51 protein-coding genes and 5 pseudogenes (1 of these 56 running past the window's edge) are annotated in these 56,361 nt (G+C 69.8%); 31 read left to right on the top strand and 25 right to left on the bottom strand.

Annotation, left to right across the window (positions count from 1 at the left end):
• The 5 genes from ABD793_RS30340 to ccsB form a co-directional block, all read right to left on the bottom strand.
• Positions 1-451 carry the 5' portion of an SRPBCC domain-containing protein gene (locus ABD793_RS30340; protein WP_344866140.1) on the bottom strand. The gene continues 143 nt to the left of window position 1, outside the view, so the window shows 451 of its 594 coding nt (coding positions 1-451); the start codon lies at positions 449-451; its stop codon lies off the left edge, out of view.
• Positions 452-718: 267 nt separating this feature from the next.
• A complete protein-coding gene (locus ABD793_RS30335; RefSeq protein WP_344866138.1) occupies positions 719-862 on the bottom strand; it encodes a hypothetical protein in 144 nt (47 codons plus the stop codon).
• A gap of 454 nt (positions 863-1,316) precedes the next feature.
• Positions 1,317-2,870 (bottom strand): ABC transporter permease, encoded by a 1,554-nt coding sequence (locus ABD793_RS30330; RefSeq protein WP_344866136.1) that lies wholly within the window; start codon positions 2,868-2,870, stop codon positions 1,317-1,319.
• Positions 2,867-3,754: an ABC transporter ATP-binding protein gene (locus ABD793_RS30325; protein WP_344866134.1), complete on the bottom strand. Its 888-nt coding sequence runs from the start codon at positions 3,752-3,754 to the stop codon at positions 2,867-2,869. Before ABD793_RS30325 ends, ABD793_RS30330 begins: the two co-directional genes overlap by 4 nt.
• 172 nt (positions 3,755-3,926) lie before the next feature.
• A complete protein-coding gene (gene ccsB, locus ABD793_RS30320) occupies positions 3,927-4,799 on the bottom strand; it encodes a c-type cytochrome biogenesis protein CcsB (RefSeq protein ID WP_344866132.1) in 873 nt (290 codons plus the stop codon).
• A gap of 101 nt (positions 4,800-4,900) precedes the next feature.
• On the opposite strand from ccsB, the gene ABD793_RS30315 reads away from it, so the two are divergent.
• The 3 genes from ABD793_RS30315 to ABD793_RS30305 all read left to right on the top strand — a co-directional run bounded on the left by ABD793_RS30315 (position 4,901) and on the right by ABD793_RS30305 (position 6,814).
• Positions 4,901-5,518, top strand: a complete 618-nt coding sequence (locus tag ABD793_RS30315) for a TetR/AcrR family transcriptional regulator (protein WP_344866130.1) — start codon at positions 4,901-4,903, stop codon at positions 5,516-5,518.
• An 18-nt stretch (positions 5,519-5,536) separates the two neighbouring features.
• Positions 5,537-6,382 carry an SDR family NAD(P)-dependent oxidoreductase gene (locus tag ABD793_RS30310; RefSeq protein ID WP_344866128.1) on the top strand — a complete coding sequence of 282 codons (846 nt, stop codon included), beginning with the start codon at positions 5,537-5,539 and terminating at the stop codon, positions 6,380-6,382.
• Between the two features lie 222 nt (positions 6,383-6,604).
• Positions 6,605-6,814, top strand: coding sequence for a hypothetical protein (locus tag ABD793_RS30305; RefSeq protein ID WP_344866126.1), 210 nt, complete (start codon positions 6,605-6,607; stop codon positions 6,812-6,814).
• Between the two features lie 57 nt (positions 6,815-6,871).
• Here ABD793_RS30305 and ABD793_RS30300 read toward each other — a convergent pair whose 3' ends face one another.
• Positions 6,872-7,474, bottom strand: coding sequence for a DUF2867 domain-containing protein (locus tag ABD793_RS30300; RefSeq protein WP_344866196.1), 603 nt, complete (start codon positions 7,472-7,474; stop codon positions 6,872-6,874).
• A 27-nt stretch (positions 7,475-7,501) separates the two neighbouring features.
• Between ABD793_RS30300 and ABD793_RS30295 the strand changes: the two genes are divergently transcribed.
• Entirely contained in the window at positions 7,502-8,113 is a 612-nt protein-coding gene (locus ABD793_RS30295; protein ID WP_344866194.1) for a TetR/AcrR family transcriptional regulator, read from the top strand.
• Between the two features lie 63 nt (positions 8,114-8,176).
• Here the strand turns inward: ABD793_RS30295 and ABD793_RS30290 are convergent.
• Positions 8,177-9,553, bottom strand: a pseudogene (locus ABD793_RS30290) (NF041680 family putative transposase); the annotation flags it as partial.
• 1,010 nt (positions 9,554-10,563) lie between these two features.
• Positions 10,564-11,232, bottom strand: coding sequence for a TetR/AcrR family transcriptional regulator C-terminal domain-containing protein (locus tag ABD793_RS30285; protein ID WP_344866124.1), 669 nt, complete (start codon positions 11,230-11,232; stop codon positions 10,564-10,566).
• Positions 11,233-11,280: 48 nt separating this feature from the next.
• Here ABD793_RS30285 and ABD793_RS30280 point away from each other — a divergent pair, with 48 nt between their 5' ends.
• From ABD793_RS30280 to ABD793_RS30260, 5 genes and pseudogenes are all read left to right on the top strand, one after another.
• A complete protein-coding gene (locus ABD793_RS30280) occupies positions 11,281-12,909 on the top strand; it encodes an MFS transporter (protein ID WP_344866122.1) in 1,629 nt (542 codons plus the stop codon).
• Positions 12,910-12,978: 69 nt separating this feature from the next.
• Positions 12,979-13,706: pseudogene (locus ABD793_RS30275) on the top strand (helix-turn-helix domain-containing protein); the annotation flags it as partial.
• Between the two features lie 300 nt (positions 13,707-14,006).
• On the top strand, positions 14,007-14,696 hold the full coding sequence (locus tag ABD793_RS30270) for an IS110 family transposase (protein WP_344866120.1): 690 nt from the start codon (positions 14,007-14,009) through the stop codon (positions 14,694-14,696).
• A 12-nt stretch (positions 14,697-14,708) separates the two neighbouring features.
• On the top strand, positions 14,709-15,395 hold the full coding sequence (locus tag ABD793_RS30265) for a transposase (RefSeq protein WP_344866192.1): 687 nt from the start codon (positions 14,709-14,711) through the stop codon (positions 15,393-15,395).
• Between the two features lie 16 nt (positions 15,396-15,411).
• A pseudogene (locus tag ABD793_RS30260) lies at positions 15,412-15,705 on the top strand (integrase core domain-containing protein); the annotation flags it as partial.
• A 36-nt stretch (positions 15,706-15,741) separates the two neighbouring features.
• Here ABD793_RS30260 and ABD793_RS30255 read toward each other — a convergent pair.
• Both ABD793_RS30255 and ABD793_RS30250 read right to left on the bottom strand, forming a co-directional pair.
• On the bottom strand, positions 15,742-16,635 hold the full coding sequence (locus ABD793_RS30255; RefSeq protein WP_344866118.1) for an IS3 family transposase: 894 nt from the start codon (positions 16,633-16,635) through the stop codon (positions 15,742-15,744).
• Entirely contained in the window at positions 16,632-16,790 is a 159-nt protein-coding gene (locus tag ABD793_RS30250; RefSeq protein WP_344866116.1) for a hypothetical protein, read from the bottom strand. The genes ABD793_RS30255 and ABD793_RS30250 overlap by 4 nt, the downstream gene beginning before the upstream one ends.
• Before the next feature lie 21 nt (positions 16,791-16,811).
• Here ABD793_RS30250 and ABD793_RS30245 point away from each other — a divergent pair, with 21 nt between their 5' ends.
• A complete protein-coding gene (locus tag ABD793_RS30245) occupies positions 16,812-17,594 on the top strand; it encodes a hypothetical protein (RefSeq protein ID WP_344866114.1) in 783 nt (260 codons plus the stop codon).
• Positions 17,595-18,360: 766 nt separating this feature from the next.
• On the opposite strand, the gene ABD793_RS30240 is transcribed toward ABD793_RS30245, so the two are convergent.
• Positions 18,361-19,341, bottom strand: a complete 981-nt coding sequence (locus tag ABD793_RS30240) for a 2-hydroxyacid dehydrogenase (RefSeq protein WP_344866112.1) — start codon at positions 19,339-19,341, stop codon at positions 18,361-18,363.
• Between the two features lie 341 nt (positions 19,342-19,682).
• Between ABD793_RS30240 and ABD793_RS30235 the strand changes: the two genes are divergently transcribed.
• From ABD793_RS30235 to ABD793_RS30195, 9 genes are all read left to right on the top strand, one after another.
• Positions 19,683-20,426 carry an SDR family oxidoreductase gene (locus tag ABD793_RS30235; protein WP_344866110.1) on the top strand — a complete coding sequence of 248 codons (744 nt, stop codon included), beginning with the start codon at positions 19,683-19,685 and terminating at the stop codon, positions 20,424-20,426.
• Positions 20,427-20,572: 146 nt separating this feature from the next.
• On the top strand, positions 20,573-21,607 hold the full coding sequence (locus ABD793_RS30230; RefSeq protein ID WP_344866108.1) for a 2-hydroxyacid dehydrogenase: 1,035 nt from the start codon (positions 20,573-20,575) through the stop codon (positions 21,605-21,607).
• Positions 21,604-22,353, top strand: a complete 750-nt coding sequence (locus ABD793_RS30225; RefSeq protein WP_344866106.1) for an SDR family NAD(P)-dependent oxidoreductase — start codon at positions 21,604-21,606, stop codon at positions 22,351-22,353. Before ABD793_RS30230 ends, ABD793_RS30225 begins: the two co-directional genes overlap by 4 nt.
• Complete coding sequence (locus ABD793_RS30220) at positions 22,346-23,341, top strand: sugar phosphate isomerase/epimerase family protein (RefSeq protein WP_344866103.1); 996 nt, start codon at positions 22,346-22,348, stop codon at positions 23,339-23,341. The genes ABD793_RS30225 and ABD793_RS30220 overlap by 8 nt, the downstream gene beginning before the upstream one ends.
• 25 nt (positions 23,342-23,366) lie before the next feature.
• Positions 23,367-24,149 carry an SDR family NAD(P)-dependent oxidoreductase gene (locus tag ABD793_RS30215; RefSeq protein ID WP_344866101.1) on the top strand — a complete coding sequence of 261 codons (783 nt, stop codon included), beginning with the start codon at positions 23,367-23,369 and terminating at the stop codon, positions 24,147-24,149.
• Complete coding sequence (locus tag ABD793_RS30210; protein WP_344866099.1) at positions 24,146-24,955, top strand: SDR family NAD(P)-dependent oxidoreductase; 810 nt, start codon at positions 24,146-24,148, stop codon at positions 24,953-24,955. Before ABD793_RS30215 ends, ABD793_RS30210 begins: the two co-directional genes overlap by 4 nt.
• A gap of 25 nt (positions 24,956-24,980) precedes the next feature.
• Complete coding sequence (locus tag ABD793_RS30205; RefSeq protein WP_344866097.1) at positions 24,981-26,018, top strand: zinc-binding dehydrogenase; 1,038 nt, start codon at positions 24,981-24,983, stop codon at positions 26,016-26,018.
• An 18-nt stretch (positions 26,019-26,036) separates the two neighbouring features.
• Positions 26,037-26,714, top strand: coding sequence for a 4-carboxy-4-hydroxy-2-oxoadipate aldolase/oxaloacetate decarboxylase (locus ABD793_RS30200; RefSeq protein WP_344866095.1), 678 nt, complete (start codon positions 26,037-26,039; stop codon positions 26,712-26,714).
• Positions 26,711-27,592: an NAD(P)-dependent oxidoreductase gene (locus ABD793_RS30195; protein ID WP_344866093.1), complete on the top strand. Its 882-nt coding sequence runs from the start codon at positions 26,711-26,713 to the stop codon at positions 27,590-27,592. The genes ABD793_RS30200 and ABD793_RS30195 overlap by 4 nt, the downstream gene beginning before the upstream one ends.
• Here ABD793_RS30195 and ABD793_RS30190 read toward each other — a convergent pair.
• Entirely contained in the window at positions 27,544-28,488 is a 945-nt protein-coding gene (locus ABD793_RS30190; RefSeq protein WP_344866092.1) for a LysR substrate-binding domain-containing protein, read from the bottom strand. The genes ABD793_RS30195 and ABD793_RS30190 overlap by 49 nt on opposite strands.
• A gap of 130 nt (positions 28,489-28,618) precedes the next feature.
• Between ABD793_RS30190 and ABD793_RS30185 the strand changes: the two genes are divergently transcribed.
• From ABD793_RS30185 to ABD793_RS30145, 9 genes are all read left to right on the top strand, one after another.
• Positions 28,619-29,401: a LamB/YcsF family protein gene (locus ABD793_RS30185; RefSeq protein WP_344866090.1), complete on the top strand. Its 783-nt coding sequence runs from the start codon at positions 28,619-28,621 to the stop codon at positions 29,399-29,401.
• Positions 29,398-30,120, top strand: coding sequence for a 5-oxoprolinase subunit B family protein (locus ABD793_RS30180; RefSeq protein ID WP_344866088.1), 723 nt, complete (start codon positions 29,398-29,400; stop codon positions 30,118-30,120). The genes ABD793_RS30185 and ABD793_RS30180 overlap by 4 nt, the downstream gene beginning before the upstream one ends.
• A complete protein-coding gene (locus ABD793_RS30175; RefSeq protein ID WP_344866086.1) occupies positions 30,113-31,105 on the top strand; it encodes a 5-oxoprolinase subunit C family protein in 993 nt (330 codons plus the stop codon). Before ABD793_RS30180 ends, ABD793_RS30175 begins: the two co-directional genes overlap by 8 nt.
• A gap of 3 nt (positions 31,106-31,108) precedes the next feature.
• Positions 31,109-32,341 carry an aminotransferase class I/II-fold pyridoxal phosphate-dependent enzyme gene (locus ABD793_RS30170; RefSeq protein ID WP_344866084.1) on the top strand — a complete coding sequence of 411 codons (1,233 nt, stop codon included), beginning with the start codon at positions 31,109-31,111 and terminating at the stop codon, positions 32,339-32,341.
• Between the two features lie 215 nt (positions 32,342-32,556).
• Entirely contained in the window at positions 32,557-33,867 is a 1,311-nt protein-coding gene (locus ABD793_RS30165) for an MFS transporter (RefSeq protein WP_344866082.1), read from the top strand.
• 32 nt (positions 33,868-33,899) lie between these two features.
• A complete protein-coding gene (locus ABD793_RS30160) occupies positions 33,900-34,904 on the top strand; it encodes a M24 family metallopeptidase (protein WP_344866080.1) in 1,005 nt (334 codons plus the stop codon).
• Positions 34,905-34,930: 26 nt separating this feature from the next.
• On the top strand, positions 34,931-35,731 hold the full coding sequence (locus ABD793_RS30155) for an aldo/keto reductase (RefSeq protein ID WP_344866078.1): 801 nt from the start codon (positions 34,931-34,933) through the stop codon (positions 35,729-35,731).
• A 105-nt stretch (positions 35,732-35,836) separates the two neighbouring features.
• The gene (locus tag ABD793_RS30150) at positions 35,837-36,322 is read left to right on the top strand and encodes a hypothetical protein (protein WP_344866076.1); all 486 of its coding nucleotides are present in this window, start codon (positions 35,837-35,839) and stop codon (positions 36,320-36,322) included.
• Positions 36,319-39,177: a hypothetical protein gene (locus ABD793_RS30145; RefSeq protein WP_344866075.1), complete on the top strand. Its 2,859-nt coding sequence runs from the start codon at positions 36,319-36,321 to the stop codon at positions 39,175-39,177. Before ABD793_RS30150 ends, ABD793_RS30145 begins: the two co-directional genes overlap by 4 nt.
• A 13-nt stretch (positions 39,178-39,190) precedes the next feature.
• On the opposite strand, the gene ABD793_RS30140 is transcribed toward ABD793_RS30145, so the two are convergent.
• The 11 genes and pseudogenes from ABD793_RS30140 to ABD793_RS30090 all read right to left on the bottom strand — a co-directional run bounded on the left by ABD793_RS30140 (position 39,191) and on the right by ABD793_RS30090 (position 53,031).
• A complete protein-coding gene (locus tag ABD793_RS30140; RefSeq protein WP_344866073.1) occupies positions 39,191-39,694 on the bottom strand; it encodes a GNAT family N-acetyltransferase in 504 nt (167 codons plus the stop codon).
• Positions 39,695-39,734: 40 nt separating this feature from the next.
• On the bottom strand, positions 39,735-40,526 hold the full coding sequence (locus ABD793_RS30135) for an enoyl-CoA hydratase/isomerase family protein (protein ID WP_344866071.1): 792 nt from the start codon (positions 40,524-40,526) through the stop codon (positions 39,735-39,737).
• Entirely contained in the window at positions 40,526-41,785 is a 1,260-nt protein-coding gene (locus ABD793_RS30130; protein ID WP_344866069.1) for a CaiB/BaiF CoA transferase family protein, read from the bottom strand. Before ABD793_RS30130 ends, ABD793_RS30135 begins: the two co-directional genes overlap by 1 nt.
• Before the next feature lie 30 nt (positions 41,786-41,815).
• Entirely contained in the window at positions 41,816-43,966 is a 2,151-nt protein-coding gene (locus tag ABD793_RS30125; RefSeq protein WP_344866067.1) for a hydantoinase B/oxoprolinase family protein, read from the bottom strand.
• Positions 43,967-43,989: 23 nt separating this feature from the next.
• On the bottom strand, positions 43,990-46,047 hold the full coding sequence (locus ABD793_RS30120) for a hydantoinase/oxoprolinase family protein (protein ID WP_344866065.1): 2,058 nt from the start codon (positions 46,045-46,047) through the stop codon (positions 43,990-43,992).
• A gap of 45 nt (positions 46,048-46,092) precedes the next feature.
• Positions 46,093-47,022 (bottom strand): hydroxymethylglutaryl-CoA lyase, encoded by a 930-nt coding sequence (locus tag ABD793_RS30115; RefSeq protein WP_344866063.1) that lies wholly within the window; start codon positions 47,020-47,022, stop codon positions 46,093-46,095.
• Positions 47,019-47,894 carry an SMP-30/gluconolactonase/LRE family protein gene (locus ABD793_RS30110; RefSeq protein WP_344866061.1) on the bottom strand — a complete coding sequence of 292 codons (876 nt, stop codon included), beginning with the start codon at positions 47,892-47,894 and terminating at the stop codon, positions 47,019-47,021. The genes ABD793_RS30115 and ABD793_RS30110 overlap by 4 nt, the downstream gene beginning before the upstream one ends.
• A gap of 10 nt (positions 47,895-47,904) precedes the next feature.
• Positions 47,905-49,182 (bottom strand): annotated as a pseudogene (locus tag ABD793_RS30105) (hydroxymethylglutaryl-CoA reductase, degradative); the annotation flags it as partial.
• Between the two features lie 98 nt (positions 49,183-49,280).
• A complete protein-coding gene (locus tag ABD793_RS30100) occupies positions 49,281-51,119 on the bottom strand; it encodes a helix-turn-helix domain-containing protein (RefSeq protein WP_344866059.1) in 1,839 nt (612 codons plus the stop codon).
• A gap of 107 nt (positions 51,120-51,226) precedes the next feature.
• Positions 51,227-51,898, bottom strand: a complete 672-nt coding sequence (locus ABD793_RS30095; RefSeq protein WP_344866190.1) for a class I SAM-dependent methyltransferase — start codon at positions 51,896-51,898, stop codon at positions 51,227-51,229.
• Positions 51,899-51,996: 98 nt separating this feature from the next.
• Positions 51,997-53,031 (bottom strand): bile acid:sodium symporter family protein, encoded by a 1,035-nt coding sequence (locus tag ABD793_RS30090; RefSeq protein WP_344866057.1) that lies wholly within the window; start codon positions 53,029-53,031, stop codon positions 51,997-51,999.
• Positions 53,032-53,128: 97 nt separating this feature from the next.
• Between ABD793_RS30090 and ABD793_RS30085 the strand changes: the two genes are divergently transcribed.
• Positions 53,129-53,986: a LysR substrate-binding domain-containing protein gene (locus tag ABD793_RS30085; protein WP_344866055.1), complete on the top strand. Its 858-nt coding sequence runs from the start codon at positions 53,129-53,131 to the stop codon at positions 53,984-53,986.
• Here ABD793_RS30085 and shbA read toward each other — a convergent pair.
• A complete protein-coding gene (gene shbA / locus ABD793_RS30080) occupies positions 53,983-54,693 on the bottom strand; it encodes an RNA polymerase sigma factor ShbA (RefSeq protein ID WP_425548796.1) in 711 nt (236 codons plus the stop codon). The genes ABD793_RS30085 and shbA overlap by 4 nt on opposite strands.
• A 9-nt stretch (positions 54,694-54,702) precedes the next feature.
• Positions 54,703-54,954: pseudogene (locus ABD793_RS30075) on the bottom strand (RNA polymerase sigma factor); the annotation flags it as partial.
• Positions 54,955-55,229: 275 nt separating this feature from the next.
• On the opposite strand from ABD793_RS30075, the gene ABD793_RS30070 reads away from it, so the two are divergent.
• A complete protein-coding gene (locus ABD793_RS30070; protein WP_344866053.1) occupies positions 55,230-55,880 on the top strand; it encodes an endonuclease in 651 nt (216 codons plus the stop codon).
• A 188-nt stretch (positions 55,881-56,068) separates the two neighbouring features.
• Entirely contained in the window at positions 56,069-56,338 is a 270-nt protein-coding gene (locus tag ABD793_RS30065) for a WhiB family transcriptional regulator (protein ID WP_344866051.1), read from the top strand.
• Positions 56,339-56,361: the final 23 nt, after the last annotated feature.

The raw sequence follows: 56,361 nt of genomic DNA, 5'->3' as shown, positions 1-56,361 counted from the left end.
TGCCGTCGCCGGTGCGGGTCAGGAATACGGCTTGCTCGGTCCAGGTCAGGGTGCTGCCGTCCTCCTCGCCGTCGGCGAGGAGGACGGTGACCAGCGAGGTCCATCGCAGGATGTCGTCGACGCTCGACGCGTAGGTGAACACGATCCGTCGGTTCTCGACGATATCGAGGTAGCGGGAGCGGTACGCGAGTTGTTCGGGGTCGGAGTCCGGCATGGTGAAGGTGCTGCGTGCGTGTTCGCCGCTGTCGACGCGGAATTCGTGCCTGTAGCTGACTCCGGAGCCGGGCAGCCGGTGCCAGCGCTGCCGTATTTGATTGTCCGCGAACGCGGTGAATACTTCCCTGCGCGGTGCGTCGAGATTTCGGGTGATTACGAAGGTGTCGTGCCGGACATCCAGCGCGGGATGTGCAGCCTGCGGGCTGTCGTCGGCCGGGGTGCTTGGTGTCGGCATGTTGTCTCCTGTCTGCGGTCCTGCCGCGGGTCGGCTTCGCCGTCTCGTCAATCCGGGCGGGGCGGACGGGTGGATCGCCCGCCCCGCGGTGTGCGGGAAGGGGTCGGGAGCGAAGCGGCCGCGGAATGCCGCCCAGCCGTCGATCTCTCGGTTGCTTCAGCAGAAAGGGCTTCTTCGCGTCCGATCGCGAAAGCAGGTCAGCCTTGCCCGGCACGTACCGGATGCCCTGCCCGGTGACCGCTGCCGGGCGTTCGCTCAGCAGGTACGTCACGAGAGGTACGACGCGCTCGGGCGAATCCGCGGGATCGCTGGCGCCTGGGGATCCGCCGCCATGCGGGTCCACGCCACCGGGCACACCACGTCGACCCGGATGTCGGCCTCGGCCAGCTCGAGAACTGATGCGACCGACATCGACACAGCCGCGCTCCTGGACGCGGAGCACGCCGCCGCGTTCGGCTGCCCCACCGCCGGCATCAGCCGTCGAAGGCATGGTTGCCGAATCGCGTGCGAGCGTCGGGTATTCCGCCCGGCCGCCTGCGGATACGGTCATCCGGCCCGCCCGCATGAGCCCCGGCCGTTGCAACGACCGTAGCGCTGATATTTCGGCTGAGGCCGGCCTGGCGCCGATGTGCGCAGCGCCGCTTCCCGGGCTTTCCGGATGCTTCGCTGCGCCGGAAGACGCACGCACAGGCGGGAACACCGAGCAGACGGCGGCTTTGGTTCCCTGCGCCCAGCCGGCGCCGGCACCGTAGCGCTCCCCGCCGTGGTGTTCGAGGCAGGTTTGAGGTCGGAGTAGAGCCGTTTGTGGTCGCGCGGTGACGTGAAGGCGCTTTCGGGCACCAGGGACAAGACAGGGAGCGCCCGTTCAACCGATATCCCTCCGCCGTACTCCGAGCAGTCCCGCGGCGCTGAGGGCCACAGCGACCAGGAGCGGGATGGTCATCGAGCTGAAGGTGAGTGGTGTTCCGAGCAGGATCCGGGGTGTGTGGCTGAATGGCGAGATGTCCAGCAGGTTCTTGTTCACCTGGCCGAACTCGTATGCCAGCTCCAGTGCCAGGAAGGCACCGAGCACGAGCCACGACACCGGGATTGCGGCTTTGGGCAGCAGCCCGACCAGGGCCAGTGCGATCCCGGCTGTGATCCATACCGCGGGCAACCACACCAGTGCGGCGCCGAGCAATCGCGGCACCTCGCCGCTGATGTCGCCGACGCTCGCGCCGTAGGTGAGCCCGGAGGCGACGCCGACTGCCGCGAGCATCACCACGGAACCGGTCAGCGCGACCGCCACATGCGCGCCTGCCCACCGGTACCGAGAGGGCGCGGTCGCCAGCAGCAGCTCGGCGAGCCCGTTGCCCTCCTCGGTGCGCAGGCTCAGCATCGTCATGATCGTGAACGCGGTGACAGCCTGGCTCAGCACGAGAAAGGTGAACGAGAACAACGCATTCGCGCCGGAGAACAAACCGGAGACCTGCTCGGCCGCGTCACGAGCCGACCCGCCGAGCAACGCACCGACAGCGGCGCAAGCCACCGCCCAGGCGAGCACCGCGCCGCGGCGCGTCCGCCAGGTGAGCGCGAACATGCCACGCAACGCGGATGAGGCCGACGGCGGTCCGGGGCGTGCCGGGATCAGGCCTGCACCATTGTCGCGGCGCGCGGCGAGGAAATAGGCGATGGTTGTTGCCGCCATCGCGAATCCCGCGAAGAGCAGGAGCACCCACCACCGGTCCCCGGTGAACGCGCGACTCAGCCGAGCCCAGCCGAACGGGGACAGCCAGGAGGCGGCGCCGTTGCCGCTGTCACCGATGGCGCGCAGCAGGAACAGCACCGCGAGCGCGGCGAACGCGAGCCCGCGCGCCGCACCGGCGCCGGCGGTCATCTGGGCCGCGATACCGGCCACCGCGGCGATCGCGATACCGGTCCCGGCCGTGGACAGGCCGAGTACCAAGCCGCCGCCGAAGGGCAGGCCGATCCCGGTCAGCGCGGCCGCCAGCACCAGCGCGACGACGAGGTTCGCGCCGACGACGACGGACAGTGCGGCGGTCAGTCCGGCGTGCCTGCCGAGCACCGTCGAACCGAGCAACTCGCGTCGTCCGGTTTCTTCTTCGACGCGGGTGTGCCGGATGACCAGAAACAGGCTTGCCACACCGGCGATCAGTGCCCCGGCCATCCCGGTCCCCCAGGCCGTGACCCCGCCCAGCGTGGGGGCGTAGATCAGGCCGCGCATCGCGACCTCGGCCGGGTTGCCCAGCGCTTCCTCGGTGTAGCGGCGCAGCTCGTCCGATGTCCGATACAGATTCGCCGCACCTGTCGCCACCCCGGAGGGCACCACCACCGCGAGCACGATCCACAACGGCAGAATGAAGCGATCCCGCCGGAGGATCAGGCGGACGAGCGAGCGGGCCCCGGTCAGCTCGCTCATGACGCCACCTCGTAGTGCCGCAGGAACAGTGTCTCCAGGGTCGGTGGATGGGTGGTGAGCGCGCGGACCCCCAGTGTGGTCAGCACAGCCAGTAGCTGGCTGAGTGCGCTGTCGTCGACCTCGCAGCGTACGTGCGTGCCCTCGATGGCGAGGTCGTGGACGCCGGGGATTTCCAGGAGTTCTCCCGGCGCGTCGGCGACTTCCGCCGTCACCGAAGTGCGGGCCAGATGCCGCAGGTCGGCGAGGCTGCCGTCATCCACCACCCGGCCCGAGCGGATGATCGTGACCCGGTCGCAGAGCGCTTCGACCTCAGCGAGAATGTGACTGGAGAGCAGCACGGTGCGGCCGGTCTCGCGAGCCTGAAGGACCGCTTGCTGGAACACCGCCTCCATCAACGGGTCGAGCCCGGTGGTTGGTTCGTCGAACACCAGCAGGTCCACTTCGGACGCCAGCGCCGCGACCAGTGCCACCTTCTGCCGGTTGCCCTTGGAGTAGGTCCGGCCCTTCTTGGTGGTGTTCAGCTCGAACTGCTCGACCAGCTCGTCGCGGCGCTGCTGGTCCAACCCGCCCCGCATCCGGCCGAGTACATCGATGATCTCCCCGCCGGAAAGATCGGGCCACAAGGTCACGTCTCCCGGCACATAGGCCAGCCGCCGGTGCAGCCGGACCGCGTCGCGCCACGGATCGCCGCCCAGCAGGCGCGCGGTGCCGGCGTCGGCGCGCAGCAAGCCCAGCACGATCCGCAGGGTGGTGGACTTCCCCGCTCCGTTGGGACCGAGAAACCCGTGGATATCCCCGGTTCGCACCGTCATCGTCAGGCCGTCGAGCGCCCGCGTCCTGCCGAAGGACTTCCGAATGTCCTGGAGCGCCAGTGCCTCGGTCATCGTCGTTCGCCTCCTGACGAACAGTGCTTCCCGCGCCCGCGCGCCTGGTGGTGCGCCGCTGTTCCGGCATCGTTTGCAGATCTCACGCGACAGACTATACGTATGACCAGTATCCAGGTCAAATGTATATGCGCCGAGTTGTCCGACAGGATTCCCGGTCCACTGCAGCGGATCAGTTCACGCCGGCGTAGGAGTGCAGACCGGAGGTGACGAGGTTGATGAAGATGAGGTTGAACAGCAGGACAGCAAGGCCGAGCACGTTCAGCACCGCGGCGCGCGTGCCGCGCCAGCCCGCGGTCGCCCGTGCGTGCAGGTACGCCGCATACATCACCCAGGCGACGAAGGAGGTGACCTCCTTGGGATCCCACCCCCAGAACCGGCCCCAGGCCGACTCCGCCCACACCGCGCCGCAGATGACCGCGAAGGTGAACAGCGGAAACCCGATGATCGTGGCACGGTAGGCAACCTTGTCCAGCGTGTCGGACCGCGGCAGTTTCGACCGCGGGCGCACGGCCCGCACGAGGTACAGGATGCTGGCGATACCGGGCACCACCAGCGCGCCGGTGGCCGCGGCGGCGGTGGTGACGTGGATGATCAGCCAGTACGACTGGAGGGCGGGCGGCACCGGGGCGACGTGGGCATAGAACACCTTGCCGTCGAGCACCATCAGCCCGGCGACCGGCAACAGCGCCCAGACGGCCATGTGCCGCACCGGAAACCGGTTCGCGACGACGAGCCACGCGGCCGCGGTCACGAGCGTGATCATCATGACGTACTCGTAAAGGTTGCCCAACGGCCACCGGTGCGCGGCGATCCCGCGGCATGCCACGGCCACCGCGTGCAACCCGACACCGAGCCAGGTCAGCGCCAGTCCCATCCGGCCGACGCGGTCGTCCCGCACGGACGATTCCGCCGCCGGAGCGCCGACGGTGACCGGATGCCTCGCCATCGCCGTCGACACGGCGGCGAACACCATCGCCAGCAGGTAGACGCCCGTCGCCGACAGGAACGACCAATCACTGACGGACGAGACGGTGAAGCCCACACCAACCCCCTGAGACGACGTGCCACGCCACGACCCGGAACGAGCAGCCCCTGCCGACCCCCGGCCCGGCAGGGGCTGGTCAGTTGTATATCATACTGGTCATGCGACCAGTCGAGGATCTCACTGCCCGTGCGCGCATCCGCGACGCCGCGCTGGCCTTGTTCGCCGAGCACGGCCCCGGGGGTGCCAGCATGCGCAAGGTCGCCGAGCGGGCGGGAGTGTCACTCGCGCTGGTCCAGTACCACTTCGGGAACAAGGCCGGTTTGCGTCAGGCCTGCGACGAGCACGTGGTCGAGTTCATCCGCGCCACGCTGACAGGTGCGGTCGAGGAGGACCGGCTCGGCGACCCGGACTTCACCGCGGGCGCCCATCGCGCGGGCGCGACCGTCTTCCGCTACCTGGGCCGGGCACTGGCGAACGGTTCACCGGCGACCGACGCGCTGTTCGACGAGCTGGTCGGCATCACCGAGCACTATCAGCGACACCGCGGTGGTCGGCGCGACGATCCCCGCGCCGAGGCCGCGGTGTTCGTCGCGATGCGGCTGGGGATCTATGCGTTGCAGGAACATCTGACCCGTGCGCTCGGGGTCGACGCGGCAGGACCGGAAGGTCTCGCCCGGATCGCCGCCGCGCAACTGGCGATCATCGAGCCCGGCTTCCTCGGCGAGGAGACGGTCGAGAAGGCACGCAAGGGCCTGGGTACACGGCGAAAGTCCTGACGAGGAAAGGATTTCTCCGTGGACGCACTGGCGGGAAAGGTGGTCGTCGTCACCGGCGCGGGCCGTGGCCTGGGGCGCGCGTATGCGCTGCACGCCGCGCGGTCCGGGGCGCGTGTGGTGGTCAACGACGTCGACGAACAGGTCGCCGGGGAAGTCGCGGCGCTGATCACCGGGAAGGGCGGGCAGGCTCTCGTGAGTGGCGCCTCGGTCTCCGATCCCGGCCAGGCGGCGGCGCTGATCGACCGGTGTGTCAGCGGGTTCGGTGGCCTCGACGGGCTCGTGAACAACGCCGGGGTGCGTTACCGGGCACCGGCCTGGGCCGATGACGCCGCGCGGATGCGGGCATTGATCGAGGTCAACGTGCTCGGCTCGCTGTACTGCGGGACGGCAGCGGCCCGCGTGATGCGGGAACGGAGCGGGGGTTCGATCGTGAACATGGCCTCGCTCTCCGCGGTCGGGCAGCCGAACGCGGCGGCGTACTCCGCGTCCAAGGGGGCCGTCGTGTCGATGTCGGTCGCCTGGGCGGTGGAACTGGCCGAGGCGGGCATCCGGGTCAACGCGGTGTGCCCGGTGGCGTGGACCCGCATGGCCCAGGCCGATCCGCGGGCGCCCAGCGATCCCACCGACGCGCCCGATCGGATTGCTCCCCTGGTGACGTACCTGCTGAGCGACCGGGCGGACGCGGTCACAGGGCAGGTCGTGCGGTACGTGCGGGGAAAGGCGTACCTGCTTTCACAGCTGGCCGTGAAGAAACCCGTTCTACTGAAGGAAACCTGGGAGGTCGACGACTGGGCGGCCGCCTTCCGTGACGACCTCGCGCCGGAACCCTTTCCCGTGCACCGCGCGGTAGCCGATCCACCATGAAATGGAGCGCCGGTGTGGCTGTGTTCATGCCGGGCGTGAACCTCGCGGGCGCGCCCGCGAACGCCTCGGATCGGGTGCTCTCGGCAATGCGTCCGGACATCTCGACCGTGGTCCGCCGGCGGCCGACTGGGACGAAATCGACCTGGCCGAGCAGGGCTCCTGGTCCGCGAGTTGCCGCGGGTCTGCGCGACCGGCGCGTTGGTGAAGGTCTGCTACCAGGCGATGGGTGACTACATCTTCGTCGAGGACCTGGTTGCCGACGGCAATCCCGTCTCGGTGAACTGGCGGATTCCGAGCGCCGGACGCTCCGGGCAGTGCATCACCAGTCTCGGCAAAGGTGCCTCGGCATTCTGCAACAAGAACTTTCCCGAGCACACGACGATTGTCTTCACGGACAATTCGGCCAGCCTGAAGCTGCAAACTACGACGTAGCCGCGTGCGGTTCGTGCGCCGGACCCTCTTCCACGGCGAAGATTCCGGCGCGGGCGTTCACGGCGACACTCGCCGGGCGGTGCGATCGAGCCAGGCCTGCTCCCAGCGCCGGGTCAGTGCGGGATAAACGATCCCGTAGCGGAACGGGGCGATGACAGCCATGTAGAGCCGTCCGAACAGGCCATTGGGTTTGACAAGTACGGCCATCCGCAGCTCGTGGTCACCGTTGTCGCCAGGCGCCCAGCCGAGGTGCATCACCGTGTGCACGGTCTTGTTCGCCAGCTCGCGGGCGCTCTCGGAGTGCAGTTCGTAGACGGCCTTGAGCGGCAGGCTCTCGTCATCGGCGCCGCGGCGCGCGGCGCGCAAGTCCGCGGGCAGCCGGTCACGCAGTGAGCTCACCCGCCTCCCGACGCCGGCCGAGGGTTTGTCCCAGCCCAGCAAAGCGCCCAGCCTCCAGCGCAGGGCGAAGAGAAACCGCACCGGCGCCGGTTGTGCGCGCAGGCTCCCACCGGTGTGCATCGCGTCGAGCATGAGCGGGAAGTTATCCGGCCCGGCACCGGGTGTGCGAAAGGACCAAACGTCTTCGACAGTGAAATCACTCGTGAACTCGTGGATGCGCCACGGTTGACCGGTGTAGGCCTGTTTGGGAAGTCGTGCCATGACATCCTCCGATATATACGGCTCCGTATGCTTTATATGTACGGTAGCGTATGCATCACTGTCGAGCAAGGAGGTGGCCGGATTCCTGCCGTAGTCCGCACAACGAAAGCCCGCTGGATCGAGGCGGGGCTCGAAGCCCTTGCCGAGGGCGGCCCCGATGCGGTCCGCGTGGAGCAGCTGGCCGTCAGGCTCGGCGTGACCAAAGGGGGTTTTTACGGGTGCTTCGCTGGCCGTACCGCACTGCTGGCGGAGCTTCTCGACGAGTGGGAACGTCGCAGTACCAGGGACGTCATCGCCCAGACGACCGCGGAAGATGTCGACGCCGCGGAACGGATCCGGCGCGCCGGGCAGCTGACCTCCTCCGAGGCTCTGCACCGGATCGATCTCGCCGTGCGGACTTGGGCCCGGCATGACGAGTCGGTCGCCGCGCGGTTGCGGCGGATCGACAACGAGCGCATGGACTTCCTGCGCACGATGTTCGCGACGTTCGTCGACGATCCCGACGAGGTCGAAGCCCGCAGCACATTGATGTTCGCGCTGGCGATCGGCCGCCAGTTCATCGCCGCCGACCACCCGGACCACTCCAAGCGCGAGATCGTCCAGCTCGCCGCGGAGTACGTGCTGCGCCCGCTCACCTGAGCTTGTTGTTTGACCTGTGTGGTTGCGGTGTTGTTCGGGGGTGAGGTTTCGTTTGGTGGTTTTGCCGACCTCGTAACGGCTTGTTGGGTGGCGATTGGTTGTGCCGGGCGGGCGTCCGGGACCGGGTCGGGAGGGTTTCGGTGTGGTTGCGGGGCGGGCGGTCGTCGGGTGGAGGTTGCGAAACCCTCGCCGAACCCGGGCAGGGGTTAGCCGACGGGGTTCGGCGACTCGTTTCTCCCAGGGGCGGCGGTGGTCCTCGACGAGTGGGCGGGCCAGCCGTAGTTGAGCGTGGACGGTCAGGATCAGCCAGGTCCAGCGGTCTGCTGACTCGGGTGCGCGCAGCTTCGGGCGGGTCCATCCGAGGGTTTGCTTGAACAGCCGGAAGGTGTGCTCGAGATCGAATCGCCGCAGGAACACCTGCCACAGCAGGTCAATCAGCTCGGCATTGGCGTCGGTGACCGAGGACCATAGCCAGACCGGCTTGGGGTCCCGGTCGCCGGGCAGGTGCTCGACGTGCAGTCGGATCAGTGTTCCTTCGACCAGCGGCAGTTCTCCGTCGTGATCGAGCCAGGGGCCGCGGTGGGTCAGGCGTGGGTGCAGCCGGTCCCATGCCTGGGCTTGGGCGTGTCCGTGGCGGGTGGTGTCGGTGTGGGTGGCGTGATCGGGGATGTGCCGGCTGGCGGAGTCTGCCAAGGCGAACACGCCGCCGTGCTTGCGCGGGCGCCCGTTGGCGCCGGGGGTCCGGGGCGGCGCGGGCCGCAGCATCACCCGGTCGGAGCGGATCCTGCCGACCACCTCCACGGGCAGATCGGCCAGGACGAACGCCAGCCGGGTTACGTCGTAGCCCGCATCGGCCACGATCAGGATGCTGGAATCGCCCTCGCGCCAGTGGCCGGCGTCGATGATCCGGTCCGCTACGTCGCGGAGTTGGGCGGCGGTGACCGCGGTGGCATCGTCGGCAGGCCGGAGCCGGACCGCGTCCAGGAGTGCTGTCCATGAAGTGCGGCCGGTTTCCAGCGCAGCGACGAAGGAGTACGGCCAGCCGGGGATCATCTGGGCTTGGCCCTTGCCGCGGGCGTAGGTGTGGCAGAACAGCCGCTCGGGGCTGCATGCCGCATCCGGACGCAGCCAGTGCGACACGTCCACGGCCAGCACGATCCGCCCGTTCGCGGCACGAGGCACGGGCAGGCATGCCAGGACGGTGCGCAACCGGTCGGTCTCGACGCGGCCGTGGTTGATCGCGTCGTAGCCGGCGCCGTGCCCACGCCGATGCTCAGGCGTCAAGGACAGTTCAGCCGGACTGGCCACCGGCCCAGGGGCGCACAGCACCGCATCAGCCAGCTCGAACAACGCGCCCGCCCGACCCGCCAGGCAGCCAAAGAACCGCTGACGAAACCCGGAGAGGTCCCCGGATGCACCGGCCCGGCCGGTGTCCTGCACACTGATCAACTGAAGCCCTTGGTTGTGATCTTCCTTCTGTCGCAAGAAGAATGATCAACCAAGGGCTTCACCCATGATCAACCGGGCCACGCACCAGCATCACCTGGTCAAACAACAAGCTGAGGCCGGGCCGCACTTTCCGGACTGCGCGACGGGGCGCCTCTACTGCCGCTCCGCAAACGGCACCGACGGCCCGGCGAGCAATCGCTGCAAGCCGAGCCCAAACTGGCAGTGAAGGCCAGAGTCGTCGTCCTTGCAGGTCAGGCTCGTGAACATCGGAAATTGGCCATTCAGGGATTCGGTCGGCGTCGGCTCTTGACTGTCCCTCGTTGGCCATCTCAGTGGGCGCCGGCGCCTCGGCGTCCAATCCGAGGTTGACGCGATTGCCGCACAGGTGGTTGACCAGCTGCGACCCCGATACCCGTCCCGCCGAACCTTGGCATGAGGGGCCTTCACCTAGACCGGCAAGCCGCTGACCAGCAGGTTTAGGTTCGCATGCTGGCTTGTTTGGTGCTCGAACCTGCGACACGGCTCACGAAGACCGCAGAAGCGATCATCGTTCCGTCGTCAGATCCGCCGCGCACGGTGAGCCGGTGTTAGCCGCTGGAAGACCCTGATTGGCTCACCGGTCACATGGGAGTAGGGCTTTGGACTCCTCTTCGAGGACGTGCCAGAGCTACAGCGGCTATACGATCCCTGCGATAGTCTCCGTCAGTTAGTCGCGCGAGATGATGTAGTCCCAGCAGGACGAGCAGACGTCGATCTCACCGTCCTCTTCGAGCTTGTCCGTTGGGGTACGCACGTACACACCATTGTGGCAACGGCTGCAGCCACCGATCTGGCCCTGGTCATAAACGGTGAAGCAGGAGAAGCACGCGTACATCGGTTTCTCCGGCGAGCCGCGGAAGGCCACTCCGGCCACTAAGTTGTTGCGGGTCAGGAGGTTGTTGACGCCGAGAACCGGCCAGTGGTTGCCGATTGACCTGGGGAAGTGATGTCGCCTCAGCGAGTCATGGTGCGGGAGGCCTCTGATTCAGCCGCGCTTGGAGTCCGTCGAGCAGTACCGTGAGTCCAAACTCGAAGCTCGCTTCGTCGACAGTGCCGGGGTCAGCGTTCGCCAGGGCCTCGTATCGCTCAAGGAGCAAGGGGTAGTCGGCAAGATCGCCTCTAACTTGCTCGACTATCTCGGTCGGCGTGGTTGTGCGGTCTTTGGGCATCGGTGATGGCGTTCGACCCCAGGCATCACCGAGGACCTGGGTGAACACGCTCGCTCCTGCCCAGTCGAGGTCGAATCCCTCGAACCCTGCTCGGCTGCATACCTGGAGTAGGTGGTTTTGGAATCTCACGATTGCGGGACCGTGGATGCGGGGATGGGTACTGAATGCCTCGGTCAGCCAGGGGTGGCGGCTGAATAGAAGACGGAGGTCGCGGGCGGTCTGGGCAAGGTCGTCGCGCCAGGACGCGCCTTCGATCGCGAGGGTTAGCTCGGCGAAAACCTGGTCCGTGGCGAGTCCGACGAGGTTTTCCATGCTGCCGACGTGCCAGTACATGACGTTCGGTGAAGAGTTCAGAACCGTACCCAAGCGGCGGGTGCTGAGTGCGTCGAGCCCGTCGGAGTCGAGGAGTTCGACTGCCGCTTTGATGACGCGTTCCCGGTCGAGTCGTTCTGCGTTCGCCATGCCGACAGGCTAGTGGCATTCTTGTGCGATGCACAAGTTTCTTGTACGGTGCACAAGTTCTACTTGAGCACCGCACAAGAGAGGTTTGGCATGACAGATGTACGCCTAGGTCAGGGAGCGCTGGCCGAGGAAAGACAATCGCATCGGCGACCGTGGTTGACGCTCCTCGCGGTCGCGTTGGGGATCGTCGTGATCCAACTCGACGGGACGATCGTTAGTGTCGCTAACCCGGCGATCGCCGCCGATCTAGCAGCAGGGCCGACTCAGATTCAGTGGGTGACGACCGGCTACCTGCTGGTGTTCGCCGGGTTGCTGATCCCGGCTGGCACGGTTGCCGACAAGATCGGGCATAAGCGTGTGTTCCTTGTCGGTGTCGGCGGTTTCACACTCGCCTCGTTGCTGTGCGGCATCTCGCCGAACGTGGAGGTCCTTATTGCTGCAAGGGTCGTCCAAGCCGCGTTCGCGGCGGGCATCGGGCCTGCCGGACTCGCTTTGATCCGGAAGGCGTTCCCTGCTGATGCGCTGCCCCGGGCGCTCGGTATGTTCGGCGCGGTAACCGCGGCCGCTTTGGCGTCAGGGCCGCTGCTCGGTGGAGCGTTGATGGCGCTCGGCAGTTGGCACTGGGTGTTCTTCGTCAACTTGCCATTCGGTCTACTCGGCGCCGTGGTCGGCTCGCGCGTGCTGCCGCAAGCTCGTCCGGAGACATCCCAGCGAATGGATTTCGCTGGCGCGGTGACGGTAATGGCGTCGCTGGCGTCGGTGATCTGGGGCATCACCTCGGTCCAGGAGCACGGCTGGACCGCGGGCCCCGTCGCATTCCTCGTGGTTGGGCTCGTGTTGCTGGTGGCGTTCGTCGGGGTTGAGTCGCGCGTACGTCAGCCGATGGTTTCCCTCGCGCTGTTCCGAAATCGGACGTTCGCGGTCGGTTGTGTGCTGAGCGTCGTGACGATGTTCGTGTTCTTCGCGATCATGTTCTATCTGAACTTCTTCTTCCAAGCTGTCCAAGGCAAGAGTGCCGTCGACACGGGGCTGGCGATGCTGCCATTGACCGCAGTGTTCGTCATCGCGTCGCCGATGGCCGGATGGGCAACCGAACGCGTCGGAAGCCGGGGAACCATCCTCATCGGGTCAGCCGCCATTACTGCGTCTATGGTCATGCTGCTCGGGCTTGTAACCGACTCGTCGGTGTTGTCGCTGGTTGTGCCGCTGCTCCTTGCAGGTGCCGGTGCCGGGTTCTTGCTCGTGCCCGCCATCAACCTCGTCGTCGGAAGTGCACCCGAAGAACAAGCAGGTGTCGCTTCCGGCATGCAGCAAGCTACTCAGCAACTCGGAGGCACTTTGGGGATAGCCGTATTCGGCACGATCATCTCTGCTGTCGTGGCGAGTAGTTTCGGGCGGACGCTCCGGGCCGACGGACTGCCCGGAGACCTCGTCGCTGAACTCGGGGCCGACGAAAACCTGCGCAAGAGTGTCGCTCTCGGCTTCCCAAACGATGCCCAAACGCAGTTGAACGGCCAGCTCGGCGAGCCCATCGCCGCGCACGTCACTCAAGCTGCCCACGCGACCTTTCTCCACGCCCTCGACACGGTATTCAGCGTCTCCATCGCTGCTGTGCTCGTGGCTGCGGCGCTGTCGCTGTTGATCAAGCGCTCCCCCGCAGAGGCGCAGCATGTATAGGCCGTCACTCACTGACGGGGCAGGTCTGATATTGGCCGAGATCACAGCGAGCCCGGCGAGGTCGGCGTCGTGACCCACCGCAACGCACCACTTGCCATCGAGGGCCGGCGTCGCCTGGTTGAGCGGTGCAAGACGCGCCCGATCGCGCAGGCACGGGAGATGGACATCTCCCGTGCCTGCGCGTCGAAGTGGGTGAACCGGTGGCGCAAGCACGGTGAGGTCGGACTGACCGACCGATCCTCCACGCCTCATCGGCAGCCGACCGCGACGCACCCCGATGTCGTGCAACGGATCGAATCAACGCGGCGCGAGCACAAATGGTCCGCATCGCGAATCGCATTCGAACTCAACGAAACTGGCATAGGGGCCAGCCGCCGCACTGTCACACGTCTCCTTGCCCAGTTGGGGTTAAACGAACGCCGCTTTATCGATCCCGACGGCGACACCAACCGCGCCCCGCGCGTGACCGTTGCCAAACGACCGGGGCACATGGTCCACATCGACGTGAAGAAGGTCGGACGCATCCCCGACGGCGGAGGCTGGAGAGTCCACGGCCGCGACTCCGATCAAGCCAGAGCCGCCGCCCGCGCTAAAGCGACATCAGCCAAGGGTAAACCGGCCACGGCCGGCGCGAAGCGCGGGTACACCTACCTGCCTCCGCCGTCGACGGCTACTCTCGCCTCGCTTACACCGAAGCCCTCCCGGACGCGCAAGCCCGCTCCGCGATCGCCTTTACCCACCGCGCCCGCGCGTTCTTCGCACGCCACGGCATCAGTCATATCCACCGGCTCGTGACCGGCGTTCAAGTTGGGTGCGCGGCGTTGAGCCTGTCTCGTCGGCCGGCGGGGATGGATCGGGGTCGTCCGGCACCCGCCTGTCAACGTTGTTTGACCGAGTGGAGCGCTGCGCGACTCCTTGCCTGTTGACCATGGTGGCGGGCGGGGTCACTGCCGGAGTTCGAGATGCCCTGTTAGGAACCCGGCGACCATGCCCGGCCGAGTCGGACGTGGATCCCTGTTAGCGAATGTCTGGTGCGCCTCGAGCTCCCACGGTGGACGGCGGCCGGATCCGAATTCACGCGAGCAAGGGAGCCGGCAGTGATCGTTCGGATGGGCGTGGACATCGCGGTCCGCGCGCCGCACCAGGCCAGCTTGGCCGACGAGCAGGGACGAGTGCTGTGGTCCGGGCACCGATTCCGCACGCGCAGCAAGGAGCTCGACCGGTTGTGGGCACGGCTGCCCGAAGGTGTCACGGCGGCCGAGGTGACGGTCGTGGTGGAGCCGACCCGCAACGCATGGGTTCCGCTGGCGGCATGGTTTCGCCGGCGGGGCGCGACCGTGGTGCTGGTGTCCGCGGAGCGATCGGCCGATCTGCGCGCCTACTATGCCAAACACACCAAGAGCGACCGGCTGGACTCGATCCTGCTGGCCCGGCTGCCGTTGCTGCACCCCGAAGGACTCCATCCCGAGCGGGGCGCAGGTCCGGGCGATCCGCTGCGGCGCGCGACGAAACTGCACTCCACGCTCGTCCAGCGTCGCACCGCCGGCCTCGCCCGGCTCGACGCGCTGCTGGAGATCCTCGGACCGGACTGGCACGCTGCCCTCAGCGGTGACCTGGCGAACAAGACCCCGCTGCAGTTCCTCGCCACCGGCTACGCCGACCCCCAGACCGTCCATCGCCTCGGCCGGTCCCGGTTGTCCCGATTCTTCTACCGACACTCCCGCGGCGCCTGGGGCGACGCGGAAGCCGACAGGATCCTGGCTGCAGCCTCCGCGACCGCCGAGTGATGGGGCGAGGAACTGGCTTTTGCCGATCTGGCCGACGACATCGCCGTCGAAGCCCGCCTCGCACTGGCGATCACCGACGAGATCAAAGACGTCGACGAACGCATCACCGTCCTGGTCGCCGAACGCGACCCCGACGGGATCATCACCTCCGCGCCCGGCGTCGGGGCCGTGACCGGAGCAGTCATTCTCGGCCGGCTCGGCGACATCAGCCGGTTCTCGTCTCTGGCCGCGGTCCGCGGCTCCAGCGGCCTTGTTCCGTCGCTGGACGCCTCCGGCGTCTCCGGCCGCCACGGCGGCCCGACCAAACGCGGAGACGCACTGCTACGCGAAGCGCTGTTCATGGCCGCCAGCCAGGCCCGCCGCCGCGACCCCACCCTGGCCGCCAAGTATTACCGGCTGATGGCCCAGGCCGGCAAACACCACAACTCGGCGCTCTGCCACATCGCGACGACGCTGCTGACCCGCATCGCATCATGCTGGAAGAACCACACGCCCTACCAGCTACGTGACGTCGACGGCACACTTGTCACCCCTGTCCAAGCCCGCGACATCATCGCCGAGCGATACACCGTGCCGGAAGACATCCGCCGATCACGCAAAACCACTGGAGCGGGGACGGGCCAGCGAAACAAGAAGTCGCCAAGCGCTCCATCAACCGGCCCGTCCAACACCCACGCTAAACCCCACCGAGCAGCTTGACATCCCTTAGGAACGCAACGGTGCCTGCTACCGCGCCCATGCGTTCACGCGATCCTTGCTCGGCGCGAAGCACAAACGCACCAAGCCGTACACGCCCAAGCACAATGGGAAGGTGGAGAGGTACAACCGGATCCTTGCCGAGGAGTTCCTCTACTCCCGCACCTGGATCAGCGAGGCCGAGCGATCAGCCGCTGTCGCGGTGTGGAACGTGCACTACAATTATCACCGACCCCACAGCGCCGCGGCCGGCCAACTGCCTGCGTCGCGCGCACCTGTTGGCGTCACCAACGTCATGGCCTCATACAACTAGTGTCTTGAGCTTCCCCCTTGATCGTGGAGGACTCCTCTATGCGGCCCGGTTGGCCGCACTGGTCTCGTAGTCGATCGGGGATTGCATGCCACAGGAACTGTGGCGACGTCGTTGATTGTAGAAGTCGACGACCCGTTTAACAATAGTTTGTTGCGCTTCTTTTCGAGTTTTGAAGTGATGCCGTGAGAGTACTTCGTGTTCCAGGGTGGAGAAGAACGATTCGGCCGCGGCGTTGCCGACACATGATCCGGTCCGACCCATCGGCTGCCGGATTCCGAGCTTGCCGCAGAGCACGGTGAAATCGTGCGCGGTATACGCCGAGCCACGATCGGAGTGGAAGACCACTCCAGTCACCCCGTCCTTCCCGCCACGGGCGGCGACAGCCATCTTGATGGTCTCACCTGCGAGTCCGGCGTCCGGATGGGCGCTGGTGGCGTAGCCGGGCAACCGACGGGAGGACAGGTCAATCGCCGTCGACAAGGAGAATTTTCCCTCGTCGGTCGGGATTTCGGTCATGTCGCCGGCCCACTTCATGTCCGGCGCAGGCGCGGTGAAGTCCCGGTTCACCAGATCCGGGAACGGAACCGCCCGTTTATCCGGCCGGGTCAGGTTCTTCCGCCGTTTCTTGGGCCGGGCCACCAATCCCCGGCCGGCCATCGACTTGGCCACCGTTTTCTCGCTCACTGTCCAGCCGGCAGCGCGTAGATCGATGAGAACACGCGGTGAGCCGTGCAGGCCGTGCGCGGCCTCGAAAGCCTGCGCGACCGCCGCGTCCAACTCGGCACGCCGCTGCTCCCTCGGCGCAGGTTGGTGTTCGCGGTGGTGCCACTTATAGAACCAGGACTCCGACACAGCCAACACCCGGCACGTGACGGCGTCTGGCACCTGGTGGCGGGTCCTCTGGCCGGCGATGAACGCGGCCAGGCTCACCGCCTCGCCTCCTTCACCCACAGGACCACGGACCGCTTGAGGACATCCCGTTCCATCCACAGCTCGGCGTTCTCCGCACACAACCGCGCCAGCTCGGCACGATCGCCACCGCTCAGCCCCTCGGCCTCGCCACAGTTGATCTTGCCCTGCTTCACCCGGTTCGCCAGCGTCCCCGCATGAACTCCCAGGCGTTCTACGTCGTCGGCATCACTCTCGTCGTGATGGGCCTGGTGAGGCTCTACGTTGAGCGCCTGCCTGTCGGAGTCCAACACGTGGCCACGCCTGTTCTGGCCATTTTTCTGATCTTTCCGATCGGTACGTTGTTTCTTCGGGTGTGGAGTGCTCGCTACGCCCACGATCGAGTCCAGCGTCAGATCGCCAAACTCCTGTCAGCGATCGGTGAAGTGGACGAAGTCGCAGCCTCGTGGACGCGCTGCCGGGTCGGTAATCCGGCTCGGTTGCACCAGCGCAGAATCCGGAATCTTCGTAGCCTGCTTCGCAAGGCGGTCGTCAGCCTCCCTCGTGAGATCACTTGCCTGAGCGGGCGAGGTCATCAACGGGCGGATTCGGTTGTTGGCGACCAGGTGAAGACCAGCTTGCTGCGGGCTCTGACCGATGCGCCGCGACCGGCGAATGGTCCTGCTCGTGACGAACTGCGAAAACTGCTTGCGGTGCTCTCTCAAGCGGTCCTCGTGGCCGATCCACACGAGAGTTTGGAGATCGCGTTGCGCGGTTTTCCGGCAACCTGTGCGCCAGGTTCTGAGCAATTGAAGACGTGGTCTTGGCAGCGGTATTCGCTCGCGACACCAGCGTTGCTGTCCGTCCTCGCGGTGCCTGTAACCGCTTTCGTTGTGGCGAAGCTGGCGAACTCGTCGATGCCCGTCGGGATCGTAGTCGCGGGAATCGGGACTGCGGTCCAGACGGTTATAAAGTACCTCAAACACCGGAAAAGTGACTAGCTGGGTGCTCTGCGTGAGTGGTGTGGCCAGCGGTCAGCGAGGAGTCGTGATTTTATACCGCGACAAGGGTTTGGTCGCGGCGCTGTGCTCCGCGTCGGGGCGAGCGGCCAGCCTGATTCTTGCAGGGTGCTGATGGGTCGCGAGCACAGCGTTCGATGGCCCGTGTCGGGCCGTTCACGATGGGCTGCGGTTTGCTCCACGCTCGGCGGACTGCCGCGCCGAGGGGAACGGTGAGCGTCGGCTCTGATCCCCGATTTGGGGGATCCAGTCAAACCCAAGGGATTATGGACGGAACGCTCGCCGCTGAGCTGCGTTTTCGCAGGTGAGCACACCGCTGAGCCCAGGAGGACTCATAATCCCTTGGCCGCGGGTTCGAGCCCCGCCCGGCCCACTCGATTGGCCTGATCCTGCTCGTTGCTTCGCAATTCGCCGGGATCTCGTGGTGATCATTCCCGGGGGGTAACCCCCGGACCCCCAGCTCGCACGCGGCCATCGGTCGGTTCTCATGCTGACACGTTAGGTCCACGAGGCAGCTCGGGCTGCTCAGCGCTGACGCACTTTCGCCGGTGCCCGCGGTATCTACCCGGGGGACAACCCCCGGGCCCCGGCGCCCAGTAGTTGCGTTTCGTGGTTCATGTACTGACACGTCAGCTCCACCGTCAGTGTGGACTCCGTTGAGATGCCAGGGAGTTTGCAGGTGGCGCAGGGTGATGCGAGCCCCTCCGGGAACGTGGGCCGGTGGAGCGGACTGCCCGGGGCGGGTGGTTCATTGCGTCGCGGGTGTGGTGCCGGGCAGGGGGGTGTGCGCGGGCTTTCCGGCTAGTACTGCCAGCAGGTTGTCCACGGCCAGGTTCACCATGGCGGAACGGGTTGCCTCGGTTGCCGAACCGACGTGGGGGAGTGCCACCAGGCGTGCCTCTGCGACCAGGTCCGCCACGTCGGCACCGCGGGGTTCCTGTTCGAACACGTCCAGGCCGGCGGAGTGGATGGTGCCGGCGCGCAGTGCTGCCAGCAGTGCCTTCTCGTCGACGACGCCGCCTCGGGACGTGTTGACGAGGGTGGCCGCCGGTTTCATCGCGCGCAGTTCGGTTGCGCCGATGAGGTTGTGTGTGGTGGCCGTGAGCGGCACGTGCAGCGACACGATGTCCGACTGTGCCAGCAAAGTTTCGAGGTCGGCCGGTTCGGCGAGGCCGTCGTCAGGGGCCGAATAGGGGTCGTGGCACAGGACGTGCACGCCGAATCCGGCGGCGCGCCGGGCGACCGCGCGGCCGATCTGCCCGTAACCGACGAGGCCGAGCTTCGTGCCGTGCACGTCGAGACCCAGGTGGTCGTGCAGGTGGAAGGTCGTCCAGGCGCCCGCGTGCAGCTGGTCGCGCGCGGCACCGAGACGGCGGCGCGCCATGAGGATCAGCGACCACACGAGGTCGGCGGTGGTCTCGGCGAGCACGCCCGGGGTGTGCGTGACGACGACGCCGCGTTCGGCGGCTGCGGCCCGATCCACGCCGTCGAAGCCCGCACTGGCGAGGCTCACGATCCGCAGCTGCGAGCCGGCGGCGTCCAGCAGTGCGGCGTCGACGAGGTCGTTGCCCAGGCACAGGATCCCGGACACGCCGGTCGCGAGCGCCTGCAGTGCGGCGGCTGTCGGCCTGGCCTCGGCCGGCCCCCTGATCAGGCCGACCTGCGCGGCGAGCCGGTCCAGGCCGGGGCCGGGCAACTGGCCGCGGGTGCTCAGCACGCGCTTTTCCACGGTCCGCTCCTCAGTGCGCCGGAACTGTGCACGCGCACGTTATCCGGGCCGCGAACACGGGCACAAACGCCGAATCGGGACAGCGCCATTCGGTAGCGGTACCCCGAATGCGGTGAGCAGCGCGAGTGGCCGGGACATAAGAAAACCCGATTGCCCCATGGGAAAACGATGTTTGTTGGTGTGCAAGGCGAAGCCTTAAGGTCGCCGGCACCACCGGCCGCCGGGGCGGAACCGGCCGAAATGCGATCGAACCGGTATCGCCAGGGAAACCACGGGCCGCATTGCCGGTCCACGCCGTCCACCCCGGGCCGTGCGGAATTCCGCCGAAAGGAACGAACACCATGCCCTTCTCCGATTACCGCAGCGCCTTGGTGACCGGTGCGTCGACCGGGATCGGCGCCGTGCTCGTGCAGCGGCTGGCCGAACGCGGACTCGAGGTGCACGCCGTCGCCCGCGACCGCGAGCGGCTCACCGCGCTCTCCCGCGCCACCGGCTGCGTTCCGCACGCCGTCGACCTCACCTCCACCGAGGCGCTCACCCGGCTGGTCGACGGGCTGGAGATCGACGTGCTGGTCAACAACGCCGGGGTTTCCCGCACCGGCACCATCCTGACCGCCGACGAGTTCGCGGTCGACGAGCAGATCGCGGTCAACCTCCGAGCCGTGCTGCACCTCGTGCGGCTGATCATGCCCGGCATGGTGGCCCGCGACCTCGGGCACATCGTCAACATCAGCTCCATCGCCGGCGTTTACAACTTCGGCGGCAATACGATTTACCACGCCACCAAGTCCGCCGTGCACACGCTGTCCCGCCAATTGCGGGTCGACGGCTACGGCAAGCGCGTCCGGATCACCGAGATCTGCCCGGGACGCGTCGAAACGGAGATTTTCGGCCGGGTGCTCGGTGACCCGGCGCAGGCACAGCGCGAGTTCTTCGACGGCTACGAGTCGCTCAAACCCGAGGACATCGCGAGCGCGATCGAGTTCGCCATCGCCTCGCCGCGGCACATGAACGTCGGGCACATCGAGATCCTGCCGACGTTCCAGGTTCCCGGCGGGCTCAACTTCGAGCGGCGGACGGACTGACGCGCGCAGGCGGCCACCACGGCGAGCCCCGGGCAGCAGTATCGGGAAGCGAGATACCGCTATCTCCGTTGCTGATACGGCCCCGATCGCGTCGGTGACCGAACTACTCTTCGGCCACCAGTTCCCCGAGGCGGAAAGAGGTGTTTGTGGACTACCGGGTCGTGCTCACCCGCGGGTACGCCGAACCGGACGGCAGCACGGTCTTCGGTGACATCGGACTGTCGCGGCTGACCGAAGCGGGGCTGTCGTGGCGGGTGCTCGACGATGCTGTGGAGGAGCTGCAGCAGCGGCAGCTCGAAGACGCCGACGCGGTCCTGGTACTGGGACACGAGCGGGTGAGCGCCGCCTCGATCCCGTCCTCCGGGCGGCTGCGGCACGTCGCCCGGTTCGGCGCCGGGTTCGACGCGGTCGACGTGGACGCCTGCACGCGGCGTGGGGTGGTGGTGACCACCACCCCGGACGCGGTGCGCGGACCGGTCGCCGATTCGGTGATCGCGTTGCTGTATGCGTTGTCGCACAACCTGGTGATGAAGGACCGGTTGGTGCGCGAGGGACGCTGGGGCGAGCGCGGCGCGTGGCAGGGACCCGGGTTGACCGGCGCGACGGTGGGCATCGTCGGGCTGGGCGGGATCGGCATGGAGACCGCGCGCCGGGTGCGGGCGCTGGGATTGCGGGTGCTCGGTTACAACCGCAGCGACCGCAGGCAGGCGGCCGCGGAGATCGGCGTGGAAGCGGTCGCGCTCGCCGATCTGCTGCGGCGGAGCGACTACGTGGTGGTCACCGTCGCGGGAAACGCGGGGACGAGACACCTCCTCGGCGACGCGGAACTCGCGTTGCTGCGGCCGTCGGCGCGGCTGATCAACGTCGCGCGCGGATCGGTTGTGGACGAGGAAGCACTGGTCCGCAGGCTCCGCGACGGCAGGATCGCGGGCGCCGGACTGGACGTTTTCGCCGAGGAGCCGCTGAACCCCGGCAGCGCATTGACCACTGTGGACAGCGTGGTGCTCGCGCCGCATTCGTTGTGCTGGACCGACCAGTTCAGTGCGGCGGTGTCCGCGAGCGCGCTGGACGCGCTGATCGCGGTCAGCCGCGGGCAACGGCCGCGCACCGCGCTGAACACCCCGGAAAACGCTGCCGACGGGCAGCACGGACCCGACGAAGAAGGGCGGACCACGCCATGACAGGCACCGCGATCATCACCGGCGCGGCGTCGGAACGCGGGATCGGCCGCGCGCTGGCGGAACGGCTGGCTCCGGCCGGCTGGCACCTCGGGCTGCTCGACGTGGACCCGGCGGTCGAGGACGTCGCGGCGGAACTGGCGGCGCGGCACGGGATCGCCGCGCGTGGAGCAGCCGCCGATGTCGCCGATCCCGAGGCGGTGCACGCCGCGGTGTCCGGATTCGAACGTGATCTGGCGCCGATCGGGGCGCTGGTCAACATCGCGGGGATCAGTTCGCCGGTTCCGTTGCTGGAAACGGACTTGGCGACCTGGGAACGGGTGCTGCGGATCAACGCGACCGGCACGTTCGTGATGTGCAAGCGGATTGTGCCCGGACTGGTCGAACGCGGCTACGGCCGGGTGGTGAACCTCGGGTCGACTGCCGCGCAGAACGGCGGCGGCACATACAGCAAATCGACCTACGCGGCGTCCAAAGGTGCGATCGAGGGGTTCAGCCGCGGGCTGGCACTCGAAGTCGCACCGAACGGTGTCACGGTGAACGTGGTCGCCCCGGCCACGATCGACACCGACATCATGGGCGGCCGCATCACCGAGGACCGCAAACCCGCGTTCCTGGCCCAGTTGCCGGTCGGCAGGCTCGGCACGACGCGCGAGGTCGCCGCGTTGGTGGAGTTCCTCGTCGGCGCGGACGCCGGCTACATCACCGGCGCCACCTACAACATCAACGGAGGCATCCGCATTGGCTGAGTCGGTCCGCGTCCCGGTGCACGAAGAGCGGCCTTCGCTGGGGTGCGCGGGTGACTTCGCGTCCCCGTACTCGGCGGAGGCGTGGCCGATCGCCGCGGCGATGCTGCAGTTCCCGCCGCACGCCGCGGACGGCACTCCGGTGGCGGAGCTGGACCCCGCCGAATGGCGTGCCCAGCTGCAGGCGGTCGTCGATGCCGGCTTCACCCAGCTCGAACTGTCCACGGCGTGGCTTCCGCTCGGGGACCTCCGTCCGGAGCGGCTGTCGGCGCTCGGTGCGGTACTGGCCGATGCCGGGCTCTCCGTTCCGGGTGTGGGGGTGGTGCGCCGGAGCGTCATCCACCCCGAGCGCGGCGAACGGAACCTCGCGTTCAGCCATCGCACTGTGGACGCGGCTGCGGAACTCGGCGCGGGCGTCGTGTGCCTGGGGCTGCACGACGCGCTGACCCCGCAGCAGCAGCGGGCGTTGTGGTTCTGGACCGTGCCGCAGGACGAGCGGCCCGCCGATCCGGAGGTCTACGCGCTGGCGGTCCGCCGGTTCCGGGAGCTGGGCGACCACGCTGCGTCGCTCGGCCTGGAGATTTCCCTCGAACTGTACGAGAACACCTATCTCGGCAGTGCCGACGAGGCGATCCGGTTCCTCGACGACATCGGCCACGACGCGGTGGGGCTCAACCCCGATCTGGGGAACCTGATCCGCCAGCAGCGTCCGGCCGATTCCTGGGAGTACCTGGTCTCGGTCACCGCGCCACGCACGAATTACTGGCACGTCAAGAACTACGCGCGTCTGGAGGATCCGGCAGGCGGCACTGTGCTCACCCACCCGACGTCGCTGGAGCTGGGTGTCATCAACTACCGGACGGCTGTGCGCTACGCGATCGCCCACGGCTTCCGCGGGGCGTTCGTCGCCGAGCACTACGGCGGCGACGGGCTCAGCGTCGGTGCCACCAACGCCGCCTACCTCCGCCGGATCCTCCCGCGTACCCAGTGACCGCGGATCAGCTGACAGGAGCACCATGACAACGCCGTCCGCCGCGCAATTCCCCGGCGACCGCACCGCGATCGTCACCGGAGCCGGCTCGGCGCGCGGGATCGGCCGCGCGATCGCCGGATCGCTCGCTGCCCAGGGCTGGTCGGTCGCCGTGTTCGACGTCGACCGTGCCGCCGTCGAAGAGCTGGCAGCCGGACTGGAGCAGGAGCACGGCAGGCCGTGTTACGGCGCGGGCCTCGACATCCGCGACCGCGACGCCGTGTTCGCCGCGGTGGAGCAGGTCGAGCAGCGGCTGCCGCAGCTCACCGGGCTGGTCAACAACGCGGGGGTCAGCTCTCCGGTGCCGTTTCTCGAGGTCACCGACGACGAGTGGCGCCGCGTGGTCGAGGTGAACCTGCACGGCACCTTCCACGTCACCCAGGCCGCCGCGAAGGTCATGGCGCGGCACCGGGTCGGCCGGATCGTGCACATCTCCTCGACGTCGGCCGAACGCGGCGGAGGAGTGTACGGCCGCGCCGCCTACTCGGCTTCGAAGGCCGCGTTGCTGGGCTTCGCCCGCACGCTCGCGCGGGAGCTGGGGCCTTTCGGGATCACCGCGAACTCCGTCGCGCCCGGGTCGATCGACACCGACATCATGGGCGGCCGGCTGTCCGAGGAGCGGAAAGCCGTGCTGTTGCGGGATTTGCCGATCGGGCGGATCGGCACCGTGCAGGACGTCGCGGCGGTCGTGTCGTTCCTGCTGAGCGAAGCGGCCGGCTACCTGACCGGCGTGACCTACGACGTCAACGGCGGTTCGCATATCGCATGACCCGAGTGCACGACTCCGGGGAAGATGACCCCGGACACCTGTCTCCCGAGCAGAAGGGCAATGCCGCCATGGCCGCTTCGTTCACCGCCGATCTGACCGGCAAGACCGCGGTCGTCACCGGGGCCAGTTCCGGTATCGGCCACGCGATCGCCGAAGAGTACCTGCGCAACGGTGCGACCGTGGTGGGTCTGCACCGCCGTCCGGTCGCCACGCACGGCGGGAAGTACGTGCCGGTGGCCGTCGATCTCGGCGAGCCCGATCAGGTGCGTGCCGCGGCGGCGGCCGTGCTGCGGGAGCACCGGGTCGACATCCTGGTCAACAACGCCGGGCTCAACCTGCGCCATCCGTTCGAGGATTTCCCGTTCGAGGACTGGGATCGTGTGCAGCAGCTCAACATCCGCAGCGTGGTCGAGCTGACCCAGCTGTTCGGGCGCCCGATGCTCGAACGCGGAGCGGGGGTGATCGTCAACCTCGCCTCGATGCTGTCGTTCACTGGCGGCTTCACCGCGTCCGCCTACGCCGCCTCGAAGGGTGCGGTCGCCCAGTTCACCAAGTCCGTCGCGAACGAGTGGGCGGCCAAGGGGGTGCGCGTCAACGCGATCGCGCCGGGGTTCATCGACACCGAGATGAACGTCGCGCTCGTCGCGGACGAGACCCGCAACCGCAAGATCCTGGAACGCATCCCGGCCGGCCGGTGGGGTACCGCCGAGGACATCGCCGGTGCCGCGCTGTTCCTCGTCTCCGACGCCGCCCGTTTCGTGCACGGCACCGTGCTGCCCGTCGACGGCGGCTACCTGGCCCGCTGAACCCACCGAGGAAGAAAGGCTCCCTGTGAAGGCTGTTGTTGTCCACGGCGCGAAGGATGTGCGCGTCGACGAACTGCCCGTCCCGAGCCCGGCGCCCGGTGGCGTCGCAGTGCGCATCGTCTACGGCGGGATCTGCGGTTCGGACCTGCATTACGCGACGGACGGGCAGAACGGCCCGTACCGGGTGACCGAACCACTGGTGCTCGGGCACGAGGTGGTCGGCGTCGTGGCGGAGGTCGGCGCCGAGGCGGCGAACGCGCCCGCGCCGGGCACTCCGGTCGCGATCCACCCGGCCACCCCGTGTGCGCCCGCGGGGGTCACCGAGGCGACCGGCCTGCACCTGCAGCCGGGAACGTATCTCGGCTCCGCCTCGACCCGGCCGCACACGCAGGGCGGGTTCGCGGAAATCCTGGAAGTCCTGCCGCGCCAGCTGCGGCCGTTGCCCGAGGGCCTGCCGTTGCGGCGTGCGGTGCTCGCCGAACCGTTCTCCGTTGCACTGCACGGTGTCCGGCGGCTGGGGAAACGGGTGCGCGGGGCACGGGTGCTGGTGAGCGGCGCCGGTCCGATCGGTGCGCTCGCCGTGGCCGCGCTGAAGCACTCCGGTGCCGGTGAGATCGTCGCGGCCGACCTGCAGGAGTTCCCGTTGAAGGTCGCCGCGTCGGTGGGTGCCGGGACCACGGTCAACCTGGCCGAAGGCGGGACGATCGAGGAGTCCGCGTTCGACGTCGTGGTGGAGGCTGCGGGCGCGGTGGCGTCCCTGACCGCGGCACTGACCGCCGCGCGGCCGGGCGGTGCGGTGCTGCAGCTGGGGATGCTGCCGAGCGGGCCGGTGCCGGTGGCGATGTCGACGGTGCTCGCCAAGGAACTCGCGGTGTCCGGTTCGCAGCGCTTCGACGTCGAACTGGACGAGGCGATCGCCTTGCTCGCCGCGGACGAATCGCTGGAAACGGTGGTGAGCCACGAATTCGACCTCGCGGACGCGGTGGCGGCGTTCGCCTGCGCCGCGGATTCGGCCCGTTCGTCCAAGACCGTGCTCCGCGTGTCCGCGGATCCGCAGCTCTGAACCGAGAGGAGAACACCGATGATCCACGTGCGCACGAAGATCGACCGGCCCGCGCCCGAGGTGGTGGCCGCGCTGGGGGAGTTCTCGGCGGCGACCATCCACGAGGCACAGGGGCGCAAAGGTGCGCTCGCGCACCGGCTCAAGCCGGTCGATCCGGCAATGTCGTTCTGTGGCCCGGCGTTCACCGTCCAGGCGCAGGCGGGCGACAACATCATGGTCCAGGTCGGGATCTCCTACGCCCGTCCCGGTGACGTGCTCATCGTGGCCGCCGGTGAACTGGCGCAGGCGGGCTCCTTCGGCGACGTGCTCGCCACCGCGTGCCAGAGCAAGGGGCTCGCGGCGTTCGTCACCGACTCCGGCGTGCGCGACAGCGCGGACCTGAAGCGGCTCGGCTTCCCGGTGTTCTCCGGCTCGGTCTGCATCGAGGGCACGGTCAAGGAAACCCTCGGGCCGATCAACCGGCCGCTGGCCGTCGGCGGGCAGATCGTGCGGCCCGGTGACATCCTGCGCGGCGACGGCGACGGCATCGTGGTGGTCGACCCGGCCGAGGCCGCGGACGTGGTCCGCGCCTGCCGGGAGCGCGAGGAGCACGAGACCGCGATCCGTGCCGAGCACCGCCGCGGGGAGCGCACGCTGATCGAGGTGCACGGCCTGGTCGAAAAGCTGAAGGCCAAGGGACTGGTCGTCGAACAGTGAGCACGCCGACGGTGGGGGTGCTCGGCCTCGGCCCGATGGGTGCCCCGGTCGCCGGGCACCTGGCCCGCGCCGGGTTCCCGCTCCGGGTGTGGAACCGGACCCGGGCGAAGGCCGCGGCGTTCGGCGCGGCCGCGGTCGGGCACCCGGCGCAGCTGTGCGCCGAGGTCGTCCTGTCCGCGCTGCCCGACGTCGACCACTTCGAGCGGATCGCCCCCGACCCGGTCCTCGACACGTGGGCAGGCCGGGGCACCACGCACGTCGTGGTCCTCAGCACCACGGCGCCGGACAAAGTCCGCGGATTGGCGGTGCGGCTCGCCCGGTTCGGCCTCGCCGTGGTGGACGCCCCGATGAGCGGTGGTGACGCGGGCGCGCGGGCCGGCACGCTGAGCCTGATGGTCGGCGCCGGCGACGAGGACTTCGCCACCGTGGAACCGGTGCTGCGCACCTTTTCGTCCACTGTGGAACATCTGGGCCCGGTCGGTGCCGGTACCGCGGCGAAGCTGTGCAACCAGATCGTGGTGGCCACCACGCTCGTCGGGCTCGCCGAGGCACTCGACCTGGCCCGGCGCGCCGGGCTTTCCGGTTCGCAGCTGGTCCGGGTGCTCGAAGCAGGCCTGGCATCCAGCGCCGTGCTCGAGGCCAAGGCGGCGAAGATCCTGCAACGGGAGTACGGCCTCGGCGGCAGCACGGACAACCAGGTCAAGGATCTGCGCTACGCGCTTGCGCTCGCCGACCGGCTCGGCGCCCGGCTGGCCCAGACCAGGCAGACTGCCGCGCTGTTCGAAGCGACCGTCCGAAATGGACTCGGTGCGGCGGACCACTCGGCGGTCTACGAAACCGTGTCGGAGGACCGGTACCCGCGCGCCGCGCCGTCCTGAACCTCGGCCAGCAGGCCCCGCAGCACTTGCGCCACGAGGTCGGCCGCCTCGGACAACGGCTGCACCTCGGAGGTGCACAACGACATGCCGGTGCGCATGTGCGCGTCGCTGAAGCGGTACGCGCGCACCTCGTCGGGTGCGAAGTAGGTCCTCGCCGCCGACAGCGGCAGGATCGTGGCGCCCAGACCGTTCACGACCGCGTCCCGCAGCACCATGCTCGGTTCGATCTCGGCGGCGATCGAGCAGTGCAGGCCTGCCGCGTGGAAGGCGGCGTCGGTGATCCGCCGCACCGTGTGCACCTCGCTGGGCAGGAGGAAATCCAGGGTGGCTGCCTGTTTCAGGGTGACCTCGTCGCCGCGCGCGGGCACGCGGGGCGCTCGGGCGCTGGTGATCAGGTGGAAGTCCTCCTCCAGCACCCGTTCGAACACCACACCCTTGACGTGGCCGGGATCGTAGATCAGCGCCATGTCGACCTGGCCGAGCAGCACCGCCTGGCTCATCACCACGGTCAGGTTCTGGATCAGCTGCAGCTGGATGTCCGGGTAGCGTTCCCGCACCACCCGCAGCAGCGGAATGGCGGCGCCGGAGGCCATGCTGTAGGACGCGAGGCCGACGGTCACCAGCCCGGCGGGCGAGCCGGTGCCGTTGCGCAGGTCGATGCGCGCGGCCTTCTCCAGCCGCAGGATCCCTTGTGCGTAGCGGTAGAGCGAGCGCCCCGGCCCGGTCACCGCGACGCCCCGGCCGGTGCGTTCGAGCAGGCGCGTCTTGAACTCGCTCTCCAGCCCGGAGATGTGCTGGCTCAGTGCGGACTGCGTGATGTGCAGCGATTCCGCGGCCCGGGTGATGTTGCCGATGTCGACCACCCGGACGAAGTAGCCGAGCCTGCGCGTGTCCATCGTCCCTCCCGCGGGGATTCCATCGGCAAACCCGATGAGGCCATGGGCCTTCCTGATGAGGCTTCGTCACCGGCCGCGCCGGAACTACCGTCTCGCTCGAGAACATAACCCGTTGCGGGGAAGGAGACCGATGGTGCCTGCCGTCGATCTGGTGGCCGATCTCGGCGAGAGCTTCGGCGCGTACACCATGGGTGACGACGCCGCGCTGCTCGACCTGCTGACTTCCGCGAACGTCGCATGCGGATTCCACGCCGGCGACCCGCGCGTGATGGACACGACGGTGCGCGCCTGCGTCGAGCGCGGCGTGCGCGTCGGGGCCCACCCCGGCTTCCCGGACCTGGTCGGCTTCGGCCGCCGCGCAATGGACCTGACCGAGGAGGAGGTCCGCACCGACGTGCGCTACCAGATCGGCGCGCTCTCGGCGTTCACCCGGGCACACGGCACGCGCATCGCGCATCTGGCGCCGCACGGCAAACTCGGCAACCTGGTCGTCACGCGGCGCGACTACGCGCGTGCGGTGGCCGACGCTGTGGCGGCCTTCGACCCGGAAATGGTGATCCTGGTGCAGGAGGGCGAACTGGCGGCCGTGGCGCGGGAGCGAGGTCTGCGGATCGCGATGGTGGGGCTGGCCGACCGCGCCTACGAGGACGACGGCACGCTCGTGGCCCGGTCCGAGCCCGGCGCGGTGCTGTCCGATCCGGACGAGGTCACCGCCCGCACCGTCCGCATGGTCACCGAGGGCGTGATCACCAGCCGCCACGGACACGACCTGCCGGTCCGCACCGACTGCGTCCAGCTGCACGGCGACGGTCCCGAGGCGCTGCGGCTGGCCACCCGGATCCGCGCCGAACTGCAGGCCGCCGGCGTCCGGCTGGCGCCGCTGGATCAGGTGCTGGACACGCCCGCCGCATGACCGGCATCCGGACCGCGGCGAAGCTCGACGTCTCCCCGTGCGGCGACGCGGCGGTGCGCATCACCGTCGACGGGGCGCACGCCGAGGAGGTGTGGGGCACCGTGCACCACCTCGCGCGCCGCCTCAACCACGGCGAGGTCCCCGGTGTGCTGTCCGCGGTGCCCACCTACGACGCCATCCTGGTCGAGTTCGACCCGTGCGAAACCACGGTCGACACGGTGATGTTCCACCTGCTGTCGTGGGAGGCGCCGGACGTGCTGGAGCCGTTGCCCTCCCGCGTCCTCGATGTGCCGGTGCTGTTCGGCGGTGCCGAGGGCCCGGACCTGGAGTGGGTTGCCGGGGTCGCCGGACTGCCGGTCCACCGGGTGGTCGAGCTCGTGTGCGGCACGGAGTACCTCATCCGCTGCCTCGGCGGGCCCGCCGCGTCGGCCATGACCGACGGCCCGGAGCTCGGCGTACCCGTCCCGCGCCTGGCCACCCCCCGGCTGCGGGTCCCGCCGGGCGCGGTCTCCCTGGCCGGTCGGCAGGCGGTGCTCGGCCCGGTCGCCGCTCCCAGCGGCTGGCGGCAGATCGGCCGGACCCCGCTCGCCGTGCTGCGCACGGACACCGACGCGGTGGTGCCCTACCGGCCCGGTGACCGGCTGCGGTTTTCCGCGATCGACGAGACCGCCTACGCGCGCCTGCGCGGCGAGCCGATGCGGCACCGGGCCGATGGCTGACCGTCCCCGGCTGATCGTGGACGCCGCCCGTGCCTGCGTGGTCACCGATCTCGGCCGCACCGCCGGGCCCGCCCGCGGGCTCGCCGTCAACGGCGCGCTCGACCAGTTCGCGGCACGCACGGCCAACGCACTGGCCGGCAACCCGCCGACCGATCCGCTGCTGGAGGCGACCGGGTTCGGGCTCACCTTCCGGCCCACGCACGACGTGCTCGTCGCGGTGACCGGGGCCCCGGCCGTGCCCTCGATCGACGGCCGCCCGCACCCCGCGTGGTCGCCGCTGTCGGTGCGTGCCGGGCAGACCGTGCACGTGGGAGTCTCGGACGCCGGGCTGCGCGCGTACGTGGCGGTGCACGGCGGCTTCGCCGTGCCACGGCTGCTGGGCAGCGTCGCCCCGGACACGATGATCGGGTTCGGCACCGAGGCCGTGGCCGGTATCGAACTCCCGCTCCTGCGCTCTCACCCGCCGCTGGTGAACCCGGTCTTCGGGACGACGGTCTTCCACTTCGGACTGCCGCGGGAGCCGCGGGTGCCCACCGTGCTGGACGTGCTCGACGGGCCGGACGCGCGCGAGTTCGGCACCGCGCTGGAGATGCTGTTCACCTCCCGGTACTCGGTCACCCCGCGGATCAACCACGTCGGACTGCGGGTGGCCGGTCCGGTGCCGCAACGGCCGGTATCCGGTGAGGTGCTCTCCCGCGGGGTTCCGGTCGGGGCGATCGAAGCTCCCGCCGGGGACGAGCTGCTGGTACTGCTGCGGGGCCGCGGCATCACCGCGGGTTACCCGGTGCTGGCCGTGCTCACCTCGGCCGCACAGGACGTGGCCGGGCAGCTGCGGCCGGGACAGCGCATCCGCTTCCGCCGGACCACGGCCGCCGCCGCCACGGCCACCCACCTCGAACGCAGGCGGCTGCTCGACCGGATCGCCGCTCGCGCACAGTCCGCCTTCGCCGCGCACGTGCGTACCCCCGTCACGAAAGGACGCTGAGAGATGACCGTTCCCGGGATCCGGCCGCAGCCCGAACTGGCCGAGCGCATGTCGTGGGTGAAGGAGAGCCCGAGTTCGCGGGTCGCGGACCGGGTCCGCGCGTTCCGGGCGGCGGGCAAACCGGTGCTCCCGCTGACCATCGGCGAGCCCGACTTCGACACCCCCGAGCACGTCAAGGACGCCGCGATCGCCGCGATCAGGGCCGGGGAGACCAAGTACACCTCGGCGAACGGCACCCCCGCGCTGCAGTCGGCGATCCGGGCCCGGCTGGAACGCAAGACCGGCCGGCCCTACGGTCCCGGCGAGATCGCCGTCGGAGGCGGCGCGAAGCAGCTGATCTTCCTGGCGTTCCTGGCCACGCTCGACGCGGGCGACGAGGTGATCGTGCCCGCCCCGCACTGGGTGTCCTATCCGGACATGGTCGCGCTCAACGGGGGCCGTCCGGTGCTCGTCCCGGCGGCCGCGGACACCGGGTACAAGCTCACCCCGGAGCTGCTGCGCGCCGCGGTCACCGACCGGACGAAGTGGCTTGTGCTCAACACCCCGAACAACCCCACCGGCGCGGTGTACAGCAAGGCCGAGCTGGCCGCGCTCGCCGAGGTGCTGCGCGGGCATCCGCGGATTTCGGTGCTGTGCGACGAGATCTACGACGAGATCAACTTCGGTGCCGAGCCCGTGCCGAGCCTGGTCTCCGTCGCACCCGAGCTGCGTGAGCGGGTGTTCCTGGTCAACGGCGTGTCGAAGGCCTACGCGATGACCGGCTGGCGGCTCGGGTACGCCGCCGGTCCGGCCGCCCTGTGCGCGGCGATCTCCACGCTGCAGTCGCAGAGCTCGTCGTGCCCGTCCTCGGTCAGCCAGGCCGCCGCGGCCGCCGCGCTCGACGGCGACCAGACCTTCATCCGCGAGACCGTCGCGGTCTACGCCGAGCGCCGCGAAGTGCTGGTGTCCGGCCTCGCCGCGATCGACGGGCTCCGCCCGGTCCGGCCCGACGGCGGGTTCTACGTCTGGACCGATGCCGCGCGCCTGATCGGGGCGCGCACGTCCGGCGGCACGCGGATCACCACCGACGCGGATCTGGCCGAGCACTTCCTGGAGACGTCCGGGGTCGTGGTGATCGCCGGGGATTCCTACGGCTGCCCCGGGCACTTCCGGGCGAGTTTCGCCCTCGATTCCGAGACCATTCGAAAAGCGATCGCAGGGTTGGCCGCATCGATTTCCAAACTGCGTTTCCGATGATCGCCCGGCCGGGCCGGACCGCTGTGTGCGGAAAGATAAGCAATGCCGATGGGGGCAGCGCGAAAACCACTCGATATGGTAACCGAGGGGGCAACCACGGTAATGTCACGGCAACAACGGAGGGCCACCGTTATTGGGGTAATTGACCAGGCGCAGCGCGAAGAAGCGCAGCTCTTCCGGTGACGACGACGTCACCCGTGAGAAAGGCAGTCCTCGTGAACAGTGCTCCTTCCGGGGTCGTGGTGCCCGCACCGGCCCGTGCCACGAAGACCTCCATCTTCGGCGGTCTCGTGGGCGTCTTCATCGAGTTGTACGACAACGCCGTCTACGGTTTCGTGGCCGGCACCCTGGCAGTCGTGTTCTTCCCCGGCGACGAACCTGCCACCGGGGTGCTGCTGACGTTCGTCGCGTTCGCGATCCCGTTCTTCTTCCGCCCGCTGGGCGCCGCGGTCGCCGGATCGTGGGGTGACCGCTTCGGCCGCAGGCGGGTGCTGCTGGGGCTGATCACGCTGATGACCCTGTCCACCGGACTGGTCGGGGTGCTGCCCAGTTTTGCCGGGGCCGGCGTCTTCGCCCCGGTCGCGCTGGTGGTGCTGCGCGTCGTGCAGGGCTTCGCGATGGGTGGCGAACCGGGCAACGGCAACTCGTTCCTCGCCGAGCACGCCGGTGACGGCAGGCGCGGGCGCGTGGTCAGCTACGCCAACGCCGCCACCTTCATCGCGATGCTGCTGGGCACGCTGTTCACCGCGATGCTCAGCGCGGTGCTCACTCCCGCGGCGATGGAGAGCTGGGGCTGGCGGCTGCCGTTCCTGCTCGCCCTGCCGATGGGCGTGGTCGGGCTCTTCATCCGCCGGGCCGCCGACGAGTCCCCGGAATTCACCGCGGCCAAGGTCGAGGGCGAGGTCACCCGCAGTCCGCTGCGGGAGGCGTTCAGCTCGCGCGAAACCGTGCGCGGCATGCTGATGGCCATCGTGCTGCCGCTGTTCAACAGCTCGGGCTACTTCATCCTGTTCATCTACATGCCCTCGTTCATGAACAACGAAATGCACTTCTCCGCGGTGCAGGGCCTGCTGGTGACCGGCATCATGCTCGCGGTCGGCACGTTCGGCGTGCTCTACGCAGGCAGGCTCTCGGACCGCCTCGGCCGCAGGAAACTGCTCGCCGCGTCGGCGTTTGCCATGGTGGTCATCGGGTTCCCGTGTTACTGGCTGCTCACCCAGGGTTCGTTCCTGCTGGCCACGATCGGCGCGGTGCTGATGGCGCTGTGCTTCGCCGGGACCAACGGCGTCATGCAGGTGACGCTCGCGGAGCTGTTCCCGACACGGGTGCGCACGGTGGCCTACGGGGTGGGTTACAACGCAGGTACCGCGATCTTCGGCGGTGCCGCGCCGCTGCTCGTCTCGGCGCTGATCGTGGCGACCGGCAGTACCTGGGTTCCCGCGTTCTACCTCGTGCTCACCTCGGTGTTCGCCGGTGTTGCGGCCCTGCGCATCCGCGAAACCGCGTTCGATCCGCTCAAGCGCTGAAGCCGCCTCGATCCCGAAAGGACGGTGCGTCCGTGGCCCCAATCGCCACCGCACAAGCCAGGCCCGCTCTCGATCGGCTCCGCGGCGTCGCGGAGCAGGCCGGTTTCGAGGCGTTGCTGCTCACCTCGGAGGCCGGCCGCCGGTATGTCCTCGGGCGCGACACCGGACCGGTCGGCGCGGCCGTGGTCCTCACCGTTGCCGGCTCGGTCGCCGAAGGGCCCGATGCCGTCGAGGCGCTGAGCACGGCGGGCGTCGGCACCGGCCCGGTCGGGGTGGAGGACGACGTGCCGTGGGCGTTGTCCGGGCGGCTCTCGGACGGAGGCGTGTCGCTCCGTTCCGCCTCGGACGTCGTCTTCGCGGAGCTGGTCCGCTGCACCCCGGAAGAGCGCGCGGCGTTCGGCGAGGCGGCCGAACTGGCGGCGGTGGGCTACACGGCGGTGATGGACCACCTGCACGTCGGCATGGACGTCCGGGAGATCACCGCCAACGTCGACCGGTCCGTCCGCCGGGCAGGCGGCCTGCTCGGCTGGTACCCGCCGGGCGCGGGGGCAGGCTCGGATCTGGTCACGGTGCACGGGCACGATCCGCGCACCGCCCGGCTGACCGCCACCAGCCCGATCCGCTACACCCTGCACCCCACCGCGGGCGGCAGCCAGGGCCTGGCCACGGCGACCGCAGTGCTCTGCAAAGCCGGGCCCGCGCTTCGTGCGGCGGCGGAATCCTGTTCCGCGGCAACGGAAGCGCTCATCACTGCACTGCGTCCCGGTAAGCCGCTGCGGGAAGGCCACGCGGCGGCCGCCCGGGAGCTCGGCGACCGGCCGGGGACCAGCCGGATCCTCGCCCTGCGGGGTGGCAGCGCACGGTGTTCGCCGCCGTCCGGCGAGGTGTGCGCCGGACCGGACACGGTCCTTGGCGTGCACGTGACCGTCGGGGTACCCGGCGGCGCAGCGGTGGAACTGGCCGAAACCGTGCTCGTCACCGGGGCCGGACCGGAGCCGCTCGCGAAGACCCCGTTGCGGCTCGTCGAGCTGTACTGACCCCACGACCGCAGGAGGAGAACCCCGTGACCGCAGGACCGCAGCCCGGACTCGGCCGCGTGCCGTCCGCCGACCTCGCCGGCCGTGCGATGCCGCTGATCGGCTACGGCACCCACCCGATGCGCGGCGGCGAGGCCACCGAGGCGGTGCTGGCCGCGCTGGAGGAGGGCTACCGGCTCGTCGACACCGCGACGAGGTACCGCAACGAAGCGGCCATCGGCGCCGCCCTCGCCCGGACCGGGGTGCCGCGCACGGACCTGTTCGTCACCACCAAGATGCCGCCGGACCGGGTCGGGCTCGAACGGCGCACGCTGGAGGAGAGCCTCACCGCGCTCGGTACCGGCCACCTCGACCTGTGGCTGATCCACTGGCCGCCCGGCGGGTACCCGGGAGTCACCAGCTGGGGTGAGTTCGTCCGGGCGCGGGAGGAAGGACTCGTGTCCGCCATCGGCGTCAGCAACTACTCGATCGAACTGATCGACGCACTGCACGAGGCGACCGGCGAGTACCCGGCGGTGAACCAGTGCCAGTGGGGCCCCGGCGATTACGACCCCGCCTTCGCCGAGGCACTCGCGGCGCGTGGCGTGCTGCTCAGCGCGCACAGCCCGTTGCGCAGCACCGACCTGGCCGATCCGACCCTGGTGTCGATCGCGCAGGCGCACGACCGCAGCGTGCAGGAGATCGTCGTCGCTTGGAACCTGCACCACCGGGTCGCCGTGACGGTCAAATCCGCGCACCGCGACCGGATGGTGCGCAACCTGTCCGCCGCCGACCTCACGCTGACCGAGGACGAGGTGACCGCGATCGATCGCCTCGGCCCCGCCTGACCGGCGCGGCACCGCACGGGACGAAACGCTGCGGTGGGTGGGTCGGTACGGGCACCATGGTCAGGTGGCGGGCGGACCCGTCGCCGCCGTGGAGGAGGAGCTGCCGTGACTGATCTGCCCACTACCGCCGAAGGGCTGGGGGAGCTCGCCCAGGAAGGCGCCATCGCGCTGGTCGGGGCGATGGCCACCGGTGCGTTCCGAGCGGCCCGGGACGGCATCGGGCGGCTGTTCGGACGGCTGGGGCCGGCTCGCCGGGCCAGGGCCGAGGAGCAGCTCGACGAGGAGGAGGGCCTGGTCGTCGCGGCCGGGGAAGACGAGCGCGACCAGGCACGCAAGGCGCTGGCACCGGGATGGCAGCTGCGGCTCGGGCGGCTGCTGGAGGACCAGCCCGACATCGAAGCGGAGCTGCGGGACCTCATCGCCCGTGTGCAGGACGAGCTGCCGGAGGCGCAGCAGCACTGGCTGCAGACCAACGTCGCCCGTGACCACGGCACCGTGCTCGCCGCACAGGGCGGCAACGTCATCCAGTACCACGCAGCGGGGAAACCGGCGCCTCCCGCACCGGAGGACGGCGCGGACCCGCAGCGGTGATCGGCGAAGAGGAGCCGCCGCAGGTGGTCCGCCAGGAGGTACGGGCCGAGGGCGGGCACGCCTACGGTGCGGTCGGCGCGGACATCCACGTGTTCGGCGACGGGACACCGCTGTACTTGCTGTTCGAGCACCGCCGGGCGGCCGAGCGGGATCCGGGGTGGCTGCGGGCGCAGCCCAGCCGGATGCTCGACGCGCGTGCCGGGCTCGTCGGTTTCACCGGCAGGGACGGTGAGTTCGGCGACCTGGTTTCGTGGCTGAACGCCGAACCGGGGTTCGCGGTGCGGTGGCTGCACGGCGAGGGCGGCCAGGGCAAGACGCGGCTGGCGAACGAGCTCGCCGCCGCCGCACTGGCGGCAGGCTGGAAGGTCGTGGACGCGGTGCATCGCACGGACGCCCATCCGCCTGCACCGGGTGGCCAGGATCTTCGCCTGGCCGGGAAGAACGGCGTGCTGGTACTGGTCGACTACGCCGACCGGTGGCCGCTGTCGGATCTGAGCTGGTTGTTCCACAACCGCCTGCTGCGGCAGCGGGTGCCGGCGCGGGTGCTGCTGATCGGCCGGTCGGTGCGCGGCTGGCCGGCCCTGCGCGGCAAGCTCGACCGGCTCCGCGAGAACATCGACACCTCCGATCAGCACCTGGCACCGTTGCCCGAAGACGGTCCCGCGCGGGACCGGATGTTCACCGCCGCGCGCGATTCCTTCGCGCGCCACTACCCGGCATTCGGCCGGCCGGACCTGATCGGGCCACCGGAATCGCTGGGGCGCCCGGACTTCGGGCTCACGCTGGCGGTGCACATGGCCGCACTGGTCGCGGTGGATGCCGCCGCCCGCGGTCGCCGCCCGCCCGGCGACATGATCGGCTGCACCGTCTACCTGCTGGACCGAGAGCACGAAAACTGGCGGCAGCTCTACGAAAACGCCGACGGCGGGCTGGACTTCCGCACGGACGACCGGACGATGGCGCGCGCGGTGTTCACCGCGACCCTCGCCGGGCCGGTCGACCGGCAGACCGCCGGCGGGATCCTGGCACGGTTCATCCCGGAGGTGCCCGCCGAGCAGCTCCTCGCGGATCACACCGTCTGCTACCCGCCCGCCGATCCGGAACGCGGCAACCGGCTCGAACCGTTGCTTCCCGACCGGCTCGCCGAGGACTTCGTCGCGCTGTCCGTGCCCGGTCATCCGGTCACCGGTTACCAGCCGGATCCGTGGACCACCGCGGTCCCCGCCGCGTTGCTGACCTCCCCGGAGACCGGCAGCTGCGCTCCGCGGGCGGTCGCCCTCCTGGCCGCGGCCGCGGACCGGTGGCCGCACCTCGGCGACACCGTGCTGTACCCCCTGCTGCGCACCCGGCCGGACGTCGCCGTCGACGCAGGCGGCTCTGCCCTGGCCGCGATCGCCAGGATCACCGCGATCGACCTTTCCGTCATCACCGCGGTCGAGAGCGCAGTGGAGGCGCGGTTCGGCGACCGGACGTTCGTCGGTGACCGGACCCCGGCCGATCTCGGTGCCGGGTTCGCCGCGATCACCGGACGGCACGCCGGCCTCGCCGCACCCGGCGCGTCGGATGCGGAACGAGCGTGGCTGCACCTCAAGACCAGCCGACGGCTCGGCGTCGCCGGCGAAGCGGCCGAAGCGGCGGAGTTCTCCGGCCTCGCGGTCGAGCACTACCTTTCGCTGGCGCACCGTGAGCTGACCGGCAGCGGCCGGATCTCCGGCGACGAACTCTCCGCATTGGCCGAGGCGGTGAACAACCACCCCGCCTGTCTCGCCGCGGCAGGGCGGTGGGCGGAGGCGGGCGAGTTCTCCGCCGACGCGGTCGCCATCTTCGGTGAGCTGACCGAACTCGACCGCGCGAACTACCTGCCGTGTTTCGCGCAAGCGCTGAACAACCGCGCGCTGTTCCTGGCGAAATCGGTGGAGCTGGTCGAGGAGCGAGACGGCCGGGCCGATCCCGTCACCCGTGCGGAGTGGCTGGAGCAGGTCCTGGACCACGGCGCCGGTGCGCTCGAATGCTATCGGGAACTGGTCGGGTCGGACCGCGAAGCCCACCGGCACCGGCTGGCGGCAGTGCAGAGCAACTGGGCCGGCTGGCTCGGCCAGGCGGAGCTGTGGAAGGACGCCCTGGAGGCCTCGGCGGCCGCCACGGCCCGCTACGAGGAAGTGGCCGAAGCCGACCCCGCCTATCGCCGGCACCTCGCCCGCGAGCTGACCCGGCACGCGGATTTCCTGATGCAGGCGGGTTATCATCCCGATCCGTGGGCCGCCGTGGTCGACGCAGATGCCGGGCAGGACACCCAGGCAAGGCGGGCGTGGGAAGCGGAGGTGGTGGCTGTCTCCCGCCGCGCGGTGACCGTTTTCCGGGAGCTTGCCGAAGCCGAGCCGTTCGCTTACCTGCCCGACTTGTCGACCGCGTTGCAGCGAACCTCCTTCCGGCTCACGGAGGTGGGATGCGGTGCGCCGTGGGCGGCGGTGTGGGAGTCGGAGGCCGCGGCGAATCCGGTGTGGGGGACCTGGATGCGGCAGGAGTGCGGTGCGGAGGTGCTGGAATTCTCCCGGCACGCAGCGGACATCGTCGGTGAGCTCGCCGAGGCGGCCCCTGCCGTCTATCGCGAGGAACTGGCCTTGACGCTCAATGGATTCGCGTGGATCAGGGCCACCCTGCACACGGAAATCGAGGAGGCGTGGGCGGCGGCGGGCCGGGCCGTGCAGATCTTCGAAGAGCTCTACCGCGACCGGCCGAGCACCCTGGTGAACGCCGCGTACAGCGTGCTGCTGCAAGTGGATGGGCTCAGAGGCGGTGCCGAGCACGACCGGATTTTCCACGCGCTCGCCAGCCGCCCGCGGTCACCGCGATGACCGGGTGCCTGCCTCAGTCGTCGCCGGCCGTCGTGATCCAGTAGCGGCGTACCGGGCCGTGCTGCGTGTGCCGGATGCCTTCCAGCGCGCCCCCGCAGTGTTCGATCGTTTTCGCCGAGGCGACGTTGTCCTCCTCGCAGACCACCAGTACCCGGTCGAGGCCGACGGCACGTGCTTCGGCGAGCATCCGGCCCAGCGCCCAGCCGGCCAGCCCGCGCCGGCGTGCGGACGGCCGGATCCCGAAGCCGATGTGGCCGGTCCGCGCCACGTAGTCGGCGGGCCCGCGGCGCAGTGCGATGCCGCCCAGCACCGCAGCTTCCTCGACGATCCACCGGTAGGTGGCCAGCTCGGACTCCGCGGCCAGCCGGGCCACCCAGTCCGCGAATCCGGCAGGCGAGCCGACGTCATCGGCTGGTGCCAGCCCGAAACCGTCTTCGTGCAGGCCCGGACCCCATTCGGCGTGTGCGGCGAGCCAGGCGTCGTGCAGCTCGGTGGTGGGCGCGATCAGGTCGGGCATACCACGATTTTATCGACCGGGGCCCGGTACGACGATGGGGTCAGCCTGCCGCGGGCCGCCGTCGGGAAGGGAAGTCCGGTGCCCGGCGTTCGGCGAACGCGGTCAGCCCCTCCCGGGCATCCGGTGCGGTGAAGGCCTTCTGCCCGTAATGGGCTTCGTGGTGGAAGGCCTGGTCCTGCGGCAGGTCGCCGAGCCGGAGGACGGCCTCCTTGATCGTCGCCAGCGCGGTGCCGCTCTTGGCTGCGAGCCGGTGGGCGTGCCCGAGTGCGACGTCCAGGAGCTCGGACGCCGGCACGACTTCGTTGAGCAGGCCGTAACGCAGCGCCTGCGCCGCGGGGATCCGGTCGCCGTGCAGCATCAGCTCCATCGCCCACACGTACGGGATCTGCCGCGTCAGCCGGGTCAGCGTGCCTCCGGCGGGTACCACGCCGACACCGCTTTCCGGCAGCCCGAATTCCGCGGTGTCGGCCGCGATGCGCAGATCGGTGGAAAGCATGATTTCGAAGCCGCCGCCGAGGCACAGTCCGTTCACCGCGGCGATCACCGGTTTGAACAACGTCGTGTGCTTCTGGTGCGCGGGATCCCACTCGGAAATGTCGAACCGGCCCTCGGCGAGTGCGGGGATCGATTCGGTCAGGTCGGCGCCGACGCAGAACGCCCGCCCGCCCCGGCCGGTGAGGACCGCGACGGCAACCGCGTCGTCGTCGCGGACCTCGGCGAAGGCCGCGCCGAGCTCGGCATACATGGCGAGGGTGAGGGAATTGAGCTTCTCCGGACGGTCGAACCGGATGATCGCCACCGCGCCGTCTCGTTCGAGCGTGATACCGCTCATCAGATCGCCCCTTTCGCGCGCAGTTCGGCGATGCCTTCGTCGTCGAGGTCGGCGAGTGCGCGCAGCACCGTGGTGGTGTGTTCGCCGACTTCGGGCGCGAGCCCGCGCGGCTGGGTCGGGGTGCCGCCGAGTTTGATCGGGGAGCCGAACATGCGCAGTTCGCCGAACTCCGGGTACTCGACGTCCACGATCATGTCGCGTGCGGCGATCTGCGGGTCTTCGACGACCTCCCGGATGTCCTTGACCGCGCTGAGCGGAACCGCGTCGCCGGCGATCTCCTCCAGCTCCACCTTGGTCTTGTCCTCGAACCACCGGTGCAGCACCGGCCGGATCCGGCGTTCGTAGACCGCCGGCACGAATCGCTTGGCCATGGTGTCGATTTCCGGGTCGTCGGCGAGTTCCGGCGATCCGAACAGTTCGCAGGACAGCCGCCAGAACTTGTCGGTGTACCCGCCGAAGAAGACGAATCCGTCCCGGCACGGATACAGCTCGTAGGGCTTGACGAACGGATGCTCGTTGCCGAGCGGGCCGGGCACCTTGCCCTCGACCGTGTAGGACACCACGGCGTTCTCGGTGAGGCTCAGCACCGAATCCTGCTGCGACACGTCGACCAGCTGGCCCTCGCCGGACTTCTCGGCGTGCCGCAGTGCAGCCAGGGTGCCGATGACCGCGTACAACGTCGCGGACAGGTCACCGATGATCGTGCCCACGCGTGCGGGCGGCCGATCGGCGAAGCCGTTCATCGACCACAGCCCGCCGGTGGCCTGCGCGCTGTTGTCGTAGGCCGGACGGCGCCGGTACGGGCCGGTCTGCCCGTATCCGGAGATCGCCGTGTACACCAGCCGCGGGTTTTCCTGCCGCAGCACGTCGTGGCCGACGCCGAGCTTGTCCATCGTCCCCGGCCGGAAGTTCTCGACCAGCACGTCGGCGCGCCGTGCCAGTTTCTTCAGCAGCTCCTTGCCCTCGTCGGTGGACAGATCGATGGTCAGCCCGAACTTGTTGCGGTTGAACTGCGCGAAGAACCCGCTGAACTCCCCGGCCGGGCCACTCGCCAGCTTCGGCGGGAAGTCCCTGGCGTAGTCCGGATCCCGCGGGTTCTCGATCTTGATCACGGTGGCGCCGAGGTCGGCCAGCAGCATCGAGCAGAACGGCCCCGCCACGACCCGGGTGATGTCCAGTACCACGATGCCGCGCAGCGAGCCGGGGGACAGCCCGCCGGGCAGCATGCCCGCGATCCCGCTGTCGTCGTTGATGGTCATGTTCGCCTCAGATCCGGTAGATGACGCTCGTCAGCTCGCGGCCGCGTCCACCCGGACGCCGGCTTCGAGCAGTGTGCCGCAGGCCGGGCTGTAGTACTCGTCGATCAGCACGCGGGCGCCGTCCTTGCGGGGCCGGACCCGGACGCCGTGCCCGGCGAGCCGGTCGGCTGCCACGTGGGTGACCTTCCGCGCCGCGTCGTGCCAGTCCTCGCCGGTTCCCAGCCGTGCGCCGCTGGCGGGCACGTACCAGCCGTCGTTGTCCCGGCGCGGTGCCGAGGCTCCGGGCGCGACCGCGGCCGGCACCTGCTGCGTGGGTGTGGCACCGATCCGGTCCGCACGCAGCGCGGCACGGGCCTGCCGGGTGGCGGCTTCGTCCACAGTGCCGTCGGTGATGACCACGCCGTAGGTGTGCCGCGCGGTTTCGGCGGTGACGTAGTCGTCGCGGACATCGGTGGCGACGAGTTGCGGGTCGCGCAGCAGCGGGTCACCGTAACCGCCGCCACCGGCGATCCACTGCACCAGCACGTCGTCCTTGCGGATGGTGACCGATTGCTGGTTGATGGCAAGCAGTTCCCGGTTCGTGGTGTGCAGTGAGTCCCGGGTGGGGACGGTGCCGCCGGAGAGCGGGCTCGCCACGTCGGTCTCGTGCCAGACCTCGTGGCCACTGCCGCCGCCGGGGAGACCACCACCGAAACCGTCCGCGACGACCTGTGCATTGGGCGCGAAGACCGTCTGCGTGACCTCCTGCGCTCCGTGCAGCGTCCAGGCGAACCGGAGCCCGAGGCCACCGCGGTGCGCGCCGTGCCCGGCGCTGTCGAGGTTGAGCTGCTTCCACAGGTAGAGCACCGGATAGAGCATCTCGTTCATCTCCACGTCCGGCAGCATGTTGTTGACCTGCGTCATCATCCCGGCGCAGTCGAGGCCGTCGCTTTCGGGCTGGGCGCCGGCCCCCATCCCGCCACCGTCCATGTTGAACAGCACGAAGTAGTCGCCCTCGTCGGTGGTCCCGGCGGAGATGCCGCCGGTCCACGAGTCGCCCCACACGCCCTGCGTGCGCTCGCGCAGGGTTTCCTCGGCGCTGCCGCGGCAGGCCTGGTTCATCAGCTTCGTGACGACCCGGCTGACCCGCGCGCCGGTGGTGAGGTGCCCGTTGCTGATCGGCGCAGGCGGCCGCGGGTTCACGATCGATCCGGGTTCGGCGACGATGCCGAACGCGGTCATCACCCCTTCGTTGAACGGCACGTCCCAGGCGAGGATCGGCACGATCGCCGAGGCGACGCTGCCGACGAGCGCGCCGTAGCTGCAGTTGACGAACCCGTCGGTCTGTTCGCTGGAACCGGTGAAATCGAAGGTGATCTCGTCGCCGCGTTTGGTCATCGCGCACGCGACGCGGTAGAGGTCGTCGACGTGCCCGTTGTGCTCGGTCCACTCCTCGGCGGTGTAGACGCCGTCGGGGATGCCGGAGATACGGTCGCGCACCACCTGCTCGGCCAGCTCGAAAGACAGCTTCGTGTAGTCGCGGAACCGGTCGAGGCCGAATTCCCCGACGGTGCCGAGCAACCGCCGGATCCCGGTGTTGTTGCTCGCCACGAGGCTGCGCACGTCGTTCCAGAACAGTGCGGGCACCCGGACGTTGTTGAGCAGGATCCGGCGCACCCACTCGACCGGTTCGCCGCGTTCGAAGACCTTGACACCGGGCGGGAGCCGGAGGGCTTCGGCGTAGCAGTCGTGGGCGCCGGGCGCGAATCCGCCGGGCGTCATGCCGCCGACGTCGACCAGGTGCGCCTGCGACTGCGCCCACCCGATGAGCTCGTCGCCGTGGAAGATCGGGGAGATCACGTTGGTGTCCGGCGGATGGCTCGCGCCCGCGGTGTGCGGGTCGTTGCTGATGAACGCGTCACCGGGTGCGAGCGGCTCGTCTTCGATCGCCTTGACCAGGTTCTGCACCGCCACACTGCCGGAGCCGATGTGGAACTGGACGTAGTCGGAGTAGGCGTAGATGCGCCCGGCCGGGTCGAACAACGCGGTGTTGAAGTCGCCTGCCTCGGTGATCACCGGGGACCCGGACGAGCGGATCATCGCGATGCCCATCTCCTCGACGATGGAATCCAGGCGCATGCGGATCACTTCGAGGGTGACCGGATCGTAGCCTTCTGGCAGCGAATGCGGGGTGCTGGTCATGGTCGTCTCCTTTGACGGACGGGTCAGCGGTCGGCGAGGCGCAGCAGGAAGTCGCCGCTGCCGGTCAGCTCGACGGCGGCCCCGGTGGGCACGTAGACGGTGGTGTCGGGCTCCTCCAGCAGGCACGGGCCGTTCGCCCGGCCGAGCGCGCCGAACCCGCGGTGCACGTCGAGCTCCGCGCGTTCGCCGGTGAACGGCTCGATCACGCTGCGGCGGCTGAGTTCGTGCTGTTCCTCACCGGCGCCGGAGACCTGTTCGACGGTCTGCACCTCACTGCGGCCGATCGCCCGCACCCGCGAGTTCACCAGCAGGATCTCGGCTTCGGTCCAGGCAGTGCCTGCGCCGAATTCCTCCTCGTAATCGGCGATGAACCGGGCACGCAGGACTTCCTTGTCCGCTTCGCCGAAGGTGCCCGCCGGAAGCCGGGTGGTGACCTCGAAGATCTGGCCGAGGAACTTCATGTCGGCTTCGCGGTGCAGTTCCCGCCGGTCCTCGGGGATCCCCTCGGCTTCGAACCACGCCTGCGCCCGCTCTTCGAGCACGGCGAACTCCTTGTCCAGTGCGGCGGCGGGCTGGTCCATCGTCCACGGACTGGTTTGCACCGCGGAAAACACCGAGTCGGCGTGCATCAGCCCGTATGCGGAGAACACCGCGGCGTTGCGGGGGATCACCACCTCGCGGACACCGGCCTCCGCGGCGATGCTGGCGGCGAACAGCCCACAGGCGCCGCCGAAACCGACCAGGGTGAACTCGCGCGGGTCGTGCCCGCGGTTGACGGTGATCTTGCGCAGTGCGTTGGACATCTGGGAAGTCGCCAGCCGGTACACGCCTTCCGCCGCGGCATCTTCGGTGATGCCAAGCGGTTCGGCGACGTGCTCGCGCAACGCGGCGCGGGCCTGGCCGGGGTAGAGCGGTACCGCGCCGCCGAGGTAGTAGTCCGGGTTGATCAGCCCGAGCACGAGCGCCGCGTCGGTGACCGCGGGTTGCCTGCCGCCCTTGCCGTAGCAGGCCGGACCCGGGGTGGATCCCGCGCTGTGCGGGCCGACGCGGAGCAGGTTCCGCCCGTCCACCCAGGCGAGGCTGCCGCCTCCGGCGCCGATGGTCTCGATGTCCACCGCGGTCAGGCTGGTCGGCAGGCCGCCGATCTCGGCACGGGGGAGCAGCCGGAATTCGTCGTCCAGGATCGCCGCGGCGTCCAGGCTGGTCCCGCCCATGTCCGCGGTCAGCACGCGCCGCCTGCCGAGCTGCTTGCCCAGCAGCCGCGCGCCGGTGACCCCGCCGACGGGGCCGGAGTTGAACATCGAGATCGGTGCCTTGCCGGTTTCCTCGACCGAGAGGAAACCGCCGTGCACCTGCATGATCTGCACCCGTGCGCGCAGTCCTTTGTGGCGCAGTTCGTGGGCGAGGTGCTCGAAGTGGGACGCCACGATCGGTTTCACCGCCGCGTCCAGCGAGGTGGTGACCATGCGCTCGTACTCGCGGTAGACCGGGGTCAGGCTGCTGGACAGCGTGTAGGGAACGTCGGGGTGGTGCTTGTCGAGGTACTCGCCGATGGCCCTTTCGTGCGCGGCGTTGCGGAAGGACCACAGCAGGCAGACCGCGATCGTCTCGGCGCCGGTCGCCAGCACCCCGTCCACCGCGGCGGCGATGGCGTCCTCGGTGAGCGGGACGAGGACCGCACCGTGCGCGTCGATCCGTTCGGGGACCTCGACGATCCGGCGGCGCTGCACGATGTCCGGCGGTGCCGCCATCTCGTGCGGGTCGCGTTCGTCGGTCCTGGCCGAGCGGGCGATCCGCAGGGTGTCGCGAAAGCCCTGGGTGCTCAGCAATCCCACGGCCGCGTACTTCTGCTCGTCCACGGCGTTCGTGACGATGGTGTTGCCGAGGACGAAGCGGTCGACCGCGGCGAAGAACTCGTCCTCGGCCATGCCCGCGCGTTCCCGGAGCACCGCCAGCGCGCCGAGGATGCCCGTCGTCACGTCCTTGGTCGAGAACGCCTTGCCGCGGATCGCTCGCCCGTCGGCGATCGCCACGGCGTCGGTGAACGTGCCACCGACGTCGATGCCCACGTGAAGGGTCATGTCGCTGTCTCCTTTGACTGCGTCGAGGTGGTCGGATGGGGCGGGTCAGCCGCCGGTCAGCGCCCGCACACTGCGCGCGGTGACCGGGCGGCCGATCCGCTTCGCCAGCCAGGCACTCGTCTCGGCGAGCTTGGCGAGGTCGATTCCGGTGTGGATGCCGAGTCCGTCCAGCTGCCACACCAGGTCCTCGGTCGCCAGGTTGCCGGTCGCGCTTTGGGCGTACGGGCAGCCGCCGAGCCCGCCTGCCGACGCGTCGACCGTCGTCACGCCTCGTTGCAGTGCGGCGAGAGTGTTGGCCAGTCCCTGGCCGTAGGTATCATGGAAGTGCACCGCAATCTGTCCGATGTGGACACCGGCGGCGGTCAGCGCGTCGAGCAACGCCACCACCCGCCCGGGGGTGGCCACGCCGATCGTGTCGCCGAGGCTCAGCTGGGTGCAGCCGAGGCCGAGCAGCCGGGTGGCGGTCGCGACGACCTGGCGGATCGGTACCTCGCCTTCCCACGGATCGCCCCAGCACATCGACAGGTACCCGCGGACGTCCAGCCCCGCCTCCCTGGCCCGCGCGACCACCGGGGCGAACATCTCCAGCGATTCGTCGACCGTGCGGTTCAGGTTGGCCTTCGCGAAGCTTTCCGTGGCCGAGGCGAACACCGCGATGTCGGTGACGCCGAGGTCGAGTGCCCGGTCCAGGCCACGCCGGTTGGGCACCAGCACCGGATACCGCACCCCGGGCCGTCGTTCGACGCGGCGCAGCACCTCTTCGGCGTCGGCCAGCTGCGGCACCCACTTCGGATGCACCATGCTCGTCGTCTCGATCACCGTATGGCCCGCGTCGGCGAGCCGTTCCACCAGCTCGACCTTGACCTCGGCCGGTACGACGGACTTCTCGTTCTGCAGCCCGTCCCGCGGGCCGACCTCGCAGATCGTGACCGCACCGGGCAGACCGGGCAAGGTGTCGACTCCGTAGGAACTCATGCCGCCACCTCGATCCGGCCGGTGCGCCGGACGGCGGCAATCGTCGGACTCGACGTCGCGGCGGTGCAGCACACCACCGCGCCGGAGGCGAGCATGCCGACCGCGAAACACGGTTGCGACGTCCGCACAGTCTCCCGTACCCGGCCGCCGGCCTCGACGAGTACCGCCCCGCCCGCGGTGGGGTCGGAGACCCAGATCCGGTCTTCGCCGTCGCCCGCGATGCCGTCCGGCAGGAGGCGGCCGCCGTCGACGCCGCTGGCCGAGAGGTCCGCCCAGATCCGGCGATCGGTGAGCCCGCCGTCGGCGTCCGGGGTGAACGCGGTCAGGCAGCCGCCGACGGTTTCGGCGACGGCGAGCGTGCCGTCGGACAGCTGGGTGGTGCCGTTGGGGAACCGGAGTCCGTCGGCGACGGTGGTGACCGTGCCGTCGGTGTCCACCCGGGTGATCGAGGCGGTGGGCGGGTCGGTGCCGGGACCGAACAGCGGATCACTCCCGGGGTCGCGTTCGAGCAGACCGTAGAAGTCGAAGCCGAAGTCGCCGACCCAGGCCCGCCCTGCTGCGTCGACCCACATGTCGTTGGCCGCGCCGGTGGTGACCTCGCCCAGGTCCGCGTGCGTCACCACGGACCCGTCCGGTTCCCGGCGCAGCAGCCGCCGATCGCGCATCGACACGACCAGCATCCGGCCGTCCGGCAGCCAGCCCATGCCCGACGGTTGCCCCGGCACGCTCAGGCAGGGTCGGGCCCGCCAAGTCGACGGATCGATCCGCAGCACCTCGCGAGCGTAGAAATCCGAGACGTACAACGCGCCGTCCGGCCCGGCGCAGGGTGATTCGCCGAAGTGGAGATCCCGCACCACGGTCGCAGCTTCCATCGCGGCCACCTCAGGCCCTCCCGCGCAGTTCGGCGAGGACCCGTTCGGCGTGGTCCGCGCGAACGGCCCGGTCGGCGATCAGGCGGGCCACCACGGCGGGTACTTCCTCCGGCGTTGCCCCGGCGGTGCTCGCGATGTTGCGTGCGTGCAACGACATGTGCCCGCGCTGGATGCCCTCGGTGGCCAGTGCCCGGAGGGCCGCGAAATTCTGGGCCAGCCCGACCGCCGTGACGATCTCCGCGAGCCCGGCCGCGGTGCTGACCCCGAGCAGTGCGACGCAGGCCTGCGCAACCGGGTGCACCTTGGTGGCGCCACCGACGAGGCCGACCGGCATCGGCAGTTCCAGCGTGCCGACCACGTTGCCGTCGGCGTCCTTTTCGAAGCGCGACAACGAGGTGTACTGCCCGGCAGGGGAAACCGCGTGTGAGTGTGCACCCGATTCGACCGCGCGGGTGTCGTTCCCGGTCGCCAGCACGACCGCGCTGATCCCGTTCATGATGCCCTTGTTGTGCGTGGCCGCCCGGTACGGATCGGCCTCCGCGAGCGCGGCGGCGTGCACCAGATCGTCCACGACCTGCGCGCCGCCCAGCTCTGCGGCGCCGAACACCGCGCGCGCCCGGGACAGCCGCAGATCGGCTTTGTTGGTCAGGATCCGCAGCAGCGGACGGCCACCGGCGATCTCGCCCGCCCGGGTGGCGACCGCCTCGGCCATCGTGTTGACCGCGTTGGCCCCCATCGCGTCCCGCACGTCGACCTGCAGGTGCGCCACGACGTAACGACCTGCGCGCGAGTCCACCACGCGCACCGAGATGTCCCGGACCCCGCCGCCGAACTCGACCAGCTTCGGGTCCTGCGCGTCGGCCAGCGCGATGAGTTCCTCGCGGGCCTCCAGCAGCCGGACCCGGCCGGCCTCCGGGTCGGTGACCTCGACGATCTGGACCTGCGCCTGCATGATCGGCGCGGTCGAGGAGGTACCGAACCCGCCGTGCACGCGAGCCAGTTTCGCGGCGTTGCTGGCCGCGGCGACGACGGAAGCCTCTTCGGTGGCCATCGGTACCAGGACGTCGTTGCCGTTGACGACGAAGTTGGTCGCCACCCCCAGCGGTACCCCCAGCACCCCGATGACGTTCTCGATCAGGTGGTCGGCGAGCGCGGTGCCCATGCCCTGTTCCGGATCGAGCACCGCGAGCACGGCCGGATCGAGACCGGCGGCTTCCGCGGCCGTCTCCCGCCGGGACCCGACCGGAAGGTCGCGGAACCCCTGAATACGGCTGGTGCGCGCCATGACGCCCCTCCCACTTCGACGTGGTTGCGAATACGGAGCACGACGCTAGGCGCGACCGATCCGGGCAGGAACGGACCGACCGTCCAGGACGGGGCCGGCGGTTATGTACCGATCGTCAGGTGGGCGAGGCGGACCGCGACGGTCAGCCGGAACAGCCGATCGGTCTCCTGCCAGTCCGGTCCGAGCAGTTCGGTGACCCGTTCCAGCCGCTGGAGCACGGTGTTCTTGTGCACGTGGAGGGCACGCGCAGCGGCGATCGGGCTCATCCGGTGGTCGAGGTAGGCGGCCAGCGTCGGCACCAACGTGCCGGCGTGCTCGGCGTCCCAGTCGAGGACCGGGCCGACGACGCGTCGCACGAAGGCCGACACCCGCGCGTTGCCCGAGCCGAACAGTGCGGCATAGGGCAGGTATTCGTCGGTGGTGACCGCGGTGTCGGACACCCCGAGTGAGGGCAGGATCCGCGCGCACGCCCCGGCCGCGTCGACCTCCGCGGACAAACCGGCGGGCAACTCGTGCACCGTGGCGGCCACGGCGATCACCGGTGAGCCGAGTGCTTCGCGAACCACCGCGTGCACTGCACGGCCCGCCGCGCCCGGGTCGTCGATCGCGGTCAGCGCCACGATCCGATCCGCGTGTTCGCCGACGAGCGCCGCGGCCCGCCGGGCCGCGCGTGCCGCCTGCCGCTGCTGGTCGGCGGGCACCGCCAGCACGACCACGGAACGCAGCTCGTCGATCCGGATTCCGCGGGCACGGGCCCGGCTCGCGATGTCGGCCACCCGGTCCGGATCGCCGGAGACCAGATCGGCGAGCAGATCACCCCGCACCCGCTGTTCGGCTTCGGCCAGCGCGTCCTGTTTGAGCCGCAGCAGCGCGGTGATCTGGGCGGCGCGTTCGGCGGTGCGGCGTTCGACCGGTCCGAACTCGAGCTCACCCGCTTCCAGCCGCAGCGCGCCGAGCAGGGTCGAGCCGGCCACCACCGCGACCGCCACCGCTCCGCTGCCGGCGGCCACGCACCGGCCGCTGCGCCGGCTTTGCCGCACGGCTTCGTCCTTCGCCGCGGCACTTTCGTCCAGAATGGACACCCGGCAGCGCAGCGCGCGGCCGAGTGCGGTCGCGACCTCACCGGCGTCGCCACCCTGCAGCACCAGGCTGGTCAGGTCGCTGTGCACGCCGCTGGCCCGCTCCATCGCCTCGACGTGCCGGGCCAGCTCGCCGTACGCGCGCCGGGTCTCCTCCGCGGAGGCCTGCGTGCGGGCCAGCAGCCGCGCGGTCTGCAGGACGACCGCGGCGTGGTCGGCGAAGGCGGAAAGCAGGGAGATCTCCTCGGGCGAAAAGGCGTGCTCGAAACGGTTCGCCGCGAACAGCACGCCGATCACCTCGTCCCCGGCGAGCAGCGGAACTCCGAGCAACGACACCAGACCTTCGGCGTGCACCGCGGCGTCGATCCCGGATTCGTGCGGTGCCTGCGTCATCGCGTCGTAGCTCGACGTCCAGCATGGCCTGCGCCCTTCGACGACCATGCTGGCCAGTCCCATCCCCGGGGGCACCCGCAGCCCGAGGAACGTGGGCGCGACCGTGCCGAGCGTGGTCCGCACCCGCAGCTCGCGGCTGTGCACGTCGAACTCGGACAGGTAGGTCACGTCGGTGCCGACGAGGTCGTGCGCGCGCTCCACCAGACGGGACAGCAGCTCGTCGACGTCCCGCAGTTCGGCCAGTTCCCTGGCCGAGGAAAACAGCGCCGCGAGCTCCTGGCCACGCCGCCGCCAGCGTTCCGCCCCCGCCTTCAGCCGGCGCACCTCGGCGGAGATCCGGGCGACGTCCTCGGCAGGCAGTTCGGTGCCGGCCAGCAACTCGCGCACCTCGTCCGCCCGCTCGGGACGGTGGGCCGAAGCCGCACCCAGCAACCCGACCACGACGTCGACCGGTACCGCACCCGCCATGCCCGCTCACCTCACCCGAACTGTGCCGATCGTCCATCCGATCCGGGGCGCCAGTGGGTGCACCATACATAAACCGTGGCGCGAGTCCCGGCCGGAAGTCGTCCCGGCTAGCCGGATACGACGAGCCGGAAGCCCGCGTCCCACTGCTCGAGCCCGAGCAGGTCGCGGTGGCGCTCGTGCCAGCGGCCGGTGCGGAGGTCTTCGCGGAGGTGGCCGATGCCTCGGTCCACGGCGGCGGGGTCGGTCTGGGCGAGCGCGGAGCAGGCGCGGCGGACGCGAGGGTCGAGGTAGCCTGCCGGGCGCCGCCACCAGGCCGGGAAGACCCCGTCGGTGAAGTCCCACGGCAGGGGCAGCGGGATGACGCTCTCCGCGCCGAGTTCGTGCGCGATGTCGTCGGCAGCGGGCCGCGAGAGTTCCAGCGCGGCGATCTCGGGTACGTACTCGCGGACGAACCAGAACTCGGCGTGCCGCCGTGGATCGTAGGCGAGCACGATCCGGCGGGGCGCGATCCGCCGGAGTTCGGCGAGGCCGGCCCGCCAGTCGGTCCAGTGGTGGACGGTGAGCACGGCCAGCGCGGCGTCGACGGCGTGCGTGCGCAGTGGCAGGGCCTCGGCAACCGCGCGAACGGCGGGACTCGCGCCGGCGGGTCGTTGCCGGATCATCTCCGCGGCCGGTTCGACGGCGATCACCGGCCGGTCGTCCGGCTCGTAGGAACCGGTGCCCGCGCCCACGTCGGCGACGGTCCGTGCGGTGCCGAGTGCGGCGAGGACCGGGTTCATCCATCGCGGGTCGGTGCGCCTGCCGAGGGAGTAACCGCTGCCGATCCGATCGTAGAGGTGTTCTGCTCCGGGCACGATTCCGTTGTCCCTCCGGTCGTTCAGCTCGCGGGGACCAGTTCCTCCGGTTCGTCCGAGGGCGCGTTCCTGGCGTAGCGCCGGGCCATCGCCGCGCAGACGATCAGCTGGATCTGGTGGAACAGCATCAGCGGCAGCACGATCAGCCCGACCTGTGCGTGTCCGAACAGGACGGTCGCCATCGGGAGGCCGCTCGCCAGGCTCTTCTTCGAACCGCAGAAGACGATCGTGATCCGGTCCGCCCTGCTGAAGCCCAGTAGTTTCGCGCCGGCCGCGGTGGTGGTCAGCACGACGGCCAGCAGGACCACGCACACCGCGAGCAGTACGAGCAGCGGGCCGAGGTCGAGGGTGTGCCAGATGCCCTCGGTCATGCCCGCGCTGAACGCGGTGTACACCACCAGCAGGATCGAGCCGCGGTCCACCAGCTTCAGCGGGGCGGAGTGCCGGCTGACCCACCCGCCGATCCAGCGGCGGGCGAGCTGACCGGCCACGAACGGGACCAGCAGCTGCAGCACGATGTCCAGCACGGCCGTACCGCTCACCCCGGGGCCGCCGGTGGACAGCAGCACTGCAACCAGCAGCGGCGTCAGCACGATGCCCAGCAGATTGGACAGTGACGCACTGCAGATCGCCGCGGCCACGTTGCCCTTCGCGATCGAGGTGAACGCGATGGACGATTGCACGGTCGAGGGCAGCAGGCAGAGGAACAGCACACCGGTGTAGAGCGGGGTGGTGAGCAGGCCGGGGGAGAGGACCGAGGTGGCCAGGCCGAGCAGGGGGAACAGCACGAAGGTGGCGCATACGACGGTGCTGTGCAGCCGCCAGTGCCGGATCCCGTCCAGTGCCTCCTGGCCGGAAAGCCGTGCGCCGTAGAGGAAGAACAGCAATCCCACGGCGACGTTCGAGGCGACGCCGAAACCGGTGGCGGTGGCACCGGTGGCCGGAAGCAGCGACGCGACGCCCACCGTGGCGAGGATCGCCGCGATGAACGGGTCGATCCGCAGCTTCGCCAGCAGTGCGGTGACGGGGCGGGTCAGCGATGCGAGCACGGTGGTCATGGAACTCCCTTCCGGCTCATTCTCGGTGCCGAGCCGGTCATTCGGAACCCCGATGACCGCACTGACTGTCATTGCGAATACCGATAAGATGGACCGTATGCTGGATCCTCGTCTGTGCCGTTCCTTCCTCGCGGTCGCGGAAACCCGCAGCTTCACCGCGGCCGCGCGGCGGCTCGGGGTGGGTCAGCCCACCGTCAGCCAGCACATCCGGCGGCTGGAGAGCGCGGCGGGCGGGCTGCTGTTCGCCAGGGACACGCACACGGTCGAGCTGACCGCACGCGGTGAGGCGATGCTCGGGTTCGCACAGGCCATTGTGGACACCGACGAGCGTGCGGCCCGGCACTTCCGCGGCGCACAGGTACGCGGCCGGGTCCGGTTCGGTGTGTCCGAGGACTTCGCGCTCGGCGAACTGCCGGAAATCCTGCGCCTGCTCCGGCAGAGCCATCCGCTGGTGGACGTGGAACTGCACGTGGAACTGTCCGATGTGCTGGCCCAGCGGCTCGCGGGCGGACGGCTGGATCTGGTGCTCGGCAAGCGCAGGCCGGGTGCGCCGGGGCCCGGCCGGGTGCTGCACCGCGAGCCGCTGGTGTGGATCGGTTCCCCGGCCACGGTGCTGACCGCCGGTGAACCGGTACCGCTGGTGCAGTACCCGATGCCCTCGGTGACCCGGCAGCTGGCCGTCGAAGCGCTGGAACGCGCGGGCCTGGAATGGCGTGCGGCCTGCCTGACCTCCAGTCTCACCGGACTGCGCGCGGCGGCCGCGGCCGGGCTGGGCGTCACGGTGCACGCACGTCGCCTCGTCCCGGCCGATCTCGCGGAGCTGCCCGCCGGCCTCGGGCTGCCCGACCCGGGGGACGTCGACTTGGTGCTGCTGTCCAGGGACGCGGCGGAAGGACCGGTGGCCGCGCTCGCGGAGTTCGTCACGGCGCGGATCGGGGACCGCAGGGACCGTTAGCGCGCGAGTTCGGACCGCAGCCGCAGCAGGGCGCGGTGTTGTGCCACGCGGACCGCGCCCGGGGTCGAGCCCACCGCCTCGGCCGTCTCCTCGGCGGAAAGGCCGACCACCACCCGCAGCAGCACGATTTCCCGTTGCCGGTCCGGCAGGATCCGCAGCACCAGGGCCAGCAGCCGGTTCAGCTCGCCACGCAGCACGCGGTCCTCCGGGCCGTCGGCGAGGTCGGTGGCCTCCGGCGGTTCCGGGATCGGCTCGGTCCGGTCGCGGGCCGCCGCGCGGTGCGCGTCCGCGACCTTGTGCTGGGCGATGCCGTAGACGTAGGCGAGGAACGGCTTGCCCTGTTCGCGGTAGGTGGGCAGCGCGAGCAGCAGCGCGAGGCACACCTCCTGCGCGACGTCGTCGGCCGAGGCGTAACCGCCGGCCAGTCCGCCGATGCGCGCACGGCAGTACCGCACGACCAGCGGGTGGACGGCCGCGAGCAGCTGGGAAACCGCACGCTGGTTGCCGCGCGTCGCAGCGGCCACCGGGCCGTCGAACCGGTGACTGCCGTCCGGCAGCCGTGGCTCGGCGCTCTCGCACCGGACGCGGGCGAGAATGCCTTCCACGTCGAGGGTGGCGCGCAGCGCACCGGTGAGCGCGGCGTCCGCTTCGCGCAACGCGGTCATCAGAGTTTCCTCCTGGTGGGCGGGGCCGAGCCGGCGTTTCAGCCGTTCCCGTGCGTGCCGCAGGTTGGACCGGACCGTGGCGCCGGGCATGTCCAGCGCCGCGGAGACGGCGGCGTTCGGGAACCCGCCGAGCGACAAGGCCAGCACCAGGCGCTGGGTGTCCGGCAGCGTCGCGAGCAGCTCGACCCCCAGTGCGTTCCGCTCGACGACCGCGGCCAGCAGGCCGTCCGGCGGGTCCCCCGGCGGCCCGCTTTCGGCGGACCACGGCTGTTCGGCGGCGCGGCGGACGGCGGCGAGCCACACCGTCACCCGGGGATCGCCATCCGGCGGCCAAACACCGGCGATCCGGGCGAAGGCGTCCGCGGCCACCTCGCGTGCCGGGTCCGGCAGCAGGCCGACGGCGCACAGGAACGCCACCAGCCGTGGGTACTCGCCACGGAAGAACTCGTCGAACCCCGTCACGCGCACCCCCTCCCGAACCGGACCTGTGGGAACAGGTGCGGTGAACCGGCCGCGGGATGTAACGATCCGGTATCGACACTGTGTGTGATGCGTCGGGTACCGGGTACTCGGGCCGGATGACCACGAACGAGAAGCCCCGCACGGTGGTCCGGCGGCTGCTGCGCGCCGGGCTGCCGACGTACGCCGCGGAAGCGGGCATCACCCTCGCGGACAAACCGGCGCCGCTGTACCGGCTGCTTGTGCTGTCGGTCCTGCTCTCCACCCGGATCAAGGCGGACATCGCGGTCGCGGCGGCGGCCGAGCTGCACCGCGCCGGGATGGGTACCGCCCGGCGGATGGCAGACGCCTCGTGGCAGGACCGCGTCGACGCGCTCGGACGGGCCCACTACAAGCGCTACGACGAACAGACCGCTACCGCGCTCGGTGAAGGCGCCCGGCTGCTGCTCGACCGCTACCGCGGCGATCCGCGGAGGATCCGGGTGGCTGCGGACGGTGACGAGGCGGAACTGCGGCGCCGGATGCTGGCGTTCCCGCGGCTGGGCCCGGTCGGATTCGATGTGTTCGCCCGTGAGGTACAGGCGGTGTGGCCGGAGCTGCGCCCGCACCTCGACGGAAAAGCCTTGCAGGGCGCGGAAAAACTCGGCCTCCCGGCGGACGGTGCCGAACTGGGCAGGCTCGTGCGCGGCGACGAATCGGCCCCGCTCGCGGCCTCGCTGGTCCGGGTGGCGCTCGGCGGCCGGGCGGTCGGCGACACCCCGGTGGTGTGACCTGGATCGAAAATCCGCGCCTCCGCGGTGATCGGTGGTAAATTGGACAGTCGGTCGTCGCGCTGCCCCGCGTGCCGGGGCGGTATGGCCGAAAGCCACCGAGTGCTTCACGAACTGCGGTTCGTCGCGCGCCCGGACAACTCGATTGACCGTGATTCGACAATGGAGACAGGAGGTGAAACGCGAAAATGGAACTCACGACCACCGGCTGGCTCGCCCGCGCGGCGTGCCAGGACGAGGACCCGGAACTGTTCTTCCCGATTTCCGATGTGGGCCCCGGGGCCCGTCAGGTCGAACGGGCCAAGGCCGTCTGCGCGCGCTGCCCGGTCCGTCAGGAGTGCCTGTCCTACGCCCTCGGCAACGGCCTGACCAACGGTATCTTCGGCGGAACCACCGAGCTGGAGCGGCGCAAACTGGTCCGCACCGGATCCCCCGCCGAGGGACATCGAGCCGCCTGACCGCGTGCCGGTGACCATTCCCG

Origin of the sequence: Amycolatopsis ultiminotia (assembly GCF_039536925.1) — a bacterium.
GTDB lineage: Bacteria > Actinomycetota > Actinomycetes > Mycobacteriales > Pseudonocardiaceae > Amycolatopsis > Amycolatopsis ultiminotia.
Note: the sequence above shows the minus strand (reverse complement) of the source record. Positions and strands in the feature narration are given on the sequence as shown.

Bases quoted from the DNA above. Each gene is read 5' to 3' on its own strand.
- ABD793_RS30140 (WP_344866073.1), bottom strand. From the start codon at position 39,694: ATGCCCGACCTGATCGCGCCCACCACCGAGCTGCACGACGCCTGGCTC.
- ABD793_RS30210 (WP_344866099.1), top strand. From the start codon at position 24,146: ATGACCCGAGTGCACGACTCCGGGGAAGATGACCCCGGACACCTGTCT.
- ABD793_RS30315 (WP_344866130.1), top strand. From the start codon at position 4,901: ATGCGACCAGTCGAGGATCTCACTGCCCGTGCGCGCATCCGCGACGCC.
- ABD793_RS30090 (WP_344866057.1), bottom strand. From the start codon at position 53,031: ATGACCACCGTGCTCGCATCGCTGACCCGCCCCGTCACCGCACTGCTG.
- ABD793_RS30325 (WP_344866134.1), bottom strand. From the start codon at position 3,754: ATGACCGAGGCACTGGCGCTCCAGGACATTCGGAAGTCCTTCGGCAGG.
- ABD793_RS30135 (WP_344866071.1), bottom strand. From the start codon at position 40,526: ATGAGCGGTATCACGCTCGAACGAGACGGCGCGGTGGCGATCATCCGG.
- ABD793_RS30180 (WP_344866088.1), top strand. From the start codon at position 29,398: ATGACCGGCATCCGGACCGCGGCGAAGCTCGACGTCTCCCCGTGCGGC.
- ABD793_RS30225 (WP_344866106.1), top strand. From the start codon at position 21,604: ATGACAGGCACCGCGATCATCACCGGCGCGGCGTCGGAACGCGGGATC.
- ABD793_RS30330 (WP_344866136.1), bottom strand. From the start codon at position 2,870: ATGAGCGAGCTGACCGGGGCCCGCTCGCTCGTCCGCCTGATCCTCCGG.
- ABD793_RS30170 (WP_344866084.1), top strand. From the start codon at position 31,109: ATGACCGTTCCCGGGATCCGGCCGCAGCCCGAACTGGCCGAGCGCATG.
- ABD793_RS30130 (WP_344866069.1), bottom strand. From the start codon at position 41,785: ATGACCATCAACGACGACAGCGGGATCGCGGGCATGCTGCCCGGCGGG.
- ABD793_RS30190 (WP_344866092.1), bottom strand. From the start codon at position 28,488: ATGGACACGCGCAGGCTCGGCTACTTCGTCCGGGTGGTCGACATCGGC.
- ABD793_RS30110 (WP_344866061.1), bottom strand. From the start codon at position 47,894: ATGGAAGCTGCGACCGTGGTGCGGGATCTCCACTTCGGCGAATCACCC.
- ABD793_RS30065 (WP_344866051.1), top strand. From the start codon at position 56,069: ATGGAACTCACGACCACCGGCTGGCTCGCCCGCGCGGCGTGCCAGGAC.
- ABD793_RS30085 (WP_344866055.1), top strand. From the start codon at position 53,129: ATGCTGGATCCTCGTCTGTGCCGTTCCTTCCTCGCGGTCGCGGAAACC.
- ABD793_RS30215 (WP_344866101.1), top strand. From the start codon at position 23,367: ATGACAACGCCGTCCGCCGCGCAATTCCCCGGCGACCGCACCGCGATC.
- ABD793_RS30295 (WP_344866194.1), top strand. From the start codon at position 7,502: ATGCTTTATATGTACGGTAGCGTATGCATCACTGTCGAGCAAGGAGGT.
- ABD793_RS30285 (WP_344866124.1), bottom strand. From the start codon at position 11,232: ATGGCGAACGCAGAACGACTCGACCGGGAACGCGTCATCAAAGCGGCA.
- ABD793_RS30100 (WP_344866059.1), bottom strand. From the start codon at position 51,119: ATGGCGGGTGCGGTACCGGTCGACGTCGTGGTCGGGTTGCTGGGTGCG.
- ABD793_RS30245 (WP_344866114.1), top strand. From the start codon at position 16,812: ATGAACTCCCAGGCGTTCTACGTCGTCGGCATCACTCTCGTCGTGATG.
- ABD793_RS30070 (WP_344866053.1), top strand. From the start codon at position 55,230: ATGACCACGAACGAGAAGCCCCGCACGGTGGTCCGGCGGCTGCTGCGC.
- ABD793_RS30125 (WP_344866067.1), bottom strand. From the start codon at position 43,966: ATGACCAGCACCCCGCATTCGCTGCCAGAAGGCTACGATCCGGTCACC.
- ABD793_RS30305 (WP_344866126.1), top strand. From the start codon at position 6,605: ATGGGTGACTACATCTTCGTCGAGGACCTGGTTGCCGACGGCAATCCC.
- ABD793_RS30185 (WP_344866090.1), top strand. From the start codon at position 28,619: ATGGTGCCTGCCGTCGATCTGGTGGCCGATCTCGGCGAGAGCTTCGGC.
- ABD793_RS30235 (WP_344866110.1), top strand. From the start codon at position 19,683: ATGCCCTTCTCCGATTACCGCAGCGCCTTGGTGACCGGTGCGTCGACC.
- ABD793_RS30115 (WP_344866063.1), bottom strand. From the start codon at position 47,022: ATGAGTTCCTACGGAGTCGACACCTTGCCCGGTCTGCCCGGTGCGGTC.
- ABD793_RS30095 (WP_344866190.1), bottom strand. From the start codon at position 51,898: ATGAACCCGGTCCTCGCCGCACTCGGCACCGCACGGACCGTCGCCGAC.
- ABD793_RS30300 (WP_344866196.1), bottom strand. From the start codon at position 7,474: ATGGCACGACTTCCCAAACAGGCCTACACCGGTCAACCGTGGCGCATC.
- ABD793_RS30175 (WP_344866086.1), top strand. From the start codon at position 30,113: ATGGCTGACCGTCCCCGGCTGATCGTGGACGCCGCCCGTGCCTGCGTG.
- ABD793_RS30200 (WP_344866095.1), top strand. From the start codon at position 26,037: ATGATCCACGTGCGCACGAAGATCGACCGGCCCGCGCCCGAGGTGGTG.
- ABD793_RS30120 (WP_344866065.1), bottom strand. From the start codon at position 46,047: ATGACCCTTCACGTGGGCATCGACGTCGGTGGCACGTTCACCGACGCC.
- ABD793_RS30335 (WP_344866138.1), bottom strand. From the start codon at position 862: ATGTCGGTCGCATCAGTTCTCGAGCTGGCCGAGGCCGACATCCGGGTC.